Source organism: Streptococcus infantis (assembly GCF_019929665.1).
Classification (GTDB): Bacteria; Bacillota; Bacilli; order Lactobacillales; family Streptococcaceae; genus Streptococcus; species Streptococcus infantis_H.
This window is the reverse complement of the sequence record NZ_JAHZPZ010000001.1, coordinates 576,716-634,386: the sequence shown is the minus strand read 5'-3', so window position 1 is coordinate 634,386 and position 57,671 is coordinate 576,716. Positions and strand designations below refer to the sequence as shown.

Sequence of the window (57,671 nt, the reverse complement as noted above, 5' to 3'; positions counted from 1 at the left end):
ATATTGTCTCCGATCTCATTTTTGTTAGAAACAGTGATTTCAACGATTCGATCGTTTTCAATCTGCTCGATAGACTCGATAACAGCACCCTGTAAATATTTCCTCAAAACCATGATAAAGGTAGAAGGTTGAGCAGGGTTTTCAAAAGTCGTTTCTGTCAACTGGATGCGTCCAAAAACAGGGTGAGCAGAAAGGAGCAGACGATGACTTTGGCGATTGCTACGGATTTGTAAGACCAATTCTTGGTCAAAGGGTTGATTAATTTTTTGAATGCGACCGTTTAGTAGTTCAGCTCGCAATTCCTCAACCATGTGGTGTAAAAAAAATCCATCAAATGACATGGTTCTCTCCTTATGAATGTATTCCATAGTATTATATCAAAAAGGTAGAATAAAATCATAGAAATATGGTATAATAAAGCCAAGTAAAGAGAATCGAGAAGCACATGTATATTGAAATGGTAGATGAAACTGGTCAGGTTTCTGAAGAAATTTTAAAGCAAACACAAGAAATTTTGGAATTTGCTGCTAAAAAAATTGGAAAAGAAGACAAGGAGATGGCAGTCACTTTTGTGACCAATGAACGCAGTCATGAACTCAATTTAGAGTTTCGTGATACTGACCGTCCAACAGACGTTATTAGCCTTGAATACAAACCTGAATTAGAGATTACCTTTGACGAAGAGGATTTGGCAGAAGACCCTGATTTAGCAGAAATGATGTCAGAATTTGATGCTTATATCGGCGAGTTATTCATTTCAATTGATAAAGCGCATGAGCAAGCTGAAGAGTACGGTCATAGTTTTGAACGTGAAATGGGCTTTTTAGCTGTGCACGGTTTTTTACACATAAACGGTTATGATCACTACACTCCGGAAGAAGAAGCGGAGATGTTCGGTTTACAAGAAGAAATTTTAACAGCCTATGGACTCACAAGACAATAAACGAAAATGGAAGAATCGCGACTTGCTTTCAAGTTTAGATTTTGCCCTGACAGGTATTTTTACTGCCATAAAAGAAGAGCGTAATATGAGAAAGCATGCAGTGACTTCTCTCTTGGTTCTACTTGCAGGCATTGTTTTTCAAGTTTCCAGAATTGAATGGCTCTTTCTCCTATTAAGCATTTTTTTAGTAATTGCTTTTGAGATTTTGAATTCTGCTATTGAAAATGTAGTGGATTTGGCTAGCCATTATCACTTCGATATGCTTGCAAAGAAGGCTAAAGACATGGCTGCAGGTGCAGTTCTTGTTGTGTCTTTATTTGCTGCAGTGACTGGACTTATCATTTTCATCCCTAGGATTTGGGATTTACTATTTTAAACATTATAGAGGTAACTATGACATTTAAATCAGGATTTGTAGCCATTTTAGGACGTCCCAACGTTGGGAAGTCAACTTTTTTGAACCACGTCATGGGGCAAAAAATTGCCATCATGAGTGATAAGGCGCAGACAACGCGCAACAAGATTATGGGAATCTACACGACCGATAAGGAACAGATTGTCTTTATCGATACCCCAGGGATTCACAAACCTAAGACAGCTCTTGGAGATTTCATGGTAGAATCAGCCTATAGCACTCTTCGTGAAGTCGACACGGTTCTCTTCATGGTTCCAGCAGACGAGCCACGAGGGAAGGGGGACGATATGATTATCGAACGCCTCAAAGCTGCTAAGGTTCCTGTGATTTTGGTGGTGAATAAAATTGACAAGGTTCACCCTGATCAACTTTTAGCTCAAATCGATGATTTCCGTAATCAGATGGACTTTAAGGAAATTGTTCCGATTTCAGCCCTTCAAGGAAATAATGTTTCCCATTTGATTGATATTTTGAGCGAAAACTTAGAAGAAGGTTTCCAATATTTTCCAGCTGATCAAATTACAGACCACCCAGAGCGTTTCCTAGTATCAGAGATGATTCGTGAAAAAGTGTTACACTTAACTCGCGAAGAAATTCCACACTCAGTTGCAGTAGTGGTTGATTCTATGAAACGAGATGAGGAAACCGATAAAGTTCATATCCGAGCAACTATTATGGTCGAGCGTGACAGCCAAAAAGGAATTATTATCGGTAAAGGTGGTGCTATGCTCAAGAAAATTGGTACCATGGCTCGTAAAGATATCGAACTCATGCTAGGGGACAAGGTCTTCCTAGAAACATGGGTCAAAGTTAAGAAAAATTGGCGCGATAAGAAATTAGATCTTGCCGATTTTGGGTACAACGAAAAGGAATACTAAGAAGAGGTGGGCAGTAGCCTGCTTCTTGTTTTTAGAAAAGGAGGAGCTATGCCTGAATTACCTGAGGTCGAAACGGTTCGGCGTGGACTAGAAAAATTGATTCTGGGGAAGAAGATTTCAAACATTAACATTCGTTACCCCAAAATGATTAAAACTGATTTGCCTGAATTTCAGAAGGAAATGCCTGGTCAAGTCATTCAATCAATGGGACGTCGTGGCAAGTATCTACTTTTCTATTTATCTGATAAAGTCCTTATCTCACATTTGAGAATGGAAGGCAAGTATTTTTATTACCCAGACCAAGTTCCAGAACGTAAACACGCCCATGTTTTGATTCATTTTGAAGATGGTGGTACTTTGGTGTATGAGGATGTTCGTAAGTTTGGGACTATGGAGTTACTTGCTTCTGAGCTTTTAGAGGCTTACTTTGTATCTAAAAAACTTGGACCAGAACCTACTGAACAGGATTTTGACTTAGAGATTTTTAGAGGCGCTTTGAAGAAATCTAAAAAGCCTATAAAATCGCATCTTCTCTACCAGACTTTGGTTACTGGATTAGGAAATATCTACGTAGATGAAGTTCTCTGGAGAGCGAAAGTTCATCCTTCTAGAACTTCTAATAGTTTAAGCACCCAAGAGGCCAGAAAAGTCCATGATGAAATAATTAAGGTTTTAGGAGAGGCTGTTGAAAAGGGTGGTTCAACGATTCGTACCTATACCAATGCTTTTGGAGATGATGGCACCATGCAGGAATTTCATCAAGTCTATGATAAAACTGGACAAGCTTGTTCTCGCTGTGGGGCTATTATCGAAAAAATACAGCTTGGTGGTCGAGGAACTCACTTTTGTCCCAAATGTCAAAGGAGAAAGTGATGGGAAGAATAATTGGAATTACTGGAAGCATTGCATCTGGGAAGTCAACTGTTACAAATTTTCTTAGACACAAAGGGTTTGAAGTCGTTGACGCGGATGCCCTTGTGCACCAACTACAAAAACCAGGTGGACGTCTATATCAGATTTTAGTGGAGCACTTTGGGGAGAAGATCCTTCTTGAGAATGGTGAACTGAATCGCCCCATTCTTGCTAGTCTTATTTTTTCAAATCCTGAAGAGCAGGAATGGTCTAAGAGAACCCAAGGTGAGATTATTCGTGAGGAGTTAGCTGCATTACGAAATCAGTTGACTCGGACTGAAGCACTTTTTTTCATGGATATTCCCCTGCTTTTTGAGCAGGAATATGCTTCATGGTTTGACGAAATTTGGTTAGTCTATGTAAATCGTGATGTCCAATTGGATCGATTAATGAAACGGGACCAAATTTCAAAAGAAGCAGCCGAATCTCGTTTAAACTCTCAATGGCCTTTAGAAAGAAAAATTAGTCTGGCTAGCCACAGTCTAGATAATAATGGAAATCAAGAACAGCTGATAGCTCAGGTAGTTCAGTTGCTTGATGAAATGTGTCTATAAATTAACTTTGTTAGGAAGGAGAATTTTGGTATTGTTTATCCAAATCATCTTAGATTGAAATAGTATCAAATACAAAAAATCTAGTGCGTGTAAAAATTAATCTAAAATGCTCCTCTTGTGGTAGCATGAATTATCTAACCAGTAAGAACTCTAAAACACATCCAGATAAGATTGAAGTCTTAAAGTATTGTCCCAAAGAAAGAAAAGTGACTCTACATCTTGAATCTAAGTAGAAATTATGGTAAAATAATAGGGATTTTAAGGAGTTTGATATGTATAACCTATTATTAACCATTTTATTAGTATTATCTGTTGTGATTGTGATTGCAATTTTTATGCAACCAACTAAAAATCAATCTAGCAATGTATTTGATGCCAGCTCAGGTGATTTGTTTGAACGTAGCAAAGCGCGTGGTTTTGAAGCCGTAATGCAACGTTTGACAGGAATCTTAGTCTTTTTCTGGCTAGCCATTGCCTTAGCATTGACGGTATTATCAAGTAGATAAGAAAATAATGGGCGAGACTAGGTCTTTGCCTATTTTTATTTTTGAAAGAAATAAGGTTTTACGCCAAAAAGAAAAATTTTAATAATCTAGAAAGAAAACATGAAAGATAGAATAAAAGAATATTTAAAAGAAAAGGGACGAGTCACTGTAAATGACTTAGCTCAAGCTCTTGGAATGGATGGTTCCAAGGACTTTCGAGAGCTCATTAAAACCTTGTCGCTGATGGAAAGGAAGCACCAAATTCGCTTTGAAGAAGATGGTAGTCTCACCTTGGACCAAAAGAAGAAACACGAGATTACTCTTAAAGGAACTTTTCATGCCCACAAAAATGGCTTTGGTTTTGTAAGCCTAGAAGGGGAAGAAGATGACCTTTTTGTAGGGAAAAATGATGTTAACTATGCCATTGATGGCGATACTGTTGAAATTGTAATCAAGAAGGTTGCGGATCGCCAAAAAGGAACTGCAGCTGAAGCAAAGATTATCGATATTTTAGAACACAGTTTGACGACGGTAGTTGGTCAAATTGTTCTTGATGAGGAAAAGCCTAAGTATGCGGGTTATATCCGTTCAAAAAATCAAAAGATTAGTCAACCAATCTACGTTAAGAAGCCAGCTATTCAATTAGACGGTACAGAAGTTCTCAAGGTCTTTATTGATAAGTACCCAAGTAAGAAACACGATTTCTTTGTCGCTAGTGTCTTAGATGTTGTCGGACATTCAACGGATGCAGGGATTGATGTCCTTGAAGTTCTTGAGTCTATGGATATTGTATCTGAGTTTCCAGAGGCTGTTCTCAAAGAAGCTGAGAGTGTTCCGGATGCTCCATCAGAGAAAGATATGGAAGGTCGCTTAGATCTGAGGGATGAAATTACATTTACTATAGATGGTGCGGATGCTAAGGACTTAGATGATGCTGTTCACATAAAGCCATTGAAGAATGGTAATTTTGAACTAGGAGTTCATATTGCGGATGTTTCTTACTATGTGATAGAGGGATCTGCTCTAGATAAGGAAGCCTTAAATCGTGCGACTTCTGTTTATGTGACAGACCGTGTAGTTCCAATGCTGCCAGAGCGCCTCTCAAACGGAATCTGTTCTCTTAACCCTCAAGTGGACCGCTTGACTCAATCTGCTATTATGGAAATTGATAAAAATGGTCGTGTTCGTAATTATACGATTACACAGACTGTTATCAAGACAAGTTTCCGTATGACTTATAGTGATGTCAATGACATCCTAGCAGGTGACGAGGAGAAGAGACGAGAGTATAAGAAAATTGTTCCTAGTATCGAACTTATGGCCAAGCTCCATGAAACTTTGGAAAGTATGCGAATTAAGCGTGGAGCCCTCAATTTTGATACCAATGAAGCTAAGATTTTGGTAGATAAAAAAGGTAAGCCAGTTGACATTGTTCTTCGACATCGTGGTGTTGCTGAACGTATGATTGAGTCCTTTATGTTGATTGCTAACGAAACGGTTGCTGAGCACTTTAGCAAGCTGGACCTACCTTTTATCTATCGTATCCATGAGGAACCTAAAGCTGAAAAAGTTCAGAAGTTTATTGATTATGCTTCAAGTTTTGGCTTGAGAGTTTATGGGACTGCCAGTGAAATTAGTCAAGAAGCCCTCCAAGACATCATGAGTGCTGTTGAAGGTGAGCCTTATGCAGATGTGTTATCCATGATGCTTCTGCGTTCCATGCAGCAGGCTCGATATTCTGAGCATAATCATGGGCATTATGGCTTAGCTGCAGACTATTACACTCACTTTACTAGTCCAATCCGCCGTTATCCTGATCTCTTGGTTCACCGTATGATTCGTGACTATGGACGTTCCAAGGAAGTTGCAGAACATTTTGAACAGGTCATTCCAGAGATTGCAACTCAATCATCCAATCGTGAGCGTCGTGCCATCGAGGCAGAGCGCGAAGTCGAGGCTATGAAAAAAGCTGAATACATGGAAGATTATGTTGGTGAAGAGTATGATGCTGTTGTATCCAGTATTGTTAAATTCGGACTCTTTGTTGAATTGCCAAATACAGTCGAAGGTTTAATTCACATTACCAATTTGCCTGAATTCTATCATTTTAACGAACGTGATTTAACCCTTCGTGGGGAGAAATCAGGAATTACTTTCCGAGTGGGTCAGCAGATCCGTATTCGTGTCGAAAGAGCCGATAAGATGACTGGCGAGATTGATTTCTCCTTTATTCCAAGTGAATTTGATGTGATTGAGAAAGGTTTGAAACAGTCTGGCCGTAAGGATAGAGGTCGTCGTTCGGATAAGAAAGAAGACAAGAGAAAATCTGGTCGCTTAGGTGATAAGCGCAAGCATTCTCCAAAAGACAAGAAGAAAAAAAGCAAGAAACCTTTTTACAAAGAAGTAGTAAAGAAAGGAGCCAAGCATGGCAAAGGGCGAGGGAAAGGTCGTCGCGCAAAATAAAAAGGCGCACCACGACTATACAATCGTAGATACGCTAGAAGCAGGAATGGTCCTGACAGGAACAGAAATCAAGAGTGTTCGAGCAGCCCGCATCAATCTGAAAGATGGGTTTGCCCAAGTAAAAAATGGGGAAGTTTGGCTGAGCAACGTGCATATTGCACCCTATGAAGAAGGAAATATCTGGAATCAGGAACCCGAACGTCGTCGTAAACTTCTCCTTCATAAAAAACAAATCCAGAAATTGGAGCAAGAAACCAAAGGAACAGGTATGACCTTGGTTCCTCTTAAAGTTTATATCAAAGATGGCTATGCCAAGTTACTTTTAGGACTTGCGAAAGGGAAACATGATTATGATAAGCGTGAATCGATTAAACGTCGTGAACAAGTTCGTGATATTGCGCGTGTTATGAAAGCTGTTAACCACCGATAGAAAGAGTGAAGAATATGGAAAAACTAGTTGCCTACAAACGCATGCCTGTCTGGAATAAAGACACCATGCCAGAGGCTGTTCAAAGAAAACACAATACTAAGGTCGGAACCTGGGGGAAGATTACCGTATTAAAAGGAGCTCTTAAGTTTATTGAATTGACTGAAGAGGGAGAAGTTATAGCTGTGCACCTCTTTGAAGCAGGTGCTGATAATCCTATGGCACAACCTCAAGCCTGGCACAGAGTAGAAGCAGCCACAGATGATGTGGAATGGTACTTGGAATTCTACTGTAAACTGGAGGATTACTTCCCTAAGAAATACAATAGCAATCCAGTTCATTCGGAAGTCTTAGAAGCTATGGATACAGTAAAACCATGTAAGGCACTAGACCTAGGATGTGGTCAAGGAAGAAATGCACTCTTTCTAGCTCAACATGGCTTTGATGTCACAACTGTAGATCAAAATAAGCTATCTCTTGAAATCTTGCAAAGCATTGTGGAGCAAGAAGACTTAGAAATGCCTGTCGGTATCTACGATATCAATTCAGCTAGCATTGGACAAACTTACGATTTTATCGTATCAACGGTTGTTCTTATGTTTTTACAAGCAGATCGCATTCCAGCTATTATTCAAAACATGCAGGAACAAACCTCAATTGGAGGCTACAATTTGATTGTGTGTGCTATGGATACAGAGGATTATCCTTGCTCAGTGAACTTCCCATTTACCTTTAAAGAGGGTGAGTTGGCAAATTACTACAAGGACTGGGAATTAGTGAAGTACAATGAAAATCCTGGCCATCTCCACCGTCGTGATGAAAACGGAAATCGTATCCAACTACGTTTTGCAACAATGTTGGCTAAAAAAGTAAAATAAATGAATAAAAGGGATAGAGAGCAGTCGTTTTCTATTCCTTATTTGTTACCCTAATAAGAAAGGAAAATCTCAATTTATGCTATACTAGAAGTAGGAGAAGTCGATGAAATTAAACAGAATTGTGATAGTTTTAAAACGATTCTGAACGCCCACTATTCTTTCAGACTTTTTTGTCTAGGAGGTCTTAAGATGACTAGTCTTTTAATTGAACTATACGACCGTCATACCATTGAGAAAAATGTCTACCAGGCTTTTGTCAGTGATTGTGATGAGATTTTATACCTTTCTACAAGAAAAATTGCTGAGGAATATAAGCTATCCTTGAAGCATTTTCTAATGGAACAAGTTCCACACTTAAAACAAGTACATTTTCGACAATTTCACCTAGAAAAAATCTGCCAGGAATTAGACCTGTTTATCAATGATTTTGAGACAGTGACCATCGATGTTTTTGGTGGAGATAATCTATTAGCAATAGTTCTATATCAGTATGGTTTGGAGAAAGGTATTCCCATTATTGCTATGGATGTTGAACAAGGAAAGCAGTATGCCTGGGAAAGGGGTAAGATTTATGATAAAAAGTTAGAGATTCCTAGTTTATCCATTGAACAATTGATAGCTTTACGTGGTGGAAAAGTCCTTAAATCAAGAAGACCTCAGCATTCTAATAAGCAAGTGCTAGCTATAAAAAAATTGGCCAAATATGCTATCGAAAATCCTGAAAAATGGTATCAGATTACCCAATTCTTTGCACTGGCAAAAACAAATGATTTTCACGCTGAAACAGCAAAAGTTTTGGAGAGTAATGGAAAAATTTATTCTTACCCCAGTAGCTTGATTCCTTTGTTCACAAAAGCTAATTTATTGAAAGTAGAAGAGGAAACAACAGATACTGTCACTTATACATTCCCAACACCAGAAGCACATCTGTTATGTCGAACAAAAGGGCATATTTTAGAATTGTATATCTATTTATTAGCCCTTGAGTCGGAGTATTTTGATGAATGTATGATTGGTACTGAAATTGATTGGAATGGGATTTTCCCTGAGGCTGACAATGTTCAAAATGAGATTGATGTTATTCTTCGTAAAGGTCACTCTGTAGTTTTCATTTCTTGTAAAATGACTGATCTAGCAGTTGAAGCTATTAACGAACTTGAAGTTTATGCCAATCATTTTGCAGGTGATAATTGTTTGAAAATAATTGTTTGCTCAGGAAAGATTAACCCCGTTTACAGTCATCGTTGTCAGGAATATGGTGTAATGGTGATAAAGCAGGATCAAATACAGAATCTTATTCCCATGTTACGGAAATATATGAAGAACAAACGTCAATGATATTAGATGTAATAGTGAAGAAGAGTCTGGGATAATAGTTCTAGACTCTCAATTGTCTTTGGATTGTCAAGCAAGACGCAGTGGTTGAGTGGGCTCTACTACGCTGATTTCATCAGCTTTTACAGCCCTACTCAACTGTGCGGAGGTGGGACGACGAAATCGAATTCTAACAAATTACTGATTTCTGTCCCACTCTCTTTTCTTATCCTTTTCGAATAAAGTAGAAAAGGGGGATATATGTTTTTAGCTAGAGATAAAAAAGGTCATTTAATCAACGCGTTAGAGAATGAAGTAAAGAAACAAGCTTATTATTGTCCAGCTTGCGGAACAAGTGTTCGCTTGAAAAAAGGAAAAAATGTAAGAACTCATTTTGCACATGAAAGTTTAAAAAATTGTGATTTTTATTATGAGAACGAAGGACCAGAACATTTAGAGAATAAGCTGGCACTTTTTAATTGGGCTAAGAAAGATGCTGAAGTAGAAATGGAATATCCGATTCCTGAACTTAAGCAAATCGCAGATATCCTCATCAATAAGCAATTAGCACTGGAAGTTCAGTGTAGTCCCATTTCTTGCGAACTTTTACGGGAGAGAAGCAATGGTTATCGAAGTTTGGGAATTCAAGTTCTTTGGCTATTGGGAGAAAAGCTCTGGCTAAAAGAGCGACTAACTAAACTTCAAAGAGATTTTCTTTATTTTAGTAATAATATGGGATTTTATCTTTGGGAGTTAGACCATAAAAAACAAGTTTTGAGGCTCAAGTACCTCCTTCACCAAGATTTGAAAGGAAAACTCCATTATCAGGTCAAGGAATTTTCTTATGGCAAAGGAAATCTTCTAGAAATTTTACGTAGTCCTTATCAGCAACAAACTCTTATTACTTTTTCAGTTGAGCAAGACAGAGATATTTGTCATTACATTCAAAAACAACTCTATTATCAAAACTCCTATTGGATGAAGCAACAAGCCCAAGCTTACTTAAGAGGAGAAAATCTTTTAAATCTAAAAAAACAGGATTGGTATCCCCAAGTAAGGCCGATAGAACATGGTCATTTTTGTCAGATAAGTCAAAATCTATATGATTATTACCGTAACTTTCAGGCTTATTATGAACTGAATCCACAAAATCAGCAACAAAAGCTCTATCCACCTGCCTTTTATCAGCATTATTTTTCGAAAAATATGGTAGAATAGAAAGGATGGAGGAAATTTATGGTATTACAACGAAATGAAATCAATGAAAAAGATACATGGGATCTATCAACGATCTTTGAAACAGACAAAAAATGGGAAGAAGAATTAGCCCTATTAACCGAGGATACAAAAGAAGCAGCTAGACTTGAAGGGCATCTTTTGGATAGCGCAGAAAGCCTTCTTAACATTACAGAGCGTTATTTGGATTTGAGCCGTCGTCTTGAAAAACTCTATGTCTATGCTCATATGAAAAACGACCAGGATACACGAGTTGCTAAATATCAAGAATACTATGCAAAAGCAATGACCCTTTATAGTCAACTCGACCAGGTATTCTCTTTCTATGAGCCAGAATTTATGGTTATAACAGAAGAGCAGTATCAAAACTTTTTAGCAGAAGAACCAAAACTCCAGCCTTATAAACACTTCTTTGATAAACTATTGCAAAATAAGGATCATGTCCTTTCACAACGTGAAGAAGAGTTGTTGGCGGGTGCTGGTGAAATCTTCGGTGCTGCTAGTGAAACCTTTGCTATTTTAGATAATGCAGATATCGTCTTTCCATTTGTTAAAGATGAAGATGGAAACGAGGTACAGTTGTCACACGGCGTTTATATGCGCTTGGTAGAATCTAAAAATCGTGAGGTTCGTCGTGGAGCTTATGAAGCCCTATACTCTACCTATGAGCAATACCAGCACACTTACGCTAAAACACTACAGACCAATGTCAAAGTGCAAAACTATCGCGCTAAGGTTCGTAACTATAAGAGTGCGCGTGAAGCAGCTCTTGCAGCCAATTTTGTACCTGAAAGTGTTTATGACAACTTAGTGTCTGCTGTTCGTAAGCATTTGCCGTTATTGCATCGTTATCTAAATCTACGTTCGAAGATTTTAGGTATTCCGGATCTTAAGATGTACGATGTTTATACTCCCTTATCTTCAGTAGAATACAGCTTTACTTATGAGGAAGCTTTGAAGAAAGCAGAAGAAGCTTTGGCAGTTTTAGGTGACGACTACTTGAGCCGTGTTAAACGTGCCTTCAGTGAGCGTTGGATTGATGTCTATGAAAACCAAGGCAAGCGTTCAGGTGCATACTCTGGTGGTTCCTATGATACTAACGCCTTTATGCTTCTTAACTGGCAGGATAATCTCGATAATCTCTTTACTCTTGTACATGAGACAGGTCATAGTATGCATTCTAGCTACACGCGTGAAACACAACCTTATGTATACGGAGATTACTCAATCTTCTTGGCAGAAATTGCTTCAACAACCAATGAAAATATCTTAACTGAAAAATTATTGCAAGAAGTTCAAGATGACGCAACTCGCTTTGCTATTCTCAATAACTTCTTGGATGGTTTCCGTGGAACAGTGTTCCGCCAAACTCAATTTGCTGAATTTGAACATGCAATTCACCAAGCCGATCAAAATGGTGAAGTCTTGACAAGCGAGTTCTTAAACAATCTCTATGCTGACTTGAACCAAGAATATTATGGCTTGAGCAAGGAAGACAATCCTCAAATTCAGTACGAGTGGGCTCGTATCCCTCATTTCTACTATAATTACTATGTATATCAATATTCAACAGGCTTTGCAGCAGCTTCGGCCTTGGCTGAAAAGATTGTTCACGGTAGTCAAGATGATCGTGACCGTTATATTGATTACCTCAAGGCTGGGAAGTCAGACTATCCTCTAAATATCATGCGAAAAGCTGGTGTTGATATGGAAAAAGAAGACTATCTTAATGATGCCTTTGCAGTCTTTGAACGCCGTTTGGATGAGTTCGAAGCCCTTGTTGAGAAATTAGGATTAGCATAAAATGGTTGAGTCATACAGTAAAAATGCTAACCATAACATGCGACGGCCTGTTGTTAAGGATGAGATTGTGGAATTTATGCGCCACAGACAAGAGCAGGTGACTGGTTCTTTAAAAGAACTAGAAAACTTTGCTCGCAAGGAGAATATTCCTATCATTCCTCATGAAACAGTCGCTTATTTCCGTTTCCTAATGGAAACAATTCAACCGAAAAATATTTTAGAAATTGGAACGGCAATTGGCTTTTCGGCACTTTTGATGGCTCAACATGCCCCAGAGGCTAAAATTACAACCATTGACAGAAATCCTGAAATGATTGGTTTTGCCAAGGAAAATTTCGCCAAGTTTGATAATCGCCAACAAATCACTCTTTTGGAAGGCGATGCGGTAGACGTTTTGTCAACATTGACAGAGACCTATGATTTTGTTTTTATGGATTCTGCAAAATCCAAATACATCGTATTTTTGCCAGAAATCCTAAAACACCTTGAGGTTGGTGGAGTAGTTGTCTTGGATGATATTTTCCAAGGTGGAGACATTGCTAAGGATATTATGGAAGTCCGACGCGGGCAACGAACCATTTATCGTGGTTTGCAAAGACTATTTGACGCAACTCTAAACAATCCGGGATTAACAGCTAGTCTAGTTCCTCTTGGAGATGGCATCTTGATGCTAAGAAAGAATCAAGCAGAAATAGAACTGCCTGATGTTGATTAATTTCAGATATTTTTAAGACAATTTAGTAAAATAGATAAGGTAAACATTTATCTAGTGTATAAAAAGGAGTAAACATGAAGAAAAAATTATTGGCTGGTGCCATCACTTTGTTATCAGTAGCTACTTTGGCTGCTTGTTCAAATAGCTCTCAAGGAGCTGACCTCATCAGTATGAAGGGTGATGTCATCACTGAGCACCAATTTTATGAAGAAGTGAAAAACAACCCAACTGCTCAACAAATTTTGCTCAATATGACAATCCAAAAAGTTTTTGAAAAACAATATGGATCTGAAGTAAGTGACAAAGAAGTAGAAGATGCGGTAGCAGAAGAGCAAAAAAGATATGGTGATAGCTATCAAATCGTTCTTTCTCGTGCTGGTATGACAGCAGAAAGCCGTAAAGCTCAAATTCGTACAAGTAAACTAGTTGAATATGCTGTTAAGAAAGCCGCAGAAGCTGAATTGACAGATGAGAACTACAAAAAAGCTTACGATGAGTACACACCAGAAGTAACTGCTCAAGTGATTAAACTTGACAGTGAAGATAAGGCTAAAGAAGTACTTGCTAAAGCACAAGAATCTGGAGCTGATTTTGCACAATTGGCTAAGGATAATTCAACTGACGAAAAGACAAAAGCAAATGGTGGTGAGATCACTTTTGACTCTGCATCAACAGAATTGCCAGACGTTGTTAAAAAAGCAGCCTTTGCCCTTAATGTTGATGGAATCTCAGATGTGATCACAGCTCCAGGTACACAAGCTTATTCAAACAGTTTCTATATTGTGAAATTGATCAAGAAAACAGAAAAATCTTCTAACTGGGAAGATTATAAAGAAAAATTGAAGACAGTTATCTTGACTCAAAAACAAAATGATGCTACTTTTGTTCAAGGTGTAATTAGTAAAGAGTTGCAGGCGGCAAATATCAAGGTTAAAGATCAAGCCTTCCAAAATATCTTTACTCAGTACATTCAAAGTGATACAACAACTCAAACGACAACTACATCAGCAGCAACTGAAACGACCACAACTGCAGCTGAAACGACAACAACATCTTCAAACTAAAGATGAAAACTCTATCTTTCTACTCTTGAAAGGTAGAGTTTTTTTGAAATTTTCTTAGCTAAAAGTCAAAAATATAAATAAATGTTTGTGAATTCTAAAAGCTTAAATTCTAGGCTTTAACGGATAAGAGTTTTTTTCTAGTCTAAAAAGTGGTATAATAGCATGTAAAACTAGAATTAATAGAAAATTAAAAATTTAGTAGATGGTGAAATATGAAAATTAGTAAAAGGCACCTGTTGAATTACTCTATTTTAGTGCCCTATATTCTCTTATCCGTTCTGGGATTGATAGTGGTATATTCAACAACGAGTGCATCCTTGATTCAGGAGGGTAAGAGCGCTTTTCAATCGGTTCGAAATCAGGGCTTGTTTTGGATCGTTAGTTTGTTGCTTATTGCAGTAATCTATAAGCTGAAACTTGGTTTTCTTCGAAACGAACGTTTGTTATTTATCGTTATGTTTGCTGAGTTAGTGTTACTAGCTTTAGCTCGTTTGATTGGGATTCCCATCAATGGTGCTTACGGTTGGATCAAAGTAGGACCTATTACTGTTCAGCCTGCGGAATACTTGAAAATTATCATCATTTGGTACTTGGCTCAACGTTTTTCAAAACAACAAGAAGAAATTGCCGTTTATGATTTCCAAGTTTTAACTCAAAACCAATGGTTTCCTAGAGCGTTTAACGATTGGCGCTTTGTCCTTCTAGTCATGATTGGTAGTTTGGCTATTTTCCCTGACCTTGGAAATGCTACAATTCTCTTTTTGGTAGCATTGTTGATGTACTCAATTAGTGGGATAGCTCACCGATGGTTTGCAACTATTCTTGGAGTATTGACCAGTTTATCCTTTGTTTCTCTAACAACCATTAAGCTTGTTGGTGTTGATAAGTTTTCTAAGATTCCAGTATTTGGATACGTAGCTAAACGATTCAGTGCTTTCTTTAATCCATTTGATGATGTCGCTGGTGCAGGACACCAGTTGGCAAATTCATACTATGCTATGGTAAATGGAGGATGGTTTGGGCTAGGATTAGGAAACTCCATCGAAAAACGAGGCTATCTACCTGAGGCACACACGGACTTTGTTTTCTCTATTGTGATTGAAGAGTTTGGATTTGTTGGTGCCAGTCTTATTTTAGCTCTATTATTCTTCCTAATTCTTCGTATTATTTTAGTGGGGGTACGAGCAAAAGATCCGTTCAACTCTATGGTAGCAATCGGTATTGGTGGAATGATTTTAATTCAGGTATTCGTTAATATCGGAGGGATTTCAGGATTGATTCCTTCAACAGGTGTAACCTTCCCATTCCTTTCACAAGGGGGGAATAGTCTCCTGGTTCTATCAGTAGCTATCGCCTTTGTGTTAAATATCGATGCTAGTGAAAAACGCGCAAAACTCTACAGCGAATATGAAGCACAACTCTAAGAAAATGTGACAAGGAGAAAAATATGTCTCTTCAAAAACTAGAAAATAACAGAAACAAAACTGTAGTCCAAGAAGAAGTTCAAATCTTGACAGATTTACTTGAAGATATCACGAAAAATATGCTTCCTGCTGAGACTTTTGACAAGATTATGCAGTTGAAGAAGCTATCATCAAATCTAGACTATCAAGGACTAGATAAGGTAGTGAGAAGCCTTTCAAATGATGAAATGGTCTACATCTCTAGATATTTCTCTATTTTACCACTTTTGATTAACATCTCCGAAGACGTAGACTTAGCTTATGAGATTAACCATCTAAACAATATTGATCAAGATTATCTTGGTAAATTGTCAACAACTATTGAAATGGTTGCTGAAAAAGAAAATGCAGCTGAAATTCTTGAACATCTGAACGTGGTGCCGGTATTAACAGCCCATCCAACTCAGGTTCAACGTAAGAGTATGCTGGACTTGACTAATCATATCCATACTCTCTTGCGTAAATACCGTGACGTGAGAATGGGGCTTATTAACAAAGAAAAATGGCACAATGATCTTCGTCGCTACATTGAGATTATCATGCAGACGGATATGATTCGTGAGAAGAAACTAAAAGTAACGAATGAAATCACAAACGTGATGGAATATTACAATAGTTCTTTCCTACAAGCTGTACCAAATCTAATGTTAGAGTATAAGCGTCTTGCAAAAGAGCAGGGAATTGACCTAAAACAAGCAAAACCTATCACCATGGGAATGTGGATTGGTGGAGACCGTGATGGCAATCCATTTGTAACTGCTGAGACACTCATGCGTTCTGCTACCATTCAAAGTGAAGTGATCTTAAACTACTACATCAGTAAGATTTCTAGTCTCTACCGTACTTTCTCTCTTTCTACTAATTTATCTAAGACAAGTAAGGCTGTTGAAGAAATGGCAGCTCAATCTCAAGATACTTCTGTTTTCCGCGAGAAAGAACCTTATCGCCGGGCTTTTCACTTTATTCAATCAAAATTAATTCAAACTCTCATAAATTTGAAAGAGTGGGCTCTCGTCGGCTCATCAGCAGATGAACGCCATCACATTGAACGACTCTTTGGAACTCAAGGACATCAACAAGGAGTGGTTACTGACTATATTAGTAATCGTCTCTCTGGAGCCATTCAAGAATTGGCTGAAGATCGTCCTCCTTACTACGAAACAATTGAAGAATTTAAACAAGACTTAGCTATCATTAAAGATTCATTGCTTGAAAATAAGGCAGAAGCCTTGCTTACCGGAGAGTTTGCCGAGCTTTTGGAGGCTGTTGAAGTCTTTGGTTTCTTCTTGGCATCTATTGATATGCGCCAAGATTCAAGTGTTCATGAAGCCTGTGTTGCTGAATTGTTAGCATCTGCTGGAATTAATGATCATTATAGCGATCTTTCAGAAGATGAGAAGTGCGAGTTGCTTTTACATGAACTATTAGAAGACCCTCGAATCTTGTCAGCTACTCATGCTGAAAAGTCTGAACTTCTTGAAAAAGAATTAGCCATTTTCCAAACTGCACGTGAATTAAAAGATCGTTTGGGAGAAGACGTCATTCGTCAAACGATTATTTCTCATGCAACCAGCGTGTCTGATATGTTAGAATTGGCGATTATGCTGAAAGAAGTCGGTCTTGTGGATGCTGAAAAAGCACGTGTTCAAATCGTGCCTCTCTTTGAAACAATCGAGGACTTGGATCATTCCGAAGAGACTATGAGAAAGTATTTCTCTTTACCGCTTGCTAAGAAGTGGATTGCTTCAAAAGATAATTATCAAGAAATCATGCTAGGTTATTCTGATAGTAATAAGGATGGTGGTTATCTATCATCTTGTTGGACTCTATACAAAGCTCAACAACAATTAACCGCTATCGGTGATGAATTTGGAGTCAAAGTAACCTTCTTCCACGGTCGTGGTGGTACTGTTGGTCGTGGTGGTGGCCCTACTTATGATGCCATTGCTTCTCAACCACTCAAATCAATCAAGGACCGTATTCGATTAACTGAACAAGGTGAAGTTATCGGAAATAAATACGGTAACAAGGATGCAGCCTACTATAACTTGGAAATGTTGGTATCAGCGGCTATCAACCGTATGATTACACAGAAGAAGAGTGATACTAATACGTCAAATCGCTATGAGGCAATCATGGACCAAGTGGTGGAACGCAGTTACGATATCTACCGTGAGCTCGTATTTGGAAATGAACATTTCTATGATTATTTCTTCGAATCTAGTCCAATCAAGAATATCTCAAGCTTTAATATTGGTTCTCGTCCAGCAGCACGTAAAACAATCACTGAAATTGGTGGTCTACGTGCCATTCCTTGGGTATTCTCATGGTCACAAAGTCGTGTCATGTTCCCAGGTTGGTATGGTGTTGGTTCAAGCTTCAAGGAATTTATTGATCAAGATCCAAAAAATATTGAATACCTTCGTGACATGTATCAGAACTGGCCTTTCTTCCAGTCACTCCTATCTAACGTTGATATGGTTCTATCAAAATCAAATATGAATATTGCTTTTGAATATGCTAAACTTTGTGAAAGTGAAGAAGTGCAAGCAATCTACTATACTATTTTGGATGAATGGCAATTGACTAAGAATGTTATTCTGGCTATCGAAGGCTATGATGAACTTTTGGCAGAAAACACTTATTTGAAAGATAGTCTGAATTACCGCATGCCTTATTTCAATGTTCTTAACTATATTCAGTTAGAGTTGATTAAGCGTCAACGTCGTGGTGAGCTTTCTTCAGATGAAGAAAGGTTGATTCATACGACTATTAACGGAATTGCTACAGGATTACGTAATTCAGGTTAATACAAGCAATATTTTCCAAAAACCGTAGGAATTTTCATAATTTTTTAAAATAATTCATGAAAATCCTTGACAAGTTTTAGTAAAATGATATAATTTAAACATTCAGAAAGTAATCATCGAATTTTTTTAGCGAGTCTGTGGTTGGTGGAAACAGATAGAAGAAGATGATGAAATTGGGCTGGATGTTATTAAGAATTTGAAATCATAAGAATTCGGTGAGCACACCTTATAGTGCAACTCGTGAAGCGAGTAAGAGCGATAGGAATAATTCCTATAATTGAGGTGGCACCGCGCATCGACGTCCTCACACAAGTTTTTTGTGTGAGGACTTTTTCTATGGGGAGGAAAAAATGATGGAAATCAAACGATGGCGACGCTTGGTAAAGTTATATTGAAAGTGTAATGAACATTACTAAGTTTTAGTGAAATAAGGAGAAATAAATATGAATAAACGTTTAATTGGTATTATTGCAGCACTAGCACTTGTAGTTGGAGGAAGCTTGGTCTACTCTAACTTAATGAAACAAGATACTAAAACCGAGACAACTAACAAAACAGCTAAGGTTGGTGTTCTACAGTTCGTCAGTCACCCATCACTCGACTTGATTTACCAAGGTATCCAAGATGGACTTGCTGAAGAAGGCTATAAAGGCGACCAAGTTAAAATCGACTTTATGAATTCAGAAGGTGACCAAAGTAAGGTTGCCACAATGAGTAAACAATTGGTGTCAAATGGAAATGATGTTGTTGTCGGAATTGCGACACCTGCAGCTCAGGGTCTAGCAAGTGCAACAAAAGACCTTCCTGTTATCATGGCAGCTATTACAGACCCAGTTGGAGCTAACCTGGTACAAAACTTGGAAAAACCAGGTGGAAACATCACAGGGGTATCTGACCATAACCCTGCTGAACAACAGGTTGAATTGATTAAAACATTGACTCCTGATGTCAAGACAGTTGGAGCTCTTTACTCAAGTAGCGAAGATAACTCAAAATCACAAGTCGAAGAATTCAAAGCTTACGCTGAAAAAGCTGGTTTGAAAGTAGAGACTTTTGCAGTTCCTTCAACTAACGAAATTGCTTCTACAGTAAACGTTATGACTGGTAAAGTAGATGCAATCTGGGTTCCAATTGACAACACAATCGCATCTGCGTTCTCAACTGTAGTATCAAGCAACCAAACAGCTAAAAAACCAATCTACCCAAGTGCGACTGCCATGGTAGAAGCAGGTGGTTTGGCATCAGTCGTTGTGGACCAACACGATCTTGGTGTTGCTACCGGTAAGATGATTGCCAAAGTCTTGAAGGGTGAAAAACCAGCTGATACTCCAGTTAATGTCTTCTCAACTGGTAAATCAGTTATCAATAAAAAAGTGGCTCAAGAACTTGGAATCACTATACCTGAATCAGTTCTTAAAGAAGCTGGTCAAGTAATCGAATAAGAATGTAGGAGGAGTTGGAGACATCTCCTCCAATTTTTAAAAGAAGGAAATGAATGTAACATGATAGTATCGATTATTTCACAAGGATTTGTCTGGGCTATTCTAGGTTTGGGAATCTTTATGACCTTTCGAATCCTCAACTTTCCAGATATGACAACCGAGGGTTCCTTCCCGCTTGGAGGAGCGGTAGCAGTAACTCTAATTACACAAGGTGTCAATCCTTTTCTTGCTACCTTAGTAGCTGTTGGAGCAGGCTGTCTTGCAGGTTTAGCGACTGGTCTTCTTTACACGAAAGGTAAGATTCCAACACTCTTGTCTGGTATTTTAGTGATGACTTCTTGCCATTCTATCATGCTCATGATTATGGGACGGGCAAACCTTGGGCTCTTAGGAACCAAACAAATCCAGGACGTTCTTCCTTTCTCATCTGAGGTTAATCAATTATTTACAGGTTTGATTTTTGTGACTTTGGTTATCCTTCTTATGCTTTTCTTCCTAGATACTAAATTGGGACAAGCTTATATCGCAACAGGAGATAATCCAGATATGGCTCGTAGTTTTGGTATCAATACTGGACGTATGGAGTTGATGGGCTTGGTCTTGTCAAATGGTGTGATCGCACTTGCTGGTGCTCTTATCGCTCAACAAGAAGGATATGCAGATGTTTCTCGTGGTATCGGGGTTATCGTAGTTGGTCTTGCAAGCTTAATTATCGGAGAAGTACTCTTTAAGAGTCTTACATTAGCAGAACGTCTGGTTACTATTGTTGTTGGTTCTATTAGCTACCAATTCTTGGTATGGGGAGTCATTGCTCTTGGCTTTAATACTAGCTACCTCCGTCTATACAGTGCTCTTATCCTAGCAACTTGTCTAGTCATTCCAACCCTTAAGGATAAATACTTGAAAGGAGTCAAGTTAAGCAAATGACAGCGATTGTTGAATTAAGAAATGCCACAAAAATTGTGAAGAATGGATTTGATGAAGAAAAGATTATTCTAAACGATGTTTCGCTTGATATTTATGAACATGACTTCATCACAATCTTAGGTGGAAATGGAGCAGGAAAGTCAACGCTCTTTAATAGCATTGCTGGAACTCTACCTTTAACTAGTGGGACTATCCGTATTATGGGTGAGGATGTGACTCATTTTAGTCCTGAAAAACGCGCTAAGTACCTTTCTCGAGTCTTTCAGGATCCTAAGATGGGAACAGCTCCTCGTATGACGGTTGCAGAAAATCTCTTGATTGCTAAGTTTCGTGGTGAAAAACGTGGACTTTTTCCGAGAAGACTCTCAGCTTACAAAGAAGAATTTCAAGCAACCATTGAGAAAGTCGGAAATGGTCTAGAAAAACACTTGGATACACCGATTGAATTCTTGTCAGGTGGACAAAGACAGGCCTTGAGCCTCTTGATGGCAACCTTGAAACGTCCTGAACTCCTTTTGTTGGATGAACATACGGCAGCCCTTGACCCTAAAACAAGTGTGGCCTTGATGGAATTGACAGATGACTTTGTCAGTAAGGACAAGCTGACTGCGCTTATGATCACCCATCATATGGAAGATGCTCTCAAGTATGGAAATCGTCTCATTGTTATGAAAGAAGGACGAATCATCCAAGATTTAAACAAGGATGAAAAAGCCAAGATGAAGATTTCAGATTACTATCAACTGTTTGAATAAGATTTCTCATTTACAAAAAACTTAGAGATAAAATTTTACCTCTAAGTTTTTTTGTTGAAGCAAATAGAGATTTTTTTATTTATATATTTTTTTCAATTTTAAGTAAATGTGTAATTTCCTAAAATTTTACTTTCGAAAATGCCTATTTTCTATGAAATAGAAGCATGTAAAAGGTATGAAATGGTTTACTTTTTTTCAGAAATAAGCTATACTATATAAAGTAAACTGTGATAAAATGGAGGTATTGTCTATGGTTGACAAGAGAGTCATCGAAGAAATCAAAAACAATACCAATATTGTCGAAATCATAGGAGAAGTGATTTCTTTACAAAAATCTGGACGGAACTTTTTGGGGCTCTGTCCTTTTCATGGTGAAAAGACCCCTTCCTTTAACGTGGTCGAAGATAAGCAATTTTACCATTGTTTTGGTTGTGGTCGTTCTGGAGACGTCTTTAAGTTTATAGAAGAGTATCAACAAGTAACTTTTGCGGATGCGGTAAGGATGTTGGGCGAACGACTCGGAATGCACCTTGAAGCTCCTGCACATAACCCTGTCCCACACACGTCACCCCATCAAAATCTCTACGATATGCATGACAAGGCTGCACGTTTTTATCATGCAATCCTCATGACGACTAAAATGGGTGAGGAGGCGAGAAACTATCTCTATAAACGTGGCTTGACTGATGATGTCATTAAACACTTTATGATTGGTCTAGCTCCAGCAGAACGCTCTTATCTTTATCAGCGTTTAGCAGACGATTATAGTGAGAAGGACTTGCTGGATTCAGGTCTATTTTATCTATCTGAGAGTAACCAATTTTTTGATACTTTCCATAACCGGATTATATTTCCACTCTCAAACGACCAAGGAAAGGTAATTGCTTTCTCTGGACGGATTTGGCAAGAGACAGATTCTCAAACTGCCAAGTATAAAAATAGTCGAGCGACGGCGATTTTTAACAAGAGTTACGAATTATATCATTTGGATAGGGTAAAAAAAGGGTCTGGAAAAGCTCCTGAAATGTATCTGATGGAAGGTTTTATGGATGTTATTGCAGCCTACCGTGCTGGTATTGAAAATGCAGTAGCTTCCATGGGAACGGCCTTGACTGCTAAACACGTCGAACATCTCAAACGCTTTACAAAAAAAGTGATTATCACTTATGACGGTGATAAGGCAGGACAAGCTGCAACCGCTAAAGCTTTGGACGAGCTTAAAGATCTACCTGTACAAGTAGTCCAGATTCCTGATGCAATGGATCCTGATGAGTATTTACAAAAGAATTCTCCAGAGGATTTGGCTTATCTTTTATCCAATACTCGAATCAGTCCAATTGAGTTTTATATCCATCATTACAAACCTAGTAATAGTGAAAATCTCCAAGCACAGATTGAGTTCATTGAGAAAATTGCACCTCTTATCGTCAAAGAACCTTCTATCACAGCCCAGAACACCTATATTCATTTGTTGACGGATCATTTACCATCTTTTGATTATCAACAAGTTGAGCACATCATCAACGAAAGTCGTGTCAGACAAAGACAAGAAAAAGTGAAGCAGGTTGTTAATCCGACACCAATTACTATGTCGGTTTCTAAACAATTGACGGCAGTCATGAGAGCTGAAGCACATATTCTTTATCGTATGATGGAGCACCCCCTTGTGTTGAATGATTATCGTTTGAGAGATGATTTTGTATTTGAAACTCCAGAGTTTCAGACCTTGTATGGACTCTTGATTGATAATGGTTCGATTTCTTCTGAAGACTTGGCAAATCAGACTAGAGAAGTGGAAAATGCTTGGTACCAAGTGTTAGCCTTGGATCTACCTTCTGAAATGTCTCCAGAAGAACTAAAGGAAGTGGAAGAGTCTCGTAATCGTGCTCTTTTGAATCAACAAAACTTGCAAATTAAAAAGAAAGTTCAGGAAGCTAGTCATGTAGGCGACACAGATGCTGCTTTAGAAGAGCTTGAACGCTTAATTGCCCAAAAAAGAAGAATGGAGTAAGAATGGCAAAAAAACAAAAAGAAGTAACAACTTTTGATGTCCAAGTTGCAGAATTTATTCGTAACCATAAAAAAACTGGTACTGCAACAGATGACGAAATTAACAATGTCCTTGTAATACCTTTTGCCCTAGATGTTGAAGGGATTGAAAATCTTTTGCAACGCATTCAAGATGCAGGTATTGCAATCACTGATAACGAAGGAAATCCGAGTGAACGTGTCTTAAGTACAGAGGAAGAACCAGAACTTAGTGATGAAGATTTGATTGGTTCTACCTCTGCCAAGGTTAATGACCCTGTCCGTATGTACTTGAAGGAAATCGGTGTCGTACCTCTTCTTACTAACGAAGAAGAAAAAGAATTGGCTCTTGCTGTTGAAGCAGGAGATGTTGAAGCGAAACAACGTCTAGCAGAGGCTAACCTTCGTTTGGTAGTTTCTATCGCGAAACGCTATGTTGGACGGGGAATGCAATTCCTTGATTTGATCCAAGAAGGAAATATGGGATTGATGAAGGCAGTTGATAAGTTTGACTACTCTAAAGGATTCAAATTCTCAACTTATGCAACTTGGTGGATTCGTCAGGCCATTACGCGTGCCATTGCTGACCAAGCTCGTACCATTCGTATTCCAGTTCACATGGTAGAAACAATCAACAAACTTGTTCGTGAGCAGCGTAACCTTCTTCAAGAGTTGGGACAAGATCCTACTCCTGAACAAATTGCTGAACGTATGGATATGACTCCTGACAAGGTTCGTGAAATTTTAAAGATTGCGCAAGAACCTGTTTCTCTTGAAACACCTATTGGTGAAGAGGACGATAGTCATCTTGGTGACTTTATCGAAGATGAAGTGATTGAAAATCCAGTGGACTACACCACTCGTATCGTCTTGCGTGAGCAGTTGGATGAAGTTCTGGATACTTTGACTGATAGAGAAGAAAATGTATTGCGTCTTCGTTTTGGTCTTGATGATGGTAAAATGCGTACTCTAGAAGACGTTGGTAAAGTCTTCAACGTTACTCGTGAGCGTATTCGTCAGATTGAGGCAAAAGCATTGAGAAAACTTCGTCAGCCTAGTCGTAGTAAACCACTTCGTGACTTTATCGAAGATTAAAATTGGAGGATTACACATGGCTTATACAGAAGAGCAAATTGAAACTATCAAAACGAAAATCTTATCTGCATTAGAAGAAGTTATCGACCCAGAATTAGGAATCGATATCGTCAACCTAGGTCTGATTTATGAGATTCGATTTGATGGTGATACCGGTGATACTGAGATTGATATGACCTTAACGACTATGGGTTGTCCATTAGCAGACCTTTTGACAGATCAAATTTATGATGCTATGACAGATGTACCAGAGGTTACCAATACTGAAGTAAAATTAGTTTGGTATCCAGCTTGGACTGTTGAAAAAATGAGTCGCTATGCTCGTATAGCTTTAGGTATTAAATAGAATGATATAAAAAAAGAAATAGTATAAGTGTTAGGAAATTCCCTAGCTTTTATGCTATCTCTTTTTTAATTTGCTGATTTTCTTTCAATAAAATGATATAATGGATAGTATGGAAAAAGAGAAATTACGCATCAACATGCTAAGTTCGAGTGAAAAGGTAGCAGGACAAGGTGTTTCTGGAGCTTATCGTGAACTTGTGCAACTTTTGAAACGTGATGCGAAAGACCAACTAATTGTAACGGAGAATCTTCCTGTAGAAGCTGATGTTACTCATTTTCATACAATCGACCTTCCTTATTATCTGTCAACTTTTCAAAAGAAGCGTTCAGGTCGTAGGATTGGTTATGTCCACTTCTTGCCTGACACCTTAGAAGGTAGTTTGAAGATTCCATTCTTTCTAAAAGGGATTGTTAAGCGCTATGTGTTTTCTTTTTATGACCGTATGGAACACTTGGTTGTGGTTAATCCTACTTTTATCGAAGATTTGGTTGCAGCTGGTATTCCTCGTGAAAAGGTGACCTATATCCCTAACTTTGTTAACAAAGAAAAATGGCACCCACTTTCTGCAGAAAAAGTAAGTCAACTTCGACAAGATATGGGGTTGAGTGAAAATCAATTTGTAGTAGTAGGAGCTGGGCAGGTTCAGAAGCGCAAGGGAATCGATGATTTCATCACTCTTGCTGAGGAACTACCGGACATCACCTTTATTTGGGCTGGAGGCTTCTCATTTGGTGGGATTACAGATGGTTATGAACGCTATAAAAAAATCATGGATAATCCTCCAGAGAATCTGATTTTCCCTGGAATTGTTGAGCCAGAACGAATGAAAGAACTGTATGCTTTGGCAGATTTGTTCTTACTTCCTAGCTATAATGAGCTCTTTCCGATGACTATTCTAGAAGCTGCGAGTTGTGAAGCTCCCATTATGCTTCGGGACTTAGATCTTTATAAGGTGATTCTAGAAGGCAATTACAGACCAACCACCGATGTGGAAGAGATGAAACAAGCTATTATGGAATATAGACAGCATCCAGAAGCTTTGAAAGAGTTAAAAGAAAAGGCCAAGGCTATTTCAAGAGAATACTCAGAGGAGCATCTCCTTGAAATATGGCTAAAATTCTATCGGGAGCAAGCGGCTTTAGGAAAAAAATGAGGTAGTATATGCGAATTGGATTATTTACAGATACTTATTTCCCACAGGTTTCGGGTGTTGCAACCAGTATTCGAACATTAAAAACAGAACTTGAAAAGCAAGGACATGCAGTTTTTATCTTTACTACTACAGATAAGGATGTTAATCGTTACGAGGATTGGCAGATTATCCGTATACCTAGTCTTCCTTTCTTTGCTTTTAAGGATCGTCGCCTTGCTTTTCGTGGATTTACAAAAGCTTTAGAGATTGCTAAGCAATATCAACTAGATATCATTCATACACAAACAGAATTTTCTTTAGGTTTACTTGGTATTTGGATAGCTCGTGAGCTCAAAATTCCAGTTATTCATACCTATCATACGCAGTATGAAGATTATGTCCACTATATTGCAAAGGGCTTGTTGATACGTCCTAGTATGGTCAAGTATCTTGTCAGAGGATTTCTTCATGACGTTGACGGAGTTATTTGTCCAAGTGAAATTGTCCGTGATCTTTTATCAGACTATAAGGTAAAAGTTGAAAAAAGGGTTATTCCGACTGGTATAGAACTGGCTAAATTTGATAGACCAGAGATAGGTCCTGAGCATTTACGAGACTTACGCCTTAAGCTGGGGATTAAAGAAGATGAAAAAATGCTTTTAAGTCTATCTCGCGTTTCTTATGAAAAAAATATTCAGGCTGTTCTATCTGCTTTTGCCGAAGTTTTAAAAGAGGAACAGAAAGTAAAATTAGTTGTTGCAGGTGATGGGCCATATCTGAAAAATTTAAAAGAACAAGCCCAGGAATTGCAAATTGAAGAATATGTCGTCTTCACTGGGATGATTGCTCCAAGTGAAACAGCTTTGTACTATAAAGCTGCAAACTTCTTTATCTCAGCATCTACAAGTGAAACTCAAGGTTTGACTTATTTAGAAAGCTTAGCAAGCAAGACACCTATAATCGCTCATGGAAATCCATATTTAGATAATCTAATCAATGACAAAATGTTTGGAACTCTCTATTACGAAGAGAATGATCTCTCTGGAGCTATTTTAGAAGCCTTGATTGCTACTCCTAAAATGGATGACGGCCATCTTACTAACAAGCTCTATGAAATTTCAGCTGAAAACTTTGGTAAGAGAGTTCATGAGTTCTACCTAGATGCTATTATTTCGAATAACTTCGAAAAAGAATTGAACCGTGATGAACCAATCACTAAACGTTTTTTAAAGACAGTGTTTTACTTGCCACAACAAGCAGTTATTATGCCTGTAAAGGGCTCTAAACGTATGTTAAAAGCTTCTAAAAAACAATTGAACAGTTTTAGGAACTTTTTGAAAGAATAAATAATTAAAGGATGATACAAAATGAAGAAGCAGTTTATGAGAAGTGGTAGAGACCAAAAAATTGGTGGAGTTTGTGCTGGTGCAGCCCAATATTTTAATATTGATCCAACACTTGTACGTGTTATTTGGGGAGTATTAGCTTTCTGTTATGGAGCAGGGGTTTTAGCCTACTTAATTTTATGGGTAGTAGCTCCAGTTTCAGAAGATTTTTAAAAAATTGAAATTTATTTAAAGAAGGAGAATAATATGGCATTTGGAGATAACGGTCAACGTAAAAAAACTTTTTTTGAAAAATTGACACTTTTCATTGTTATGATCATGTTGTTTGTTACCTTAGCAGGAATCTTTGCCACAGCATTAGGTGTATTGAGCAGATTCTAAAAGCTATATAAGGATTTATAGACTATAGTGGTGCCTGGGTTATCCCAGCCCTTTTTAAAGCGAGAAAAGAATATGAGTATGTTTTTAGATACAGCTAAGATCAAGGTCAAGGCTGGTAATGGTGGCGATGGCATGGTTGCCTTTCGTCGTGAAAAATATGTCCCTAATGGAGGACCATGGGGGGGAGACGGTGGCCGTGGTGGTAACGTTGTTTTTGTCGTAGATGAAGGCTTACGTACTCTAATGGATTTCCGTTATAATCGTCACTTTAAAGCCCAATCTGGAGAAAAAGGGATGACTAAAGGAATGCATGGTAGAGGAGCTGAAGACTTGATTGTCCGTGTGCCTCAAGGAACAACTGTTCGTGATGCGGAAACTGGAAAAGTTATCACAGATTTGATTGAGAATGGTCAAGAGTTTATCGTTGCCCACGGTGGTCGTGGCGGTCGAGGAAATATTCGTTTTGCAACACCTAAAAATCCTGCTCCTGAAATATCTGAAAACGGGGAACCAGGTCAGGAACGTGAATTACAGTTAGAACTAAAAATACTAGCTGACGTTGGTTTAGTTGGCTTTCCTTCTGTTGGAAAATCAACTTTACTAAGTGTCATCACATCTGCAAAACCTAAAATCGGTGCTTACCACTTTACGACAATTGTACCAAACCTTGGAATGGTTCGTACCCAATCAGGCGATTCGTTTGCTGTAGCTGATCTTCCTGGGTTGATTGAGGGAGCTAGTCAAGGCGTCGGCTTGGGAACACAGTTCTTACGTCATATTGAGCGTACACGCGTGATCCTGCATATCATTGATATGTCTGCTAGTGAAGGACGTGATCCTTATGAGGACTATTTAGCAATCAATAAGGAACTTGAATCTTATAACCTTCGTCTTATGGAGCGTCCACAGATTATTGTTGCCAATAAGATGGATATGCCAGAAAGTCAGGAAAACCTTGAAGAGTTCAAGAAAAAATTGGCTGCTAATTATGATGAATTTGAAGAATTACCGCCAATCTTCCCAATTTCAGGTTTGACTAAGCAAGGACTTGCACCTTTATTAGATGCAACAGCTGAGCTTCTTGACAAAACGCCAGAATTCCTTCTTTATGATGAGTCAGAGATGGAAGAAGAGGTTTACTATGGCTTTGATGAGGAAGAAAAACCATTTGAGATTGGTCGTGACGATGATGCAACATGGGTTCTTTCAGGTGAAAAACTCATGAAACTCTTTAACATGACTAACTTTGACCGTGATGAGTCTGTCATGAAATTTGCTCGTCAGTTGCGTGGTATGGGAGTTGATGAAGCTCTTCGTGCTCGTGGTGCTAAGGACGGCGACCTTGTCCGTATTGGAAAATTTGAGTTTGAATTTGTAGACTAGGAGATAGCTATGGGTGATAAACCAATATCTTTCCGAGATGCTGATGGAAATTTTGTTTCTGCTGCAGACGTCTGGAATGAAAAGAAATTAGAAGAACTTTTTAATCGCCTCAATCCCAATCGTTCATTGAGACTTGCGAGAATGAAGAAACAAGCCGAAGAAAAAAAATAAGAATAAAAGAACCCGTGATATTTGTATCACGGGTTTTCTGTTTTACTAACTATTTTTGATCTGGGATTTCAAGACTAGATTGCGCAAGGTCTACAGTTAATTGATAATCAGTATTGTCACGTATAGTAATCTCAAAGTCAGTAGTATAAAGAACGAGACGGAGAGTATCGCCTTCTTTTAGTTTATAAATAGTTGGCTGTAATTCAAATTGGAATTCCATCCATTCATCTGGTTTAACTTCTTCAATTTTTAATAAATCATGACGATTTTGAAGATTGAGGTAGCCTTTGGTAATAACACGTTGGGCATTTGGGCTAAATGGTAGCTCGCAAAGGTTTTCCAGCATGTGGTAACGGCCATTATCTATTGTACGAACTGATACGACTCCTGGATACGGTTGTAGATATTTCTTTTGTCCAAGTTCGAGAAGTTGGGCAGAAAGTAGGCCTTTATTGGCACTAGATTTAAGGCGAAGGTTTAGTTTGACACGACCATTGATATGAAGATCTTCAGTCACTGGAAGATCAATGGTAATCTGATTCACCTTACCTTGATAAAGTTCATTGTTAAAGGTTTGGTAAGTCTTTCCAAATTTTTCGAAGTCAGAATCTTGGTAATGATTTTCAATGACAGCTTCCTCAGTACCTAAAGAGAATGTTTTATGTTCAACTTGATTACCAAAATCTTCAAGTGACATCCAAGTTTGAGGAGCAGTATTATCTTGCCAAACGACTTTTGGAAGTTGGTAGTCAGTGTTTTGACCCAATAATTTCTGCGTCAAAAGTGCATTCATGGATTCACGGAAATCAATAGACTGCCAGTTGTTCATATAAACATGGGCGCCGTTATGGTAAAAAAGGTGTTTCTTAATATTGCTTGGAAGAGCATTGAACATTTGATAGACATGAAGAGGTTTTACATTCCAGTCTTGTGAACCGTGGGTAAAGACAACTTCAGCTTTAACCTTTTTAGTATTAAGAAGGTAGTTTCTGTCATGCCAAAATTGATTATAATCTCCAGTTTTACGGTCTAGATTCTTCTTGAGTTCTTCTATGGATGCTTTATGAGCCTCGTTTCCACGAATAAAGTCACCAGCTAAGAGATTACGAGAATAAGTTAATTCATCTAATGAATCGAAGTCCTCTCCAGGATAGCCGCCTGGGCTTGTCACAAGACCATTTTCACGGTAGTAGTTGTACCAAGAAGAAATACCAGCTTCTGCAATAATAACCTCTAAACCATCGACTCCTGTGCTAGCAAGACCATTAGACATTGTTCCTAGGTAAGAAAGACCTGTAGTTGCCACTTTACCGTTTGACCAATCAGCTTTTACATGACGTTTACGACTATGATCCGTAAAGGCACGACAACGACCATTTAGCCAATCGATAACATTCTTATAAGCTTCAACTTGACGGTAATCTCCATTGGTCATTAAACCTTGTGAATCTTTGGTACCAAGACCTGATACGTAGATATTGGCAAATCCTCTTGGAAGGAAGTAGTCGTTAAGTGTGTAGCTGCTATTGATATGAGTGAGTTTTTCTTCAGCTTCAGAAACAAGTCCAGCATCCCCAACGGGTTCAACCAAGTCCAGGGTTGGATTTTCTAACGTAATTTCATGTGGTTCCTTGACTTCTAGTTCGGCTTCCATCTTATAGAGAGCCTTATCGCTTGCTTTGTCATTGGTTCCTTGATGGTATGGACTTGCTGTCATGACAGCTGGAATCTTTCCATTGTGTGCTGGACGAATGATATTTACCTTGATGAGGTCAGGTAGACCATCTTTATCAGAATCAACACGAGTCTCTACATAAACTACTTCACGAATGACATTATTAATATTGAAGGTTGCTAAACTCTTGCCATTGAAGTAGTGATAGTTATTGTCCTCAAGAATAAGACCATCACTAACTAACTGATCGATAAGGGTGTTCCCTTTTTTAGTGCGTGTGTTTAAAAGCTGGTAGAAATTGTCGATTAAATCTCCGTAAACGATCGGAAACGCTGTTTCTTTGTGAAAAGCAAGACCATCTTCAAAGTCTACTAAGTAACTGAATCCAAGCAATTGAAAGGCAACAGTGTAGAAAATTTCTGCTGTCAATTCACGGTCCGAATTGAAGAAAGTGAGTAAATCTGTTTCTTTATCAACTGCTAAAGTAGTGAGGGGATAATCCGTATTTGTGTAATTAAAAAAACAAGTCCTAACAAAAGCTTCAAACTGTTCTTTTTCTGAAGCTGAAAGATCAAGCTTGAATCCAAGCTCAGATAATTCTTGTAAAGCTTCTTGGTTTGTAACGGGATAATAACTAAATTGATTAAAACGCATGGATATCTCCTTTTAAAGAATCATTCAAGAGTCATTATATCAAAAAATCATAGAAAATAACAGAAAGAGTAGAGTATGTCTGATAGTCAGGCATGATAAGTGAGTAGATAGCAAAACAAGGACAATTTTCATTTTTTGAGTATCCTATAAGGATATGCTATACTAGATATATGTTAGATTTGGAGAAATACGGCGTGACCATGTGGGAAGAGGAGAAAATTCTCTCTTTCCGTCAAAAACTTTTAGCTTGGTATGATGAAAATAAGCGGGACCTACCTTGGAGAAGAAGTAAAAATCCCTACCATATCTGGGTATCTGAAATCATGTTACAACAGACCAGAGTTGATACTGTTATTCCATATTACGAACGTTTTTTAGAATGGTTTCCGACTGTAGAGACTTTAGCTAATGCACCTGAAGAACGCTTATTAAAGGCATGGGAAGGTCTTGGATATTATTCCCGTGTTCGCAATATGCAAACTGCGGCTCAGCAGATTATGAATGAATTTAATGGAGAGTTTCCTTCAACTTACGAAGCTATTTCAAGCTTGAAAGGGATAGGTCCCTATACAGCTGGAGCTATTTCAAGTATTGCATTTAATCTAGCACAGCCTGCAGTTGATGGGAATGTCATGCGTGTTTTGGCTCGTTTATTTGAAGTCAATCACGACATTGGTAATCCAAGTAATCGCAAGATATTTCAAGCCATGATGGAAATTTTGATTGATCCAGAACGTCCAGGTGATTTCAATCAAGCCTTGATGGATTTGGGTTCAGATATTGAGGCACCCGTTAATCCGAGGACAGAAGATAGTCCAGTTAAAGATTTTAGTGCTGCCTATCAAAATGGAACAATGGATCGCTATCCCATTAAAGTGCCAAAGAAAAAGCCAGTTCCCGTCTATCTTAATGCTTTAGTTGTTCAAAATGCTAAAGGACAGTTTTTACTAGAAAAGAATGAAAGTGAAAAGTTACTTGCTGGATTTTGGCATTTTCCCTTGATTGAGGTTGATGAATTTTCTAAGAATGAAGAATTAAATCTCTTTAATCAGGTAGCTGAATCATCTATTCAACTTGGGCCATCACCGCAAGAAAGTTTTGAGCAGGATTATGATTTAGAAGTTGAGTGGCAGGATAGTCATTTCGAAGAAGTCAAACATATTTTTAGCCATCGAAAGTGGCATGTACGAATCCTATCCGGGCAAGTTGTTGATAGTAAAGAATATTGTGATAAAGAGGTAGTATGGTTAACTCCTGAAGAGTTTGACCTCTATCCACTAGCAAAACCTCAGCAAAAAATTTGGCAAGAGTATTCAAAAAAATGCTGATAACACTAGTCTTTCGTGTCTTCTTTGCATTTTTTTGGTATAATTGATATAAGGAAAAAGGTGACTATATGAAAAAAATATTGATTGTAGATGATGAAAAACCAATCTCAGATATTATTAAGTTTAATATGACCAAGGAAGGTTATGAGGTTGTTACAGCCTTTAATGGACGTGAAGCCATCGAATTGTTTGAAGCTGAGAAACCAGATATTATTATCTTGGATTTGATGCTTCCAGAAATTGATGGTCTTGAAGTTGCTAAAACAATTCGCAAGACAAGTAGTGTTCCAATCATCATGCTTTCAGCAAAAGATAGTGAGTTTGACAAGGTTATTGGTCTTGAACTTGGTGCGGATGATTATGTGACTAAGCCATTTTCAAACCGTGAGCTACAAGCGCGTGTGAAGGCTCTTCTTCGTCGTACGGAGTTAGTTGCAGTTGACAACCAAGAGGAAGATACTAAATTGCAAAGTCTTCAAATTAGGGATTTAGAGATTCTTCCAGACGCTTATGTAGCGAAAAAATATGGAGAAGAATTGGACTTAACTCACAGAGAGTTTGAGTTGTTGCATCACTTGGCTTCTCATCTTGGTCAAGTTATTACCCGTGAACATCTCCTTGAGACTGTTTGGGGTTATGATTATTTTGGTGATGTTCGTACTGTCGATGTTACCATTAGACGTCTACGTGAGAAGATTGAAGACACACCAAGTAGACCTGAATATATCTTAACTCGTCGTGGTGTGGGTTATTATATGAGAAATAATGATTGATATAATTAAACAAACAATTTTAACCAGAGATTTCGTCTTCGTACTCATATTAATTGGTTTTATTATGCTTGTTAGCTTTCTCTTGCTTGAAGGCCGTAGAGATAATATTCGACTCAAACAGTTAAATCAAAAGATTAAAGATTTAATTGCTGGTGATTATTCTCAGGTATTAGATATGCTGGGGAATACTGAAATCACTAACATTACGAATAACTTAAATGATTTGTCTGAAGTTATTCGTCTAACTCAGGAGAATCTTGAGCAGGAAAGTAAAAGATTGCATAGTATCCTATCATACATGACTGATGGGGTTCTTGCAACCAACCGTCGAGGCCAAATCACTATGATTAATGATATGGCTAAAAGACAACTTGGGGTAGAAAGTGATGAAGCTCTAAATCAGAATATACTTGAGTTGCTTAAGATTGAGGATGAGTACGAACTTAGAGACTTAATTACGCAAAGTCCTGAAATGATGATTTATTCTCAAAATGTAAATGGGGAGTATATTAGTTTGCGTGTGCGTTTTGCCTTGATTCGTAGAGAGTCTGGCTTTATCTCTGGTTTGGTAGCAGTTCTACATGATACGACTGAACAAGAGAAGGAAGAACGCGAGAGAAGACTATTCGTTTCAAACGTTAGTCATGAATTGCGAACTCCATTGACCAGTGTCAAATCTTACCTAGAGGCCTTGGATGAGGGTGCATTATATGAACCTGTTGCTCCTGATTTTATCAAAGTATCTCTAAATGAGACCAACCGTATGATGCGAATGGTAACGGACCTCTTGCATCTTTCGCGTATTGATAATGCAACTAGCCATTTAGATGTTGAATTGATTAACTTTACAGCTTTCATTACGTTTATCCTAAACCGTTTCGATAAGATGCGATCTCAGGAACAAGAAAAGAAATACGAGTTGGTTCGAGATTATCCGATTACATCGGTCTGGATTGAAATTGATACAGACAAGATGACTCAGGTAATCGATAATATTCTTAACAATGCCATCAAGTATTCGCCTGATGGTGGAAAAATTACGGTTAGTATGAAAACCACTGATGACCAGATGATTTTATCTATTTCGGACCAAGGACTTGGGATTCCTAAAGAAGATTTACCGAAGATTTTTGACCGTTTCTACAGGGTTGATAAGGCTAGAAGTCGTGCCCAAGGTGGGACTGGTTTAGGTCTTGCTATAGCAAAAGAAATCATCAAGCAACACAATGGATTTATCTGGGCTAAGAGTGAATACGGCAAGGGTTCAACCTTTACCATTGTTCTTCCTTATGATAATGATGCTGTAAAAGAAGAAGTATGGGAGGATGAAGTAGAAGACTAGAATGAGTGAAACAGGCTTTAAATATAGTATTTTAGCATCGGGTTCTAGTGGAAATTCCTTCTATCTAGAAACCCCCAAGAAAAAGATTTTAGTGGATGCCGGTTTATCTGGTAAAAAAATTACAAGCTTATTAGGTGAAATCAATCGTAAACCAGAAGATTTGGATGCTATTTTGATTACGCATGAGCATGCTGACCATATACATGGTGTTGGAGTTTTAGCTCGTAAGTATGGCATGGATCTTTACGCCAATGAAAAGACCTGGGAAGCTATGGAAAATAGTAAGTATCTAGGTAAAGTTGACTCTTCACAAAAGCATATCTTTGAAATGGGAAAAACTAAAACATTTGGAGATATCGACATTGAGAGTTTTGGAGTTAGCCATGATGCAGTTGCTCCCCAATTCTACCGTTTTATGAAGGATGACAAGAGCTTTGTTATGCTGACAGATACAGGTTATGTTAGTGACCGTATGGCTGGCATTGTCGAGAATGCAGATGGTTACTTGATTGAGTCTAATCATGATGTTGAAATCCTGAGAGCTGGCTCTTATGCTTGGCGACTCAAGCAACGGATTCTGTCTGACCTTGGCCACCTCTCGAATGAAGATGGAGCAGATGCCATGATTCGCACACTTGGAAATCGTACCAAGAAGATTTACCTAGGACATCTATCTAAAGAGAATAATATCAAAGAGCTAGCCCACATGACCATGGTCAATCAGTTAGCTCAAGCAGATCTAGGAGTAGGGGTGGATTTTCAAGTTTACGACACATCTCCTGACACTGCAACTCCACTAACAGACATATAAAAAAGAAGGCAGACGCCTTCTTTTTTATATATTTTTACAATCCAGCAAATTCTTTGATTTCTTGAGCTGACATAGAAGAGTCGCAACGGACCTTAATCTCTCCATTTTCAACATGAACAAATCCTGGTACAGTTGGGATTTCATAGCGTGAACGGAAATCTTGTAAAGCTTCTAGTTGGCTTGGTTCTTCACTGTTGATGAAGTAGATGTGGGCTTTAGTTTCAGCTACGACACCTGCCAAGGTACCAGCAAATTTACGGCAATATGGACAAGTCTTGCGACCGATAAAGAAAGTTGCAGTTTCCTTTTTATCGAGAGCTTCTTGTGCGCGAGCAACTGTTGTCACTTCAAGATCTTTGATGTTTTCTAAAAATTGTTCCATGAGTTTACCTCTCTTTCATTGATAAATCTAGTATGCCATAAAGTCTTTAAAAATGCTTAGATTTGATACGAAAAAAGATGAGATTGGTTGATCTCATCTTTTAATTGCTTATTTTACAAAGGCATTGATTTCAGCTTCGATATTAGCAATCTTAGCTTGTGAATCTTCGTTGCTTTCTCCAACAACGGCAATGTAGAACTTAATTTTTGGTTCAGTACCTGAAGGGCGAACTGCAATCCATGAACCGTCAGCAAGTGTGTATTTCAAGACATCACTTGGAGGAGTTGTCAAGTTTGTAACAGTACCATCAGCGGCAGTAGAAGTTTGTGCTTTGAAGTCTTCTACGACTGTGATTTCTGTTGCGTTCCATTCTTTTGGAGCATTGTTGCGGAATGTCGCCATAATCGCTTTGATTTGCTCAGCACCATCGACACCTGAGAGAGTAACAGAGATTGTCTTCTCAGCATAGTAGCCGTATTCTTTGTAGATTTCTTCGATACCGTCAGCAAGTGTCAAACCGCGTGAACGGTAGTAGGCAGCAAGTTCAGCAACTACAAGGACTGCTTGGATGGCATCTTTATCACGTACGAATGGTTTAATCAAGTAACCGAAGCTTTCTTCAAATCCCATCATGTAAGTGTGATTGTGTTTTTCTTCAAATTCTTGAATTTTTTCAGCGATAAATTTGAAACCAGTCAAGACGTTGAACATAGTTGCGCCGTAGCTTTCAGCAATCTTCGTTACCAAGTCAGTTGATACGATTGATTTACATAGGGCTGCATTTTCAGGAAGAGTTCCAGCGTTTTTGTGAGCTTCCAAGATGTACTTAGCCATGATGGCACCGATTTGGTTACCTGAAAGGTTGAGGTAGCTACCATCTTTTTGAAGAACTTCAACACCAACACGGTCAGCGTCAGGGTCAGTTGCCACAAGAACATCAGCCCCTACTTGACGACCAAGTTCTTCTGCAAGTGCAAAGGCTGCTTGGCTCTCTGGGTTTGGAGATTTTACAGTTGAGAAGTCTGGGTCTGGAGTTGCTTGAGCTTCAACAACTTGAACTGAGTCGAATCCTGCTTGGGCAAGAGCACGACGAGCCAACATTTCACCAGTACCATGAAGTGGTGTGTAGACAATCTTCATGTCTTTACCGAATTCTTCAATCAAGGCTGGGTTGATGTTTACATCCTTCACCTCTTTGAGGTATTCAACATCGACAGCTTCGCCAATAACTTCAATCAAGCCAGAAGCTTTTTCAGCTTCAACATCAGCAACTTCAACAGCAAATGGATTTTCGATCGAACGGATGTAAGTTGTCAAAGCATCTGCATCGTGTGGAGGCATTTGCCCGCCGTCTTCACCGTAAACCTTGTAACCGTTAAATGGAGCTGGGTTGTGGCTAGCAGTAATCATGATACCCGCGAAGCAGTTGAGGTGACGAACAGCAAATGAAAGCTCTGGAGTTGGACGAAGACTTTCAAAAACATACGACTTAATGCCGTGTTTAGCAAGAACTGCAGCAGACTCAAAGGCAAACTCTGGAGAGAAGTGACGGCTATCATAAGCGATGGCTACACCACGTTCTTTTTCGTTTCCACCTTTTGATTCGATCAAACGAGCCAAACCTTCAGTTGCTTGACGAACAACGTAGATATTAATGCGGTTAGTTCCAGCACCAATCAATCCACGCATACCTGCAGTACCAAACTCAAGATTTGTATAGAATGCGTCTTCCTTAGTTTTTTCGTCCATATTTTCCAAATCACGACGAAGATAGTCTGGAAGTTCTACGAAATCAACCCATTTTTGGTAGTTTTCTTGGTAAGCCATAGGAAATCTCCTTTAATATATAATCTAATCGCTTAAATTATACCACGATTTGAAGTTTTAGTAAAACGTTAGCATGAGTTTCTGAAAAGTTATGAAATGTACCTAAACCACAAGTCTTGAACGGCTTACCGAAACATGCTATACTAACTGTATGATTATTTTACAAGCTAATAAAATCGAACGTTCTTTTGCAGGCGATGTTCTATTTGAAAATATTAATCTACAAGTAGATGAAAGAGATCGTATTGCTCTCGTTGGGAAAAATGGAGCAGGTAAGTCGACACTATTAAAGATATTAGTCGGGGAAGAAGAGCCAACTTCTGGTGAGATTAATAAGAAAAAAGACATTTCCCTTTCTTACTTAGCACAGGATAGTCGATTTGAATCCGAAAATACTATCTATGATGAGATGCTTCACGTCTTTGACGACTTACGTACTACTGAAAGACAACTTCGCCAAATGGAGCTAGAGATGGGGGAAAAGACAGGTGCAGAACTCGATAAGCTCATGTCAGACTACGATCGTCTATCTGAAGAATTCCGTCAGGCTGGAGGTTTTACCTACGAAGCTGATATTCGCTCTATTTTAAATGGTTTCAAGTTTGATGAGTCTATGTGGCAGATGAAAATAGCCGAGCTTTCTGGAGGTCAAAATACACGTTTAGCTCTGGCAAAAATGTTACTTGAAAAACCAAACCTTTTAGTTTTAGATGAACCAACTAACCACCTGGATATTGAAACCATTGCCTGGTTAGAAAACTATCTGGTTAATTACAGCGGTGCCCTGATAATTGTTAGTCACGACCGTTATTTCCTCGATAAGGTAGCAACCATAACGCTCGACTTAACCAAACATTCTTTAGATAGATACGTAGGGAACTACTCTAGTTTTGTGGAGCAGAAAGAGCAGAAGTTACTGACTGAAGCTAAGAACTACGAAAAGCAACAGAAGGAAATTGCTGCTTTAGAAGACTTTGTTAACCGAAATCTCGTTCGAGCATCGACAACCAAGCGTGCTCAATCTAGACGTAAACAACTGGAAAAGATGGAGCGTTTAGATAAGCCTGAAGCTGGGAATAAATCAGCAAATATGACCTTTCACTCTGATAAAACATCTGGTAATATTGTGCTGACAGTTGAGAATGCTGCCATTGGATATGATGGAGAAATATTATCAGAGCCTATCAACCTCGACCTTCGTAAGATGAATGCAGTAGCAGTTGTAGGTCCGAATGGGATTGGAAAGACAACCTTTATCAAGTCTATTGTTGATCAGATTCCTTTTATAAAGGGTGAGAAGCGTTTCGGTGCAAATGTTGAAGTTGGCTACTATGACCAAACTCAAAGTAAGTTGACACCAAGCAATACAGTTTTAGATGAACTTTGGAATGATTTTAGATTGACGCCAGAAGTGGAAATCCGAAATCGTTTAGGTGCCTTTCTATTCTCAGGTGATGATGTTAAGAAATCAGTTGGCATGCTTTCAGGTGGAGAGAAAGCTCGCTTGTTACTGGCTAAACTATCAATGGAAAATAATAACTTCCTGATTCTTGACGAGCCGACCAACCATTTGGATATTGATAGTAAGGAAGTTCTGGAAAATGCACTGATTGACTTTGATGGGACTCTTCTATTTGTCAGCCATGACCGTTATTTTATCAATCGTGTCGCTACACATGTTCTGGAATTGTCCGAAAATGGTTCGACCCTCTATCTGGGAGATTATGACTATTATGTGGAGAAAAAAGCAGAGTTGGCAGCTAGTCAAGAGGAAGAAGCGGCAGCTTATAGCCAAGAAAAAGAGGTTTCTCCAGTTAATGACTACCAAGCTCAAAAGGAGAGTCAAAAAGAACTGCGTAAATTGATGAGACAAATCGAAAGTCTTGAGACAGAAATCGAAGAACTGGAAACTCAAGCCCAAGTTATCTCTGAACAAATGCATACCACGAATGATGCAGATGAACTCATGCAATTACAAGCAGAACTAGATAAGATTAGTCAGCGCCAGGAAGAAGCTATGCTTGAGTGGGAAGAATTGTCGGAAAAAGTTTAATAACAAAAAAGCAACGGCACCGTTGCTTTTTCGTTTATATCTATCCACCCTGAGGGAATCGAACCCCCATCTCAAGAACCGGAATCTTACGTGATATCCATTACACTAAGGGTGGAAACTTTCATCATTATATCAAAAATAGGAGTTTTACTCAAGACTAAAACCAATATAAAAAGAGGAAGAAAAAAGGATTTAGACAATATCTAAATCCTTTTACATTTTTAGTTTTTTTCAAGAAGTGCTTTGATTTCTTGAAGAACTTCCAATTCAGTTGGACCTGCTGGAACTTCTTCAGCAACTTCTTCTTTCTTACGAAGGTTTTGAGCTTTTTCAATAGCTTTAATCATGAAGAAGAGAACAGTACCAATTACAACGAAGTTGATAACAGCGCTCAAGAATTTACCATATGTAACACCATTCCATGCAAGCTCAGCGATGTTTTGTACATTCGCAGCTTCCAAGGCTGGGTTCAATAGAAGTGGAGTGATGATATCATTAACGAATGAAGTTACGATAGCACCAAATGCAGTGGCAATGATCACACCGACAGCAAGGTCTACGACATTACCGCGGAGCAAAAATGCTTTAAGATCTTTTAACATTTTCTTTTTCCTTTCGAAATTTTTCAGACTAGATTATATCGTATATTTATATTAAATGCAAGAAAAGTGCTTATTTTTTTTTAAATACAAAAAGCTTACTAAAAACGTAGTTGAGAACAACCATCGTAACCTGTGCAATAAAGATTTCAACTGTATTAATTGTATTAATATCATTTCCAACAAAGTAACCAATGATCTGAGGGAAGCTTGTTACAAAAATAAAAGTTAGTAGAAGATCTAATAAAAAGGTGATAAGTCTTGCAGAGGTAAATTTAATTAATCGATTAAACCAGTTTTTTCTTTCTTGCTTAAATACAAATGTGTCATTTGTAAAAAACGCAAATAGGATTCCAGCAATATTTCCCAAGGCAGTCGCAACTAACTCTTGTTGAGTAAGATAAAAGATGACGATGCGGACAAATATTGATACTACGGTAGTCGCAACTCCGAAAAATAGATAGGATAAAATCTCGTTATCAAAGAATTTTTTTATATATGTTTTCATAAGATTAGTATAGCATAAAGCTGATAAATGTGCTATACTTGTAAAGTTGACTTGCTCAACCCTTGGTGCTTAGCTTCTTTCACCAAGCATATTAGACGCGGGATAGCCGCTAAAGGAGAAAATATGAAAAAACTTACTGTCCGCGATTTGGCTGACATTGCCATTGTCGCAGCTATTTATGTGGTTTTGACCATCACACCACCCCTTAATGCCATCAGTTATGGTGCCTATCAGTTCCGTATTTCTGAAATGTTGAACTTTCTGGCTTTTTACAATCCTAAGTACATTATTGGTGTTACTCTTGGATGTATGATAGCTAATTTTTTCAGTTTTGGACTCATTGATGTCGCTGTTGGTGGAGGATCAACTCTTGTCTTCCTAAGCTTAGGAGTTTGGTTGTTCAGTAAATATAGTAAAGACTATCTTTTTAATGGATTGATTCGAAAAGATCATTTCTTCTTTTCAATTCTATTTTCAATTTCAATGATCACCATTGCTGCTGAATTGAACATTGTAGCAGAAGCACCATTCTTCTTTACATGGTTCACTACTGGTATCGGAGAATTCGCTTCACTAATTGTCGGTGCAATTATCATTGGTAAAATTGGTCAACGTATTGATTTGACTAGATAAAGATATCTTATCAACCATTCGTAGAAAGGGCTGAACTTTGTTCAGTCTTTTTCTTTGTCCATGAACCTAGAAGCTAAACAAAAGTGATATAATAAGGTAGAAAAGACGGTTTAATTATGATAGATTATTTTTTGATTGGGATAAAATCGATGATGAAAAGCTCGGTTTTGACTTTTGCTATTTCCTTTATTTCCTTCCTTCTTTTATTGATTCTTTGGCGTCGTTATGTCATTGTGCGTCAAAGTGGTGGAAACTTTTTTGCCCCGTTTCATATTGCTAAGGGAAGATTTTATATTCATAATGCTTATGTTTTTAGAAAGCGCATTATACCACTGAATAATATTAAAAAGATTGAGGTCCATTTTATTCCAAGTGTTAAATTGAATGGAGCTAGATATTTTTTGACTATCGAACAAAAGAGCGGAAATTCTCTAGCCTTTTTCTTTGGCAAATCAAAAGAGAATGATCAACTAGTCAATAACTTAAAGAATGAAACAAAAAAATACAATATCAAGATCCGTATTTTAGAATCATAGGTTTTAATTTTTTAAAATTTCAGAAAGCCTTTCCATAAAGTTGATTTTATGTTATAATATTCACAAATAAAAGTTTTAGGAGTTTATATGGTCTCATCAGAATTTATTTCAAAAATCGAATTTGCTTGTAAGAAAAAGGAAAGTCTTTATTCGAATAGTAAATTTAAGTATGCGATTCGTTCAATGTTTGCAGGTGCTTTCCTTACCTTCAGTACGGCAGCAGGAGCCGTTGGTGCAGATTTGATCAATAAGATTGCACCAGGTAGTGGACGCTTCCTTTTCCCGTTTGTTTTTGCTTGGGGACTGGCCTACATTGTCTTCTTAAATGCTGAATTGGTAACATCAAACATGATGTTCTTAACAGCGGGTAGTTTTTTGAAAAAAATTAGCTGGAGAAAAACAGCTGAAATTCTTCTATATTGTACTTTCTTTAACTTAATTGGTGCGCTTATCGCTGGTTGGGGATTTGCTCATTCAGCAGCTTATGCTAATCTAACGCACGATAGCTTTATTTCTGGAGTTGTAGAAATGAAGTTGGGACGCTCTAATGAACTAGTTTTACTTGAAGGTATTCTAGCGAATATCTTTGTAAACATCGCCATTCTTTCATTTGTTTTAGTCAAGGATGGTGGAGCAAAACTTTGGTTGGTTCTATCAGCCATTTACATGTTTGTATTCTTAACAAATGAGCACATCGCCGCAAACTTTGCATCATTTGCTATTGTGAAGTTCAGTGTTGCTGCTGATTCAATCGCAAACTTTGGTATTGGCAATATCCTTCGTCACTGGGGTGTAACCTTCATCGGTAACTTTATCGGTGGTGGTCTACTGATGGGATTGCCTTACGCCTTCTTAAACAAGAACGAAGATACATACGTAGATTAAAAGTTGGATTGATTCCAACTTTTTCTTTTTGTTTTTCCATGCTATAATGAATGGAGAATAGTTTAATATAGAGGAAAATTATGAACGAAATTAAATGCCCAAATTGTGGGGAAGTTTTTACAGTTAATGAAAGTCAATACGCAGAGCTGATTTCTCAAGTTCGAACTGTAGAGTTTGATAAGGAATTGCATGAGCGAATCAAGCAAGAATTGACGTTGGTGGAACAAAAAGCTTTAAATGAACAACAGGCAAAACTCGCTCAAAAAGACCAAGAAATTGCCCAGCTACAAACTCAAATCGAAAATTTCGATACTGAAAAAGAATTGGCTAAGAAAGAAGTGGAGCAAAGTGCTAGCCAAAGCTTGTTGGCGAAAGAAAAAGAAGTGCAAGCACTGGAGAATCAGCTGGCTACCTTGCGCTTGGAACATGAGAACCAACTGCAAAAGACACTGTCTGATCTAGAGAAAGAAAGAGATCAGGTTAAAAATCAGCTCCTTTTACAAGAAAAAGAAAACGAGCTTTCTCTTGCTTCGGTGAAACAAAACTATGAAGCCCAGCTCAAGGCAGCTAGTGAGCAAGTTGAGTTTTACAAGAATTTCAAGGCACAACAATCAACCAAGGAAATCGGTGAAAGTTTAGAGAAATATGCGGAAAATGAGTTCAACAAGATTCGTAGCTTAGCTTTTCCAAATGCCTATTTCGAAAAGGACAACAAGGTTTCTGAACGTGGCTCTAAAGGTGACTTTATTTTCCGTGATTTTGATGAAAATGGCCTAGAATTTATTTCCATCATGTTTGAGATGAAAAATGAAGCTGATGGCACAAAAAGTAAACACAAGAATTCCGATTTCTACAAGGAGTTGGATAAGGACAGACGAGAAAAGAAATGTGAGTATGCGGTTTTGGTAAGTATGCTTGAAGCTGATGCTGACTCCTTTAATACAGGGATTGTCGATGTTAGCCACGAGTATGAGAAGATGTATGTGGTGCGTCCTCAGTTCTTTATCCAACTGATCGGGCTCTTGCGTAATGCTGCCCTTAATTCTCTAAAATACAAGCAGGAGTTAGCACTTATCCGAGAACAAAACATTGATATTACTCACTTTGAAGAAGACTTAGAAGCCTTCAAGGTTGCCTTTGCTAAAAATTACAACTCGGCCTCAGTCAACTTCGGCAAGGCTATTGATGAAATCGACAAAGCCATCAAGCGGATGGAAGAGGTCAAGAAATTCTTGACCACATCAGAAAACCAACTCCGCCTGGCTAACAACAAGCTAGATGATGTTTCCGTTAAAAAATTGACACAAAAAAATCCAACTATGAAAGCTAAATTTGAAGCTCTTAAGGGGGAGTAGGAGGATCCTATGCAGATACGAAAAGCAACCATGAAAGATGCTGAAGCTCTACTGTCTTTATACGAAGACTTGGGCTATCCAACGACCGCTTCTAAGCTGTCTCGACGTTTAGAAATGATTCTTTCTCAGCCACATTATGGCTGTCTTTTAGCTGAAAGAAACGGAGAAATTTTAGGTTTCTTAGGTTACGCAAAGCTCTTCTTTTTTGAAGCAGATGGATCTTACTATCGTATTTTGGCTTTGTCAGTTGCAAAAGAAACAAGACGACAAGGAATTGCTAGTAGGCTAATTGATGAATTGAAAAAACAAGCGGTAAAAGAAGGAGCTGAGGCACTGGCTTTAAATAGTGGATTAACCGCTGAACGAAATGCTGCACATCAGTTTTATCAGGCGGTTGGATTTGAAAAAGTGACTGCAGGCTTTGCCTTGCATTTAAAAACTCAACATAAATAAATCATGAAAAAATAGTAGAGGGAACGAAGTAATGTCTTCAACAAAAGGGAAAACATTAAATTTTAACGATAAGAGCATGGATTATGTGACCTTTGGTAAAGGTAAGAAGCCATTAGTGATTATACCAGGATTGGGTGATGGACTATATACGGTTAAAGGTATGGCTATGACTTTTTCAATCACATACCGTATACTTGCTGAACGTTACAAAATTTATGTTTTTTCTCGAATCAATGAGTTGAGGCAGGAGTATACGACACGGGATATGGCAGCAGATGTAGCAGAAGCATTGGAGATATTAAAGATTACCAGTGCCTATGTTATGGGGATTTCGCAAGGTGGAATGATTGCCCAATGGTTGGTGGCGGATTTCCCAGAAAAGGTTCAAAAGCTAGTTTTGGCTGTTACAACTGCAAAACTAGGTAATCTAGGTAGGGAGAGAATTAGTTGCTGGCTGAACCTGATTCAAACAGGTACTTATAAAGATCTGATGATTGATATTGCTCGTCACTCTTACACGACTAAATTCTTTGGAAAATTTAAATACCTTTATCGAATAATGGGAATTTTTGGTCGCATTAAAGATATAAAACGTATTGATATTCAGGCTGTATCTTGTTTGAAGCATGATAGTCTAGCTTTTTTGGAAAAAATTAACTGCCCTACGTTAATCATTGGAGCAGAAAATGATGATGTTCTTGGCCTAGATGGTTCGCTTAGATTGCATCAGCATATCAAAGATAGCCAGCTCACCATTTTGCCAGAGTGTGGGCATGCACTCTATGAACAGAATAAGGATTTCCAAAAAAGAGTTTTAGTATTTTTAGAAAGTTAATAAATGAACGGTATTATCAACTTAAAGAAAGAAACAGGGATGACCTCGCATGATGCGGTTTTTAAATTGCGTAAGATTTTAGGGACTAAGAAGATTGGTCATGGTGGGACCTTGGATCCGGATGTTGTGGGCGTTTTACCCATTGCTGTAGGGAAGGCGACTCGCATGGTAGAATTCATGCAGGATGAGGGGAAGGTCTACGACGGGGAAATCACTCTGGGATATTCTACAACGACCGAGGATGCTAGTGGGGAAGTTGTCTCAGAGACTCCTGTTTTGTCTCCACTGGATGAAAAGCTTGTCGATGAAGCTATTGCTAGTCTAACTGGTCCGATTACTCAGATTCCGCCAATGTACTCAGCTGTTAAGGTCAATGGTCGCAAGCTCTATGAGTATGCGCGTGCTGGTCAGGAAGTCGAGCGTCCAGAACGTCAGGTGACCATTTATAGTTTTGAAAGAACCAGTCCTATTTCCTACGAGGATAAACTTTCGCGTTTTACCTTCCGAGTAAAATGTAGCAAGGGAACCTATATCCGTACCTTATCGGTTGACTTGGGAGAGAAGCTTGGTTATTCAGCTCACATGTCTCATCTTACACGGACTAGTGCAGCTGGTTTACAGTTAGAAGATTCCTTGACCTTAGAAGAAATTGCAGAAAAAGTAGAGGCTGGTGAATTAGACTTTCTTCATCCTCTAGAGATTGGAACAGGGGATTTAGTTAAGGTTTATCTTACTCCGGAACAGGCAGAGGAAGTCCGCTTTGGTCGCTTTATTGAGTTAGAGCATACAGTAAAAGAAGTAGCTGCTTTTGAAGGGGAACGACTTCTTGCTATTCTGGAAAAACGTGAACATCTCTACAAACCAAGAAAGGTTTTCTCTTAAAATTATACTGAATAAACGATTTTTATCTACTAGTCTAAAGATGAGATGCTCTCATCTTTTTAAAATATTAGCCAATAAATGGTTTTTACATTTTATGTCTTAAAAAACCATTGAAAATACAGTGTTATTTGACAGTTTTGCTTACTTATGATAAGATTTAATTTAAGAAAAGCTAGAGGAAAATAGAGGATATTATGAGTATTGAAATGACTGTCAGTGAGATTGCTGAGGTCTTGGGACTATCCCGACAAGCAATCAATAATCGTGTCAAAGAATTACCAGAAGAAGATATTACAAAAAACGACAAGGGTGTTACTGTTGTTACTCGCAGTGGATTGATCAAACTTGAAGAAATCTACAAAAAGACTATCTTTGAAGATGAACCGGTTAGTGATGAAGTTAAGCAACGAGAACTCATGGAAATTCTTGTTGATGAAAAGAACGCTGAAATCATTCGTCTTTATGAGCAATTGAAAGCTAAAGATAAGCAACTGGCTGAAAAAGATGAACAGATGCGAGTCAAAGACCGCCAAATCGCTGAAAAAGATAAGCAATTGGACCAACAACAACAGTTAACCCTTCAAGCTATGAAGGATCAAGAAACACTTCAGTTGGAGTTGGATCAAGCTAAGCAAGAAGTTCAGTCATCGAAGAAAGGCTTCTTTGCTCGCTTATTTGGCAAATAAGAAAAAACTGCTTGGTTTCTATGACTAGACCAGGTGGTTTCTTTTTACAAATCAATAAGGATTGATAAGATGGAAACATTAAGAGAATATATCTCATTTGATTTAGAATTTAATAAACACCAGGATAAGACTCATTTGATTCAAGTATCAGCAGTGCATTTTAAAGAAGGTGAAGAAGTAGGAGCATTTGACTCTTATGTTTACACTGATGTTCCTTTGAAGAGTTTTATTAATGGTTTGACGGGGATTACTTCAGAGACATTGAAAGGCGCACCAAAAATAGAAGAAGTCCTGCAAAAATTTCAAGTTTTTGTTGGTAACTTGCCTCTTATTGGTTATAATGCGGCAAAGAGTGATTTACCGATTTTACTAGAGCATGGATTTGACTATAGTCATCAATATCTAGTTGATGTCTATAATGAATCACTGGAGCGACGTAGTTCTGATCTTCATGGAATTGCTAATCTAAAATTACAAACTGTGGCTAATTTTCTAGGTTTTAAAGGACAATCTCATAATAGTTTAGAGGATGCTCGTATGACTGCTCGAGTGTATGAAGCTTTTCTGGAGTCAGATGAGAGTAGACTCTTACTCAATTCTCAAACTAGTCTCAATTCGAATCCATTTGGTGCTTTGGATTTATCACAACTTTTTGATTAGGAGTTTTTATGAAACCTGAAAAACCGAAAAAATTGGGTTTTAAAAAGATTTACCTTAATCTAGATAAAATCCTCTTTCTATTCTTTCTAATCTTTATGTTGGTTGACTATATCTGGTTGCCACTAAACTCAGTGATAGCTGGATTTTTACTAAGTCAGACTGGATATTTGTTTATTTCCTACAACAATATTTTTGAGATAATAAAAAATGCTCCCATTGTCAGTCTTGGCTTCGTAATCTTAATAGCCATCAATCTACTAGTAGCCTATTTTCAACTTAGTATTCTCTTTATTGGAGCTCGCCACCTCCTATATCACGAAAAAAGGACTCTTATAGAATATAGTCGAAAAGTATTTCGTGAAAGCCTTGCTTTTATGAAGAAGATGACTATTTCAAAAGCTTTGTTTATCTTTTTATTTGTAGCAATGCTATTTCCTTTTATCAGGAAGATATTTAAGATTTATTATTTCAATAAAATCGTAATTCCAGAGTTTATTCAAACCTACATGGAAGATAAGTACTGGATGTGGTGGGTAGCCATTATTATCTTATCACTCTTATTCTTCTATGTTTCTGTTCGCTTGATGTTCACTCTACCTAAGGTCTTTTATGAAAAGATGACGGTCAAGGAAGCTATCATTTATAGTTTGGATAAAACTAAGAATTTCTTTTGGTTTTATGCTTGGCATTTATTCTTAATTATTGTAAAAACCAATCTATTCTTCTATCTTCCTCTCATCCCTTTACTATCAATCCAGTATATAGTGGATAGCCTTACTCAGAGAGAGTCTCTGATCCTTGCTATTTGCAACTTCGTTCTTATCAAGAATTTCCACTATATGGCACTGACCTATTTCCTTGTGAAATTTACGTCCTTCTTAACAGGAGAAGAGCTTGACATTATGCCAAGGCGAGAAAAGGACCATATCATGAGATGGGGGGTCATGGTGTGTGCATGTATCCTCTTTGCGATTGAAGGATATAATTATCTTGAAGCTCCAGTAGTCAATCCACCGCTTGTGATTTCACACCGTGGTGTATCGAATGGAAATGGTGTCCAAAATACAGTAGAATCCTTAGAAAAGACAGCGCAGTTAAAACCAGATTTAATCGAGATGGATATCCAGGAGACTAAAGATGGTCAATTTGTTATGATGCACGATGCTAATCTTAAAGGCCTAGCTGGTATTAATAAAACACCACAAGATTTGACCTTAGAAGAGTTAAAGCAGATTGACATTCATGAGAATGGTTATGAGACAAAGATTTCAAGTTTCGATGATTATCTGGCTCGTGCAAATGAATTACATCAGAAACTTCTCATTGAGATTAAGACCAGCCACAAAGATAGCCCGCAGATGATGGAACGTTTTCTAGACAAATACGGTGCAAAAATTAAGGTTTATGGTCATCAAATGCAATCCTTGGATTATAAGGTTATTGAAAAAGTGAGAGAGTATGACACAGATATTCCTGTATACTTTATTCTTCCCTATAATTCTGTTTTTCCTAGAACGGTTGCTACAGGCTACACAATGGAGTATTCTACTTTAGATGAATACTTTGTGACGAAACTATGGAATACTGAGCAAAAACTCTATGTATGGACAATCAATAGTTCGGAATCATTTAATAAGTCTTTTCACCTAGGTGTTGACGGAATGATTACGGACGACTTGGAAAGAATAAAAGAAGAACTAGTAACTGCTCAGGAAGACCCTGAATATAGTGACTTATTGCTAAATAAAGCAACTGAGTTCTTTGCTTATTAACATAAATTAAAAGAGGCTGTAAACCAGCCTCTTTTTGAGAATATAATTAAAATGGTAACTTACCAGCAAATGCTCCAAGTTTCTTTTTAGTTGTTTCATCAATTTGCTCAAGAGCAGCATTGAGCGCTTGAACAGTCATATCTGAAAGTGTTTCAATATCTTCAGCATCCACAACTGCAGGATCGAAATCAATTTTTACGACTTTTTTATCACCTGTTAAGGTAGCAGTTACAAGGTTTTGAGCAGAAGTCCCAACAAATTCTGTGGTAGCCAATTCAGCTTGGCTTTGCTCCATTTGTTTTTGAAGTTTTTGAGCTTGACGCATCATGTTTTGCATATTCATCATGGCGGTAGTTAGCTTCCTTTTCTTTTATTTTCTATTTTATTTTAACAATTTTAATTGGAAAAGTCTAATTAAAATTTCAGGTTCTCTATACATATCAACCAATGATTTAAGGTTTCTTTAAGCTTTCTATATTATTCTGAAGAACTATATTTTAATCGAGAAATAAGAATGCAAGGATTAAATTTTTTAATGTTCAAAACCTAAAGTGCTCTCGCCATCAGTTTCTAAATGGAGAGAACTAGTATTTATTTCAAGATAACGCTAGATTATGATATAATAGTAAGGAATGAGTTTTTAGAACAAACTAAAGGAGAATCGATATGATTTACGCTGGAATTTTAGCAGGTGGAACCGGCACGCGCATGGGTATTAGTAACCTACCCAAACAATTTCTTGAGTTGGGAGATCGCCCAATCTTGATTCATACAATTGAAAAATTTGTCTTAGAGCCAAGTATCGAAAAGATTGTGGTTGGAGTTCACGGAGACTGGGTAACACACGCAGAAGATTTAGTTGAAAAATTCCTTCCACTCCACAAGGATCGTATCATCATCACAAAAGGTGGTGCAGATCGAAATTCTAGTATTGAAAAGATCATCGAAGCTATCGATGCTTATCGTCCAATCACTGAAGATGATATCGTGGTCACACATGACTCAGTTCGTCCTTTTATCACACTTCGAATGATTCAAGATAACATTGCTCTTGCACAAAATCATGATGCTGTTGATACAGTAGTTGAAGCAGTAGATACCATTGTTGAAAGTACAAACGGACAGTTTATCACAGATATTCCAAATCGTGCTCATCTCTATCAAGGGCAAACTCCTCAAACCTTCCGTTGTAAAGACTTCATTGATTTGTATGGTTCTTTATCAGCAGAAGAAAAAGAAATTTTAACAGATGCATGTAAAATCTTTGTCATTAAGGGTAAAGATGTAGCCTTAGCAAAAGGTGAATATTCAAACCTTAAAATTACAACAGTTACAGACTTGAAGATTGCTAAAAGCATGATTGAGAAAGACTAAAGACATGATTAATCAAATTTATCAACTGACAAAACCAAAGTTTATTAATATTAAATATCAGGAAGAAGAAATTGATCAAGAGAATCATATCCTCATCCGACCAAATTACATGGCGGTTTGTCACGCGGATCAACGTTATTACCAAGGTAAACGTGATCCAAAAATTTTAGCGAAAAAACTGCCAATGGCTATGATTCACGAGTCTTGTGGTACAGTCATTTCTGATCCAACCGGTACCTACAAAGTTGGTCAGAAGGTTGTTATGATTCCAAATCAACCACCTATGCAAAGTGATGAGGAATTCTACGAAAATTACATGACTGGAACATATTTCCTTTCAAGTGGTTACGATGGGTTCATGCGAGAATTCGTTTCTCTGCCTAAGGATCGTGTGGTAGCTTACGAAGAAATCGAAGACACAGTTGCTGCCATTACAGAGTTTGTCAGTGTGGGTATGCATGCTATGAATCGTTTCATGACGGTATCTCACAGCAGACGTCAACGCATCGCTGTCATTGGTGATGGAAGTTTAGCTTTTGTCATGGCCAATATTATCAACTACACTTTGCCTGAAGCTGAGATTATTGTTATCGGACGTCACTGGGAGAAATTAGAATTATTCTCATTTGCAAAAGAGCTCTACATTACTGATAGCATTCCAGAGGATCTTAGTTTTGACCATGGTTTCGAATGCTGTGGTGGTGATGGATGTGGACCTGCTATTAATGACTTGATTCGCTACATTAAACCACAAGGTACCATTTTGATGATGGGAGTTAGTGAGTATAAAGTTAATATCAATACTCGTGATTCATTGGAAAAAGGCTTGTTATTAGTTGGATCTTCTCGTTCTGGAAGAGTTGACTTTCAAAATGCCATCCAAATGATGGAGATTAAGAAGTTTGCCAATCGTTTGAAGAATATCATTTATCTAGAAGAACCAGTAAGAGAGATTAAGGATATTCATCGAGTTTTTGCAACAGACCTTAATACTGCCTTCAAGACAGTATTTAAGTGGGAAGTCTAATGGAGGATGATTGTGAAGGAAATCGTTAAAGAAAAGATTGCTTCTCTATTATCTGGTGACGAAGAAATTCAGAGCGTTGAACAGTTGGGTGGAATGACCAATCAAAACTACTTGGTTCAAACATCCTCAAATCGATATATCGTTAAGTTTTTCGGTAAAGGTACAGAAAAATTAATCGATCGCCAGAATGAAAAGTTCAATATTGAATTGTTGAAAGATCTGAAATTAGATGTTGAGAATTATCTCTTTGATATTGAAGCTGGTATCAAAGTCAATCAATACATTGAAAATGCAGAAACATTTGATTCAAATACTATTAAAACTAAATTTGAAAAAATTGCTCCAATTCTACAAACCATCCATGCTTCTGGTAAAGAATTAAAAGGAGACTTTGCTCCTTTTGAGGAAATCAAAAAATATGAAACCTTGATTCAAGGGGAGATTTCCTATCCAAACTATGAAGTTGTCAGAAAGTCTGTATTTTCTTTGAAAGATCAACTTGAACAAATCGGAATTGAGAAAAAATCTTGTCACATTGACTTGGTTCCTGAAAACTTTATTGAAGGACCAGACGGACATCTTTATCTGATTGATTGGGAATATTCTTCCATGAATGATCCTATGTGGGATCTTGCAGCACTCTTTCTAGAGTCTGAATTTACTCCAGACGAAGAAAATTCCTTCTTGTCATATTATGAAAGCGAACAGACACCAGTTTCTCGTGAGAAGATTCGTATTTATAAAATATTGCAAGACATTATTTGGAGTCTTTGGACTATTTACAAAGAAGAAAATGGTGCAGATTTTGGAGATTATGGAATTTCTCGCTACAATAGAGCTGTAAAAGAATTAGAGTCTGAAGGAGATTTAGATGAAAACTAAAAATGGAGTTTCTTTTGGTCTACTTTCAGGTGTCTTCTGGGGATTAGGATTAACGATTAGCGCCTATATCTTTTCAATCTTTACAGAGCTTTCGCCTTTTGTAGTAGCAGCAGCACACGACTTTCTGAGTATTTTTATCTTGCTAGGATATCTTCTAGTCAAAGAAGGGAAAGTACGTTTTTCAATCTTCTTGAACATTCGAAATGTTAGTGTTATTATCGGAGCACTATTGGCTGGGCCAATAGGCATGCAGGCCAATCTCTATGCGGTCAAATATATCGGTAGTTCTTTAGCATCCTCAGTTTCAGCTATTTATCCTGCTATTTCAGTCTTGCTTGCCTTTTTCTTTTTAAAGCACAAAATTTCAAAAAATACAGTATTTGGAATTTTATTAATCATTGTAGGCATTATTGCTCAGACTTACAAGGTTGAACAAGTTAATTCCTTCTATATCGGAATACTCTGTGCTTTGATTTGCGCGCTTGCTTGGGGAAGTGAAAGTGTTCTGAGCTCATTTGCTATGGAAAGTGAACTCAGTGAACTCGAAGCACTTTTGATACGACAAGTCACATCTTTCTTGTCCTATCTTGTCATTGTTCTCTTCTCACATCATTCATTTGCGGAAGTGGCAAATGGCCAATTATTAGGTCTTTTGATTATCTTTGCAGCATCAAATATGATTTCTTATCTAGCCTATTATATAGCTATTAATCGATTGCAGCCAGCAAAAGCTACTGGATTAAATGTGAGTTATGTAGTATGGACTGTTTTATTTGCAGCAATTTTCTTGGGCTCTCCCCTTAATTTACTGACCATTATTACTTCCCTTATCGTAATGGCTGGTGTTTATATTATTATTAAAGAATAAAGGAGAAAACGCGTGAAAGCGATTATTTTAGCAGCTGGATTGGGAACTCGTTTGAGACCCATGACAGAAAATACTCCCAAAGCATTGGTTAAAGTCAATCAAAAACCATTGGTTGAATATCAAATCGAATTTTTGAAAGAACGTGGAATTGATGACATTATCATCGTTGTCGGTTATTTAAAAGAACAATTTGACTATCTTAAAGAAAAGTACGGGGTTCGTTTGGTCTTCAACGATAAGTATGCTGATTACAATAACTTTTACTCTCTTTACTTGGTAAAAGAAGAATTGGCTAACAGCTACGTTATTGATGCGGATAACTATCTTTTCAAGAATATGTTCCGTAATGATATCGAACGTTCAACCTATTTCAGTGTTTATCGTGAAGATTGTGATAATGAGTGGTTCCTAGTTTACGGAGATGATTACAAAGTTCAAGATATTATTGTCGATAGCAAAAATGGACGCATCTTGAGTGGTGTATCATTCTGGGATGCTCCAACAGCTGAGAAAATTGTTGGATTTATTGACAAGGCATATGCAAGTGGCGAATTTGTTGACCTCTATTGGGACAATATGGTCAAAGATAATATTAAAGAACTAGATGTATATGTAGAAGAGTTGGAAGAAAACTCTATCTATGAAATCGACAGTGTTAAAGATTATCAAAAATTAGAAAAGATTCTTTCTTCACAAAAATAAGCGACTTTCGACTTTTATGAACTGATACCTTACCTATTTTTACTTGACTTTTTAGGTTTGATACAGTATACTAGTGAAAATTCAACCTTTAAGGGCAGTCCAGAGAGACTCACAAGGTGTCAGAGAAAAGAAGCTACAATGGAAACAAGTAAGCAAGTGCTTATTTGCTACTTTTGTGTAAATATCTTAACTGAAACCTTGCAATTGCAAGGTTTTTCTTTATCTGATCCCCTTAAAATTTAAGGAGGAAAAGTTATGAATCCAAATTGTAAAAAACGAATGGGTGCAATTCGTTTGGAAGTTATGAGAGTAGTATTTCAAGAGGAAATCGCGCCAGCAATCTTTGAACTAGTTCTCGAAGGAGAAATGGTCGAAGCTATGAAAGTGGGCCAATTTCTTCATTTGCGTGTACCTGATGATGCTCATCTTTTGCGTCGTCCAATTTCGATTTCATCAATTGATAAGACGACTAAGCAATGCAGACTTATCTATCGAGTTGAAGGAGAAGGCACAGCAATCTTTTCAAAATTAAAAGCTGAAGATTTTTTAGATGTTATGGGTCCTCAAGGAAATGGTTTCGATTTATCTGATTTAGACAAGCAGAACCGTGTTCTTATAGTTGGTGGTGGAATCGGAGTTCCGCCCTTACTCGAAGTAGCTAAACAACTGAATGAGCGTGGTGTTGAAATAACAACTGTTTTAGGATTCGCTACCAAAGATGCTGTTATTTTGGAAGATGAATTATCCAAATTTAGTCAGGTCTTTGTAACGACTGATGATGGATCTTATGGTATTAAAGGAAATGTATCGGTAGTGATTAATGAATTTGACACAAAATTTGATGCAATCTACTCATGCGGTGCGCCTGGTATGATGAAATATATCAATCAAACCTTCCATGACCATCCAAGAGCTTATCTATCTCTAGAATCTCGTATGGCCTGTGGCATGGGGGCTTGCTACGCTTGCGTATTGAAAGTACCAGATAGTGAAACAGTTAGTCAACGTGTGTGTGAAGATGGGCCTGTATTTAAAACAGGAACTGTTGTTTTATAAGGAGAGTGTCATGACTACAAATCGATTACAAGTCTCTCTACCAGGCTTAGAACTAAAGAATCCTATCATTCCTGCTTCAGGCTGTTTTGGTTTCGGTCAAGAATATGCCAAATACTATGATTTGGACCTCTTGGGGTCTATCATGATAAAGGCTACAACCCTTGAAGCACGCTTTGGTAATCCTACTCCACAAGTGGCAGAAACACCTGCTGGTATGCTGAATGCCATTGGTCTACAAAATCCAGGACTAGATGTCGTTCTCTCTGAAAAGTTACCTTGGCTTCAAAGGGAATACCCGAATCTTCCAATCATTGCCAATGTTGCTGGATTCTCAAAGCAAGAATACGCAGCCGTTTCTAGTGGTATTTCCAAGGCACCTAACGTGAAAGCCATTGAGCTCAATATTTCTTGTCCAAACGTCGATCATGGCAATCACGGACTTTTGATTGGGCAAGACCCAGATTTAGCTTATGATGTGGTAAAAGCAGCCGTAGGGGCATCAGATGTGCCAGTTTACGTTAAATTGACACCAAGTGTAACTGATATCGTGACTATCGCAAAAGCAGTAGAGGATGCAGGTGCTAGTGGTCTCACTATGATCAATACCCTTGTTGGTATGCGCTTTGATCTCAAAACTAGAAAACCAATCATTGCCAATGGTACTGGTGGAATGTCTGGTCCTGCAGTCTTTCCGGTAGCTCTAAAACTTATTCGTCAAGTAGCTCAAACAACTAATCTTCCAATCATTGGTATGGGAGGGGTTGATTCAGCTGAATCCGCTATAGAAATGTACTTAGCTGGTGCCTCAGCAATAGGAGTCGGTACAGCAAACTTTACCAATCCATATGCCTGCCCTGATATTATTGATAGCCTACCAAAAGTCATGGATAAATATAATATCGAAACTCTGGAGCAATTGAGGAAAGAAGTAAAAAGTAGCTTATAGTTTTTTAAATTCGTAATATTTTGAATGCCTTCTTCTTTTTGGTATAATATGACTATGATTGTAACAATACCTATAAAAACTGAAAAAGACATTGCAACACCAGGTCCAACAGTCCTCGTTTTAGGATATTTTGATGGAATTCATCTAGGACATCAAAAATTATTTAGTATTGCTGGTGAAATTGCTGCTAAGAAGAGATTAAGCGTTGCTTTAATTACATTTCATGAATCACCAAAATTAACCTTAAAACCCTATTCACCAGAAAATTTACTTCATATTCTGAATGCAGAAGAACGTGAACGCAAGTTTAAACGAGCTGGTGTTGAAAATCTTTATTTAATGGACTTCTCAAGTCGTATCGCTAATATGTCAGCTCAAGAGTTTGTAGATACTTTTGTCAAAGAAGTTAAAGCAGATACCATTGTAGTTGGATTTGACTATAGTCTTGGTTCAGATAGAAAATCAGCTGAAGATTTAAAAGAAATCTTTGATGGAGAAGTAGTCGTAGTACCTCCTGTAGAAGATGAAAAAGGAAAGATTAGCTCTACACGTATTCGACAAGCTATCCTTGAAGGGAATGTGAAAGAAGCAGGTCAGCTGCTTGGAAGTCCACTTCCTACAAGAGGAATAGTCGTACACGGCAATGCTCGTGGTCGAACAATCGGCTATCCAACTGCCAATCTCGTGCTCTTGGATCGTACTTATATGCCGGCAGATGGTGTCTATACCGTTGATATCGAAATCAAGAGAAAACTCTATCGAGGAATGGCCAGTGTCGGGAAGAACGTTACTTTTGATGGA

General features: G+C 37.9%; 59 protein-coding genes, 1 tRNA gene, 1 riboswitch and 1 other annotated feature (2 of these 62 running past the window's edge). Of the genes, 52 read left to right on the top strand and 8 right to left on the bottom strand.

Annotated features, from left to right (window positions below; translation table 11 throughout):
- Positions 1-341: the beginning of an Rqc2 family fibronectin-binding protein gene (locus tag K1I61_RS03055; protein ID WP_223334266.1), read on the bottom strand. 1,312 nt of this gene lie to the left of the window's left edge; the window shows 341 of its 1,653 coding nt (coding positions 1-341); its start codon is at positions 339-341; its stop codon lies off the left edge, out of view.
- Between the two features lie 104 nt (positions 342-445).
- On the opposite strand from K1I61_RS03055, the gene ybeY reads away from it, so the two are divergent.
- From ybeY to K1I61_RS02910, 29 genes are all read left to right on the top strand, one after another.
- Complete coding sequence (ybeY, locus tag K1I61_RS03050) at positions 446-943, top strand: rRNA maturation RNase YbeY (RefSeq protein WP_223334268.1); 498 nt, start codon at positions 446-448, stop codon at positions 941-943.
- On the top strand, positions 924-1,319 hold the full coding sequence (locus tag K1I61_RS03045; protein WP_004252647.1) for a diacylglycerol kinase family protein: 396 nt from the start codon (positions 924-926) through the stop codon (positions 1,317-1,319). The genes ybeY and K1I61_RS03045 overlap by 20 nt, the downstream gene beginning before the upstream one ends.
- 17 nt (positions 1,320-1,336) lie before the next feature.
- Positions 1,337-2,236, top strand: coding sequence for a GTPase Era (era, locus tag K1I61_RS03040; protein WP_223334270.1), 900 nt, complete (start codon positions 1,337-1,339; stop codon positions 2,234-2,236).
- A 48-nt stretch (positions 2,237-2,284) separates the two neighbouring features.
- Positions 2,285-3,109, top strand: coding sequence for a DNA-formamidopyrimidine glycosylase (gene mutM, locus K1I61_RS03035; protein ID WP_223334272.1), 825 nt, complete (start codon positions 2,285-2,287; stop codon positions 3,107-3,109).
- On the top strand, positions 3,109-3,702 hold the full coding sequence (coaE, locus tag K1I61_RS03030; RefSeq protein WP_223334274.1) for a dephospho-CoA kinase: 594 nt from the start codon (positions 3,109-3,111) through the stop codon (positions 3,700-3,702). Before mutM ends, coaE begins: the two co-directional genes overlap by 1 nt.
- Before the next feature lie 83 nt (positions 3,703-3,785).
- The gene (rpmG, locus tag K1I61_RS03025) at positions 3,786-3,935 is read left to right on the top strand and encodes a 50S ribosomal protein L33 (protein WP_007519517.1); all 150 of its coding nucleotides are present in this window, start codon (positions 3,786-3,788) and stop codon (positions 3,933-3,935) included.
- A gap of 39 nt (positions 3,936-3,974) precedes the next feature.
- The gene (gene secG / locus K1I61_RS03020) at positions 3,975-4,208 is read left to right on the top strand and encodes a preprotein translocase subunit SecG (RefSeq protein WP_000282517.1); all 234 of its coding nucleotides are present in this window, start codon (positions 3,975-3,977) and stop codon (positions 4,206-4,208) included.
- A gap of 99 nt (positions 4,209-4,307) precedes the next feature.
- On the top strand, positions 4,308-6,650 hold the full coding sequence (rnr, locus tag K1I61_RS03015; RefSeq protein WP_223334276.1) for a ribonuclease R: 2,343 nt from the start codon (positions 4,308-4,310) through the stop codon (positions 6,648-6,650).
- On the top strand, positions 6,613-7,080 hold the full coding sequence (gene smpB, locus K1I61_RS03010) for an SsrA-binding protein SmpB (RefSeq protein WP_223334277.1): 468 nt from the start codon (positions 6,613-6,615) through the stop codon (positions 7,078-7,080). The genes rnr and smpB overlap by 38 nt, the downstream gene beginning before the upstream one ends.
- 14 nt (positions 7,081-7,094) lie before the next feature.
- Complete coding sequence (gene tehB, locus K1I61_RS03005; RefSeq protein WP_223334278.1) at positions 7,095-7,955, top strand: SAM-dependent methyltransferase TehB; 861 nt, start codon at positions 7,095-7,097, stop codon at positions 7,953-7,955.
- A 189-nt stretch (positions 7,956-8,144) separates the two neighbouring features.
- Positions 8,145-9,293, top strand: a complete 1,149-nt coding sequence (locus K1I61_RS03000) for a PDDEXK family nuclease (RefSeq protein WP_223334279.1) — start codon at positions 8,145-8,147, stop codon at positions 9,291-9,293.
- 237 nt (positions 9,294-9,530) lie between these two features.
- Entirely contained in the window at positions 9,531-10,487 is a 957-nt protein-coding gene (locus tag K1I61_RS02995) for a competence protein CoiA (protein WP_223334281.1), read from the top strand.
- 18 nt (positions 10,488-10,505) lie between these two features.
- Positions 10,506-12,308 carry an oligoendopeptidase F gene (gene pepF, locus K1I61_RS02990; RefSeq protein ID WP_223334283.1) on the top strand — a complete coding sequence of 601 codons (1,803 nt, stop codon included), beginning with the start codon at positions 10,506-10,508 and terminating at the stop codon, positions 12,306-12,308.
- Position 12,309: 1 nt separating this feature from the next.
- The gene (locus tag K1I61_RS02985; protein ID WP_074324722.1) at positions 12,310-13,023 is read left to right on the top strand and encodes an O-methyltransferase; all 714 of its coding nucleotides are present in this window, start codon (positions 12,310-12,312) and stop codon (positions 13,021-13,023) included.
- 74 nt (positions 13,024-13,097) lie between these two features.
- On the top strand, positions 13,098-14,087 hold the full coding sequence (gene prsA, locus K1I61_RS02980) for a peptidylprolyl isomerase PrsA (protein ID WP_070678155.1): 990 nt from the start codon (positions 13,098-13,100) through the stop codon (positions 14,085-14,087).
- Between the two features lie 212 nt (positions 14,088-14,299).
- Positions 14,300-15,511: a cell division peptidoglycan polymerase FtsW gene (ftsW, locus tag K1I61_RS02975; protein WP_223334285.1), complete on the top strand. Its 1,212-nt coding sequence runs from the start codon at positions 14,300-14,302 to the stop codon at positions 15,509-15,511.
- A 23-nt stretch (positions 15,512-15,534) separates the two neighbouring features.
- Entirely contained in the window at positions 15,535-18,360 is a 2,826-nt protein-coding gene (ppc, locus tag K1I61_RS02970) for a phosphoenolpyruvate carboxylase (protein ID WP_223334287.1), read from the top strand.
- 94 nt (positions 18,361-18,454) lie between these two features.
- Positions 18,455-18,669, top strand: a binding site (T-box leader).
- 134 nt (positions 18,670-18,803) lie between these two features.
- A complete protein-coding gene (trpX, locus tag K1I61_RS02965) occupies positions 18,804-19,802 on the top strand; it encodes a tryptophan ABC transporter substrate-binding protein (RefSeq protein WP_223334289.1) in 999 nt (332 codons plus the stop codon).
- Between the two features lie 60 nt (positions 19,803-19,862).
- Positions 19,863-20,729, top strand: coding sequence for an ABC transporter permease (locus tag K1I61_RS02960; RefSeq protein WP_036752806.1), 867 nt, complete (start codon positions 19,863-19,865; stop codon positions 20,727-20,729).
- Positions 20,726-21,484: an ABC transporter ATP-binding protein gene (locus tag K1I61_RS02955; protein ID WP_223334291.1), complete on the top strand. Its 759-nt coding sequence runs from the start codon at positions 20,726-20,728 to the stop codon at positions 21,482-21,484. The genes K1I61_RS02960 and K1I61_RS02955 overlap by 4 nt, the downstream gene beginning before the upstream one ends.
- A gap of 250 nt (positions 21,485-21,734) precedes the next feature.
- Complete coding sequence (dnaG, locus tag K1I61_RS02950) at positions 21,735-23,495, top strand: DNA primase (protein ID WP_223334292.1); 1,761 nt, start codon at positions 21,735-21,737, stop codon at positions 23,493-23,495.
- Positions 23,496-23,497: 2 nt separating this feature from the next.
- On the top strand, positions 23,498-24,607 hold the full coding sequence (rpoD, locus tag K1I61_RS02945; protein ID WP_004252673.1) for an RNA polymerase sigma factor RpoD: 1,110 nt from the start codon (positions 23,498-23,500) through the stop codon (positions 24,605-24,607).
- A 16-nt stretch (positions 24,608-24,623) separates the two neighbouring features.
- Complete coding sequence (locus K1I61_RS02940) at positions 24,624-24,953, top strand: metal-sulfur cluster assembly factor (protein WP_075567474.1); 330 nt, start codon at positions 24,624-24,626, stop codon at positions 24,951-24,953.
- Between the two features lie 109 nt (positions 24,954-25,062).
- On the top strand, positions 25,063-26,106 hold the full coding sequence (locus K1I61_RS02935) for a glycosyltransferase family 4 protein (RefSeq protein ID WP_223334294.1): 1,044 nt from the start codon (positions 25,063-25,065) through the stop codon (positions 26,104-26,106).
- Positions 26,107-26,114: 8 nt separating this feature from the next.
- On the top strand, positions 26,115-27,431 hold the full coding sequence (locus K1I61_RS02930; RefSeq protein ID WP_223334296.1) for a glycosyltransferase family 4 protein: 1,317 nt from the start codon (positions 26,115-26,117) through the stop codon (positions 27,429-27,431).
- Positions 27,432-27,452: 21 nt separating this feature from the next.
- On the top strand, positions 27,453-27,644 hold the full coding sequence (locus K1I61_RS02925) for a PspC domain-containing protein (RefSeq protein WP_223334298.1): 192 nt from the start codon (positions 27,453-27,455) through the stop codon (positions 27,642-27,644).
- Positions 27,645-27,677: 33 nt separating this feature from the next.
- A complete protein-coding gene (locus K1I61_RS02920) occupies positions 27,678-27,812 on the top strand; it encodes a DUF4044 domain-containing protein (RefSeq protein ID WP_075567478.1) in 135 nt (44 codons plus the stop codon).
- Between the two features lie 72 nt (positions 27,813-27,884).
- Positions 27,885-29,195, top strand: coding sequence for a GTPase ObgE (obgE, locus tag K1I61_RS02915; protein WP_223334300.1), 1,311 nt, complete (start codon positions 27,885-27,887; stop codon positions 29,193-29,195).
- Between the two features lie 9 nt (positions 29,196-29,204).
- Positions 29,205-29,366, top strand: a complete 162-nt coding sequence (locus K1I61_RS02910) for a hypothetical protein (RefSeq protein ID WP_006148428.1) — start codon at positions 29,205-29,207, stop codon at positions 29,364-29,366.
- 49 nt (positions 29,367-29,415) lie between these two features.
- Here the strand turns inward: K1I61_RS02910 and K1I61_RS02905 are convergent, their stop codons facing one another.
- Complete coding sequence (locus K1I61_RS02905) at positions 29,416-31,695, bottom strand: Xaa-Pro dipeptidyl-peptidase (RefSeq protein ID WP_223334302.1); 2,280 nt, start codon at positions 31,693-31,695, stop codon at positions 29,416-29,418.
- Positions 31,696-31,865: 170 nt separating this feature from the next.
- Between K1I61_RS02905 and mutY the strand changes: the two genes are divergently transcribed.
- From mutY to K1I61_RS02885, 4 genes are all read left to right on the top strand, one after another.
- Positions 31,866-33,023, top strand: coding sequence for an A/G-specific adenine glycosylase (mutY, locus tag K1I61_RS02900; RefSeq protein WP_223334304.1), 1,158 nt, complete (start codon positions 31,866-31,868; stop codon positions 33,021-33,023).
- Between the two features lie 68 nt (positions 33,024-33,091).
- Positions 33,092-33,796: a response regulator YycF gene (yycF, locus tag K1I61_RS02895; protein ID WP_004252689.1), complete on the top strand. Its 705-nt coding sequence runs from the start codon at positions 33,092-33,094 to the stop codon at positions 33,794-33,796.
- Positions 33,789-35,138 (top strand): cell wall metabolism sensor histidine kinase VicK, encoded by a 1,350-nt coding sequence (gene vicK / locus K1I61_RS02890; protein WP_223334306.1) that lies wholly within the window; start codon positions 33,789-33,791, stop codon positions 35,136-35,138. Before yycF ends, vicK begins: the two co-directional genes overlap by 8 nt.
- 1 nt (position 35,139) lies before the next feature.
- Positions 35,140-35,949: an MBL fold metallo-hydrolase gene (locus tag K1I61_RS02885; protein ID WP_223334308.1), complete on the top strand. Its 810-nt coding sequence runs from the start codon at positions 35,140-35,142 to the stop codon at positions 35,947-35,949.
- Positions 35,950-35,983: 34 nt separating this feature from the next.
- Here the strand turns inward: K1I61_RS02885 and K1I61_RS02880 are convergent, their stop codons facing one another.
- Together K1I61_RS02880 and K1I61_RS02875 are read right to left on the bottom strand one after the other, a co-directional pair.
- Positions 35,984-36,331, bottom strand: coding sequence for a DUF6568 family protein (locus K1I61_RS02880; protein ID WP_004252697.1), 348 nt, complete (start codon positions 36,329-36,331; stop codon positions 35,984-35,986).
- Between the two features lie 108 nt (positions 36,332-36,439).
- Positions 36,440-38,158, bottom strand: a complete 1,719-nt coding sequence (locus K1I61_RS02875) for a phospho-sugar mutase (protein ID WP_223334310.1) — start codon at positions 38,156-38,158, stop codon at positions 36,440-36,442.
- 151 nt (positions 38,159-38,309) lie between these two features.
- On the opposite strand from K1I61_RS02875, the gene K1I61_RS02870 reads away from it, so the two are divergent.
- A complete protein-coding gene (locus K1I61_RS02870) occupies positions 38,310-40,211 on the top strand; it encodes an ABC-F family ATP-binding cassette domain-containing protein (protein WP_223334312.1) in 1,902 nt (633 codons plus the stop codon).
- 43 nt (positions 40,212-40,254) lie between these two features.
- Here the strand turns inward: K1I61_RS02870 and K1I61_RS02865 are convergent.
- The 3 genes from K1I61_RS02865 to K1I61_RS02855 form a co-directional block, all read right to left on the bottom strand.
- Positions 40,255-40,326: transfer RNA gene (locus K1I61_RS02865), tRNA-Arg, on the bottom strand.
- Positions 40,327-40,432: 106 nt separating this feature from the next.
- On the bottom strand, positions 40,433-40,813 hold the full coding sequence (gene mscL / locus K1I61_RS02860) for a large conductance mechanosensitive channel protein MscL (RefSeq protein WP_223334313.1): 381 nt from the start codon (positions 40,811-40,813) through the stop codon (positions 40,433-40,435).
- 70 nt (positions 40,814-40,883) lie between these two features.
- Complete coding sequence (locus K1I61_RS02855) at positions 40,884-41,318, bottom strand: GtrA family protein (RefSeq protein WP_006148438.1); 435 nt, start codon at positions 41,316-41,318, stop codon at positions 40,884-40,886.
- Positions 41,319-41,346: 28 nt separating this feature from the next.
- A riboswitch (PreQ1 riboswitch) is annotated at positions 41,347-41,444 on the top strand.
- On the opposite strand from K1I61_RS02855, the gene K1I61_RS02850 reads away from it, so the two are divergent.
- From K1I61_RS02850 to K1I61_RS02805, 10 genes are all read left to right on the top strand, one after another.
- Positions 41,442-41,951: a QueT transporter family protein gene (locus K1I61_RS02850; protein WP_223334315.1), complete on the top strand. Its 510-nt coding sequence runs from the start codon at positions 41,442-41,444 to the stop codon at positions 41,949-41,951. Its footprint overlaps the riboswitch before it by 3 nt.
- Before the next feature lie 116 nt (positions 41,952-42,067).
- Positions 42,068-42,487: a hypothetical protein gene (locus K1I61_RS02845; RefSeq protein WP_006148440.1), complete on the top strand. Its 420-nt coding sequence runs from the start codon at positions 42,068-42,070 to the stop codon at positions 42,485-42,487.
- Positions 42,488-42,574: 87 nt separating this feature from the next.
- The gene (locus K1I61_RS02840) at positions 42,575-43,372 is read left to right on the top strand and encodes a formate/nitrite transporter family protein (RefSeq protein ID WP_004252711.1); all 798 of its coding nucleotides are present in this window, start codon (positions 42,575-42,577) and stop codon (positions 43,370-43,372) included.
- 80 nt (positions 43,373-43,452) lie between these two features.
- Positions 43,453-44,727 carry a DUF2130 domain-containing protein gene (locus K1I61_RS02835; protein WP_223334317.1) on the top strand — a complete coding sequence of 425 codons (1,275 nt, stop codon included), beginning with the start codon at positions 43,453-43,455 and terminating at the stop codon, positions 44,725-44,727.
- A gap of 9 nt (positions 44,728-44,736) precedes the next feature.
- Positions 44,737-45,180, top strand: a complete 444-nt coding sequence (locus K1I61_RS02830; RefSeq protein ID WP_223334319.1) for a GNAT family N-acetyltransferase — start codon at positions 44,737-44,739, stop codon at positions 45,178-45,180.
- Positions 45,181-45,211: 31 nt separating this feature from the next.
- On the top strand, positions 45,212-46,015 hold the full coding sequence (locus tag K1I61_RS02825; RefSeq protein WP_223334321.1) for an alpha/beta fold hydrolase: 804 nt from the start codon (positions 45,212-45,214) through the stop codon (positions 46,013-46,015).
- A gap of 3 nt (positions 46,016-46,018) precedes the next feature.
- Positions 46,019-46,897 carry a tRNA pseudouridine(55) synthase TruB gene (gene truB, locus K1I61_RS02820; protein ID WP_223334323.1) on the top strand — a complete coding sequence of 293 codons (879 nt, stop codon included), beginning with the start codon at positions 46,019-46,021 and terminating at the stop codon, positions 46,895-46,897.
- A gap of 194 nt (positions 46,898-47,091) precedes the next feature.
- Complete coding sequence (locus K1I61_RS02815; protein WP_006152010.1) at positions 47,092-47,583, top strand: DUF536 domain-containing protein; 492 nt, start codon at positions 47,092-47,094, stop codon at positions 47,581-47,583.
- 69 nt (positions 47,584-47,652) lie between these two features.
- Positions 47,653-48,243 carry a 3'-5' exonuclease gene (locus tag K1I61_RS02810; RefSeq protein WP_006152056.1) on the top strand — a complete coding sequence of 197 codons (591 nt, stop codon included), beginning with the start codon at positions 47,653-47,655 and terminating at the stop codon, positions 48,241-48,243.
- 8 nt (positions 48,244-48,251) lie between these two features.
- The gene (locus K1I61_RS02805; protein ID WP_223334325.1) at positions 48,252-50,015 is read left to right on the top strand and encodes a glycerophosphoryl diester phosphodiesterase membrane domain-containing protein; all 1,764 of its coding nucleotides are present in this window, start codon (positions 48,252-48,254) and stop codon (positions 50,013-50,015) included.
- 46 nt (positions 50,016-50,061) lie between these two features.
- Here K1I61_RS02805 and K1I61_RS02800 read toward each other — a convergent pair whose 3' ends face one another.
- The gene (locus K1I61_RS02800; protein WP_006151719.1) at positions 50,062-50,361 is read right to left on the bottom strand and encodes a YbaB/EbfC family nucleoid-associated protein; all 300 of its coding nucleotides are present in this window, start codon (positions 50,359-50,361) and stop codon (positions 50,062-50,064) included.
- A gap of 320 nt (positions 50,362-50,681) precedes the next feature.
- Here K1I61_RS02800 and K1I61_RS02795 point away from each other — a divergent pair, with 320 nt between their 5' ends.
- From K1I61_RS02795 to K1I61_RS02760, 8 genes are all read left to right on the top strand, one after another.
- Positions 50,682-51,389, top strand: coding sequence for an IspD/TarI family cytidylyltransferase (locus K1I61_RS02795; RefSeq protein ID WP_006151754.1), 708 nt, complete (start codon positions 50,682-50,684; stop codon positions 51,387-51,389).
- Between the two features lie 4 nt (positions 51,390-51,393).
- Positions 51,394-52,416, top strand: a complete 1,023-nt coding sequence (locus K1I61_RS02790) for a ribitol-5-phosphate dehydrogenase (RefSeq protein WP_223334326.1) — start codon at positions 51,394-51,396, stop codon at positions 52,414-52,416.
- 12 nt (positions 52,417-52,428) lie between these two features.
- Complete coding sequence (locus K1I61_RS02785; RefSeq protein ID WP_223334328.1) at positions 52,429-53,298, top strand: phosphotransferase; 870 nt, start codon at positions 52,429-52,431, stop codon at positions 53,296-53,298.
- Positions 53,288-54,166: a DMT family transporter gene (locus K1I61_RS02780; RefSeq protein WP_223334330.1), complete on the top strand. Its 879-nt coding sequence runs from the start codon at positions 53,288-53,290 to the stop codon at positions 54,164-54,166. The genes K1I61_RS02785 and K1I61_RS02780 overlap by 11 nt, the downstream gene beginning before the upstream one ends.
- A gap of 12 nt (positions 54,167-54,178) precedes the next feature.
- On the top strand, positions 54,179-54,868 hold the full coding sequence (locus K1I61_RS02775; protein WP_004252737.1) for a sugar phosphate nucleotidyltransferase: 690 nt from the start codon (positions 54,179-54,181) through the stop codon (positions 54,866-54,868).
- A 255-nt stretch (positions 54,869-55,123) separates the two neighbouring features.
- The gene (locus K1I61_RS02770) at positions 55,124-55,924 is read left to right on the top strand and encodes a dihydroorotate dehydrogenase electron transfer subunit (protein WP_223334332.1); all 801 of its coding nucleotides are present in this window, start codon (positions 55,124-55,126) and stop codon (positions 55,922-55,924) included.
- A complete protein-coding gene (locus K1I61_RS02765) occupies positions 55,887-56,870 on the top strand; it encodes a dihydroorotate dehydrogenase (protein ID WP_223335803.1) in 984 nt (327 codons plus the stop codon). The genes K1I61_RS02770 and K1I61_RS02765 overlap by 38 nt, the downstream gene beginning before the upstream one ends.
- 54 nt (positions 56,871-56,924) lie before the next feature.
- Positions 56,925-57,671: the 5' portion of a bifunctional riboflavin kinase/FAD synthetase gene (locus K1I61_RS02760; protein WP_223334336.1), read on the top strand. Its footprint extends 165 nt past the window's final position; 747 of the gene's 912 nt are visible here — the first part of the coding sequence; the start codon lies at positions 56,925-56,927; the stop codon falls past the right edge of the window.

Bases quoted from the DNA above. Each gene is read 5' to 3' on its own strand.
- K1I61_RS02815 (WP_006152010.1), top strand. From the start codon at position 47,092: ATGAGTATTGAAATGACTGTCAGTGAGATTGCTGAGGTCTTGGGACTA.
- tehB (WP_223334278.1), top strand. From the start codon at position 7,095: ATGGAAAAACTAGTTGCCTACAAACGCATGCCTGTCTGGAATAAAGAC.
- K1I61_RS03045 (WP_004252647.1), top strand. From the start codon at position 924: ATGGACTCACAAGACAATAAACGAAAATGGAAGAATCGCGACTTGCTT.
- K1I61_RS02830 (WP_223334319.1), top strand. From the start codon at position 44,737: ATGCAGATACGAAAAGCAACCATGAAAGATGCTGAAGCTCTACTGTCT.
- K1I61_RS02795 (WP_006151754.1), top strand. From the start codon at position 50,682: ATGATTTACGCTGGAATTTTAGCAGGTGGAACCGGCACGCGCATGGGT.
- era (WP_223334270.1), top strand. From the start codon at position 1,337: ATGACATTTAAATCAGGATTTGTAGCCATTTTAGGACGTCCCAACGTT.
- K1I61_RS02770 (WP_223334332.1), top strand. From the start codon at position 55,124: ATGAATCCAAATTGTAAAAAACGAATGGGTGCAATTCGTTTGGAAGTT.
- K1I61_RS02810 (WP_006152056.1), top strand. From the start codon at position 47,653: ATGGAAACATTAAGAGAATATATCTCATTTGATTTAGAATTTAATAAA.
- vicK (WP_223334306.1), top strand. From the start codon at position 33,789: ATGATTGATATAATTAAACAAACAATTTTAACCAGAGATTTCGTCTTC.
- prsA (WP_070678155.1), top strand. From the start codon at position 13,098: ATGAAGAAAAAATTATTGGCTGGTGCCATCACTTTGTTATCAGTAGCT.
- rnr (WP_223334276.1), top strand. From the start codon at position 4,308: ATGAAAGATAGAATAAAAGAATATTTAAAAGAAAAGGGACGAGTCACT.
- K1I61_RS02995 (WP_223334281.1), top strand. From the start codon at position 9,531: ATGTTTTTAGCTAGAGATAAAAAAGGTCATTTAATCAACGCGTTAGAG.
- mutM (WP_223334272.1), top strand. From the start codon at position 2,285: ATGCCTGAATTACCTGAGGTCGAAACGGTTCGGCGTGGACTAGAAAAA.
- mutY (WP_223334304.1), top strand. From the start codon at position 31,866: ATGTTAGATTTGGAGAAATACGGCGTGACCATGTGGGAAGAGGAGAAA.
- K1I61_RS02855 (WP_006148438.1), bottom strand. From the start codon at position 41,318: ATGAAAACATATATAAAAAAATTCTTTGATAACGAGATTTTATCCTAT.
- ftsW (WP_223334285.1), top strand. From the start codon at position 14,300: ATGAAAATTAGTAAAAGGCACCTGTTGAATTACTCTATTTTAGTGCCC.
- K1I61_RS02930 (WP_223334296.1), top strand. From the start codon at position 26,115: ATGCGAATTGGATTATTTACAGATACTTATTTCCCACAGGTTTCGGGT.
- secG (WP_000282517.1), top strand. From the start codon at position 3,975: ATGTATAACCTATTATTAACCATTTTATTAGTATTATCTGTTGTGATT.
- K1I61_RS02920 (WP_075567478.1), top strand. From the start codon at position 27,678: ATGGCATTTGGAGATAACGGTCAACGTAAAAAAACTTTTTTTGAAAAA.
- ppc (WP_223334287.1), top strand. From the start codon at position 15,535: ATGTCTCTTCAAAAACTAGAAAATAACAGAAACAAAACTGTAGTCCAA.
- K1I61_RS02870 (WP_223334312.1), top strand. From the start codon at position 38,310: ATGATTATTTTACAAGCTAATAAAATCGAACGTTCTTTTGCAGGCGAT.
- K1I61_RS02790 (WP_223334326.1), top strand. From the start codon at position 51,394: ATGATTAATCAAATTTATCAACTGACAAAACCAAAGTTTATTAATATT.
- yycF (WP_004252689.1), top strand. From the start codon at position 33,092: ATGAAAAAAATATTGATTGTAGATGATGAAAAACCAATCTCAGATATT.
- K1I61_RS02845 (WP_006148440.1), top strand. From the start codon at position 42,068: ATGATAGATTATTTTTTGATTGGGATAAAATCGATGATGAAAAGCTCG.
- K1I61_RS02825 (WP_223334321.1), top strand. From the start codon at position 45,212: ATGTCTTCAACAAAAGGGAAAACATTAAATTTTAACGATAAGAGCATG.
- obgE (WP_223334300.1), top strand. From the start codon at position 27,885: ATGAGTATGTTTTTAGATACAGCTAAGATCAAGGTCAAGGCTGGTAAT.
- K1I61_RS02800 (WP_006151719.1), bottom strand. From the start codon at position 50,361: ATGATGAATATGCAAAACATGATGCGTCAAGCTCAAAAACTTCAAAAA.
- truB (WP_223334323.1), top strand. From the start codon at position 46,019: ATGAACGGTATTATCAACTTAAAGAAAGAAACAGGGATGACCTCGCAT.
- K1I61_RS02940 (WP_075567474.1), top strand. From the start codon at position 24,624: ATGGCTTATACAGAAGAGCAAATTGAAACTATCAAAACGAAAATCTTA.
- pepF (WP_223334283.1), top strand. From the start codon at position 10,506: ATGGTATTACAACGAAATGAAATCAATGAAAAAGATACATGGGATCTA.
- K1I61_RS02960 (WP_036752806.1), top strand. From the start codon at position 19,863: ATGATAGTATCGATTATTTCACAAGGATTTGTCTGGGCTATTCTAGGT.
- K1I61_RS02875 (WP_223334310.1), bottom strand. From the start codon at position 38,158: ATGGCTTACCAAGAAAACTACCAAAAATGGGTTGATTTCGTAGAACTT.
- K1I61_RS02935 (WP_223334294.1), top strand. From the start codon at position 25,063: ATGGAAAAAGAGAAATTACGCATCAACATGCTAAGTTCGAGTGAAAAG.
- rpoD (WP_004252673.1), top strand. From the start codon at position 23,498: ATGGCAAAAAAACAAAAAGAAGTAACAACTTTTGATGTCCAAGTTGCA.
- K1I61_RS02885 (WP_223334308.1), top strand. From the start codon at position 35,140: ATGAGTGAAACAGGCTTTAAATATAGTATTTTAGCATCGGGTTCTAGT.
- K1I61_RS02905 (WP_223334302.1), bottom strand. From the start codon at position 31,695: ATGCGTTTTAATCAATTTAGTTATTATCCCGTTACAAACCAAGAAGCT.
- K1I61_RS02985 (WP_074324722.1), top strand. From the start codon at position 12,310: ATGGTTGAGTCATACAGTAAAAATGCTAACCATAACATGCGACGGCCT.
- coaE (WP_223334274.1), top strand. From the start codon at position 3,109: ATGGGAAGAATAATTGGAATTACTGGAAGCATTGCATCTGGGAAGTCA.
- K1I61_RS02880 (WP_004252697.1), bottom strand. From the start codon at position 36,331: ATGGAACAATTTTTAGAAAACATCAAAGATCTTGAAGTGACAACAGTT.
- K1I61_RS02840 (WP_004252711.1), top strand. From the start codon at position 42,575: ATGGTCTCATCAGAATTTATTTCAAAAATCGAATTTGCTTGTAAGAAA.
- K1I61_RS02850 (WP_223334315.1), top strand. From the start codon at position 41,442: ATGAAAAAACTTACTGTCCGCGATTTGGCTGACATTGCCATTGTCGCA.
- smpB (WP_223334277.1), top strand. From the start codon at position 6,613: ATGGCAAAGGGCGAGGGAAAGGTCGTCGCGCAAAATAAAAAGGCGCAC.
- K1I61_RS03000 (WP_223334279.1), top strand. From the start codon at position 8,145: ATGACTAGTCTTTTAATTGAACTATACGACCGTCATACCATTGAGAAA.
- K1I61_RS02805 (WP_223334325.1), top strand. From the start codon at position 48,252: ATGAAACCTGAAAAACCGAAAAAATTGGGTTTTAAAAAGATTTACCTT.
- K1I61_RS02780 (WP_223334330.1), top strand. From the start codon at position 53,288: ATGAAAACTAAAAATGGAGTTTCTTTTGGTCTACTTTCAGGTGTCTTC.
- mscL (WP_223334313.1), bottom strand. From the start codon at position 40,813: ATGTTAAAAGATCTTAAAGCATTTTTGCTCCGCGGTAATGTCGTAGAC.
- dnaG (WP_223334292.1), top strand. From the start codon at position 21,735: ATGGTTGACAAGAGAGTCATCGAAGAAATCAAAAACAATACCAATATT.
- K1I61_RS02765 (WP_223335803.1), top strand. From the start codon at position 55,887: ATGGGCCTGTATTTAAAACAGGAACTGTTGTTTTATAAGGAGAGTGTC.
- ybeY (WP_223334268.1), top strand. From the start codon at position 446: ATGTATATTGAAATGGTAGATGAAACTGGTCAGGTTTCTGAAGAAATT.
- K1I61_RS02955 (WP_223334291.1), top strand. From the start codon at position 20,726: ATGACAGCGATTGTTGAATTAAGAAATGCCACAAAAATTGTGAAGAAT.
- trpX (WP_223334289.1), top strand. From the start codon at position 18,804: ATGAATAAACGTTTAATTGGTATTATTGCAGCACTAGCACTTGTAGTT.
- K1I61_RS02925 (WP_223334298.1), top strand. From the start codon at position 27,453: ATGAAGAAGCAGTTTATGAGAAGTGGTAGAGACCAAAAAATTGGTGGA.
- K1I61_RS02910 (WP_006148428.1), top strand. From the start codon at position 29,205: ATGGGTGATAAACCAATATCTTTCCGAGATGCTGATGGAAATTTTGTT.
- K1I61_RS02835 (WP_223334317.1), top strand. From the start codon at position 43,453: ATGAACGAAATTAAATGCCCAAATTGTGGGGAAGTTTTTACAGTTAAT.